The sequence below is a fragment of the Kitasatospora sp. NPDC048545 genome, assembly GCF_040651155.1.
GTDB lineage: Bacteria > Actinomycetota > Actinomycetes > Streptomycetales > Streptomycetaceae > Kitasatospora.
On sequence record NZ_JBEZIQ010000002.1, the window covers coordinates 172,067 to 228,854 of the forward strand.

Genomic DNA, 56,788 nt, shown 5'->3' on the forward strand with positions numbered 1-56,788 from the left:
AGGCATACGCTTCCGGCGTCCTGGCCCCTCCCCGGGCCTGTCCCCCCACCAGGAGCGCACCCGTGACGACCTTCGCCTCCCTCGCCGAGCTGACCGCCGCCGTCGGCACCGAACTGGGCACCAGCGAGTGGCACACCATCGAGCAGCGGCAGATCGACCTGTTCGCCGAGGCGACCGGCGACCACCAGTGGATCCACGTCGACCCGGAGCGGGCCAAGGAGAGCCAGTTCGGCTCGACCATCGCGCACGGCTACCTGACCCAGTCGATGATCCCGGTGCTGGCGAAGGAGTGCTACGCCGTCGAGGGCGTGCGGATGGCGCTGAACTACGGCTCGGAGAAGGTCCGCTTCCCGGCTCCGGTGCCGGTCGGCACGGCGATCCGGGCCACCGCCGAGCTGGTCTCGGCCACCGAGGTGCCCGGCGGCGTCCAGGCGGTGGTGCGCTTCACCATCACGAGCGGGCAGAGCGCCAAGCCGCACTGCGTCGCGGAGACGATCACCCGCTTCTACGCCTGACCGGGGAGGGGCCCGGGTACGCCGATTGGACCGTGCCGGGCCCTCCACCAGGTCCGGACGGCCCACGGCGAGTAACCTCCGACGAGATGGTTGTCGCATCGCAGTGACCCCGGCCGCGCGCAGTGACCTCGGACGTCGCCGCGGTGCGCGCCCCGGGCATGCCCGGTAGCCGTGACCGTCCTTGGAGGAGCCGTGCCCCGCCCCGCCCCGTGGTTCTCCCGCCTCGCCGGTCTGGCCTCGCAGCTCGCCCCGCCGTCCGCCGGCCCCGCCGCCGACCGTGCCGTCCCCGGCCTGGCCGGGCTGCCCCGAGCCGCCTGGCACCGGGTCCGGACCGACGCCTTCGGCGCCGACCCCCGGGGCGAGCGGCTGGCGCGGATCCGCCGCTCCCCGCAGTTCGCCGACGGCGCCTTCCGCAACCCGGTGCCGACCCGCCGGCTGGTGTACGAGCGCAGCCCGCTGGAGATCACCCGCGCCCAGCTGACCGGGGACAAGACCCGCCGGTTCCCGGCCGCCGCCGTCCCGGTGCACCGGCTGCTCCCGGACGACCTGGCCACACCGCCCGCGTCCGGGCTGCGGCTGACCTGGCTGGGCCACGCCACCGCGCTCGCCGAGATCGGCGGGCGGCGCGTACTGATCGACCCGGTCTGGGGCGAGCGCTGCTCCCCGTTCGCCTGGACCGGCCCCAAGCGGCTGCACCCGGTACCGCTGCCGCTGTCCGAACTCGGCCCGGTGGACGTCGTCGTGGTCTCCCACGACCACTACGACCACCTGGACATGGCCACCGTCCGGGCGCTGATCGGGACGGAGGCGGTGTTCGCCGTACCGCTCGGGGTCGGGGCCCACCTGGAGCACTGGGGCGTGCCGGCCGGACGGATCGTCGAGCTGGACTGGTGGGAGTCGGCCGAGGTCGCCGGGCTGACCCTGACCGCCACGCCCGCCCGCCACTACTGCAGCCGCGGCCCGCGCACCAGCTCGCTGTTCCTGTGGGCCTCCTGGGTGGTGTCCGGCGGCGGGCACCGGATCTTCCACAGCGGGGACACCGGCTACTTCCCCGGCTTCGCCGAGATCGGCCGCCGACTCGGCCCGTTCGACGCGACGATGATGCAGGTCGGCGCGTACAGCGACTTCTGGCCCGAGGTGCACATGACGCCCGAGGAGGGCGTCCGGGCGCACCTGGACCTGGGCGGCGCGCTGCTGCTGCCGATCCACTGGTGCACCTTCAACCTCGCGCTGCACCCCTGGGAGGAACCCGCCGAACGGGTGGTCACCGCCGCCCGGACGCTCGGCGCCCGCCTCGCGGCGCCCAGGCCCGGCAAGCCCTTCGAGCCCGCCGACCCGCCCGCCCTGCGCCTCTGGTGGCGCGCCGTCGCCCGCGCCGGCGTCGAGCCGCCGGCCGGGACGCGGGAGCCCGCGGCCGGGGCGGCTCGGGAGCCGGCCGAGGTCCGCGAAGAGGTGACGGAGTTCAGCTGACGGCCTGCGGACGACGAGGCGCAGCCGTCCGAGCGCGCCCGTCGCCGTGCGGCCGCCGGGTCGGAACTCCCCGGGAGGCTCCCCGGGGCTCCTCGGGGTTCCTCGGGGACGTTGCGGGACTGAAACGTGTTCTACGACGCGACCCACCCCCGGAAGCGTTACCCACGTCACACCGCGACACGGTTGGCTTCTGCCACTATGACCTCGTGACCGACCTGACCGAACCGCCCGTCCTGGCCGCCCGGGACGCCCGCCCCGCCTCACCGTTCGCCGAGCTGCTGCAGCTGGAGCAGCTGGACGAGAACACGTTTCGGGGCTACTGCCATGCCGGCGCCCCGATGCGCGCCTTCGGCGGCCACGTCGCCGCGCAGGCGCTCGTCGCCGCCGGGCGCACCTGCGAGGACCGGCGCCCGGTGCACTCGCTGCACGGCTACTTCCTGCTGCCGGGCTCCCCGGCCCGGCCCATCGACTACGTGGTCGAGCGGGTGCGCGAGGGCGTCTCGTACACCACCCGCCGGGTGACGGCGGTGCAGAAGCGGAACGAGATCTTCTCGCTCTCCGTCTCCCTCAAGCACCCCGAGCCCGGCCCCGACCGCCACCGTGAGGTGCCACCGCTGCCCGCCCCGGAGTCCCTGCCGGACTCCGTCGCCGACGCACCTGAGGAGGTCCGCAGGATGGTCGCCGCCAGCGGCGGCTTCCGCGACCTCGACGTGCGCTTCGTGCCGCCGCACTCCCCCGGCCTCCCGCCGGCCGTCCCCGGCCTGCTCCAGCAGTTCGTCTGGATGCGCACCGCCTCCCCGCTGCCGGACGGCGACCCGCTGCTGCACGCCGCCGCGCTCGCCTACCTTTCCGACCTCACCCTGGCCTCCACCGCCGGGCTGGACGAGCAGCCGAACTTCTTCCAGCGCACCGAGCCGCCCACCCTGCTGATGGCCTCGCTGGACCACGCGATGTGGTTCCACCGCCCGTTCCGGGCCGACGAATGGCTGCTGTTCGCCCAGCGCAGCCCGTCCTCCTCGGACGGGCGGGGCCTGGCACTCGGCGAGTTCTACGACCGGGACGGCCGCCTGGTCGCCTCGGCCGTCCAGGAGGCGCTGATCCGACGGCAGGGGTAGCCCTTCCGCACCCCGGTGACCCACGGGCGAACGCAAGGGGGCCGGTCGGCGTCATACTCCTGAGCGGCCCCGGCCCGTATCATGGTGCGGGTGACCAAGGTTGACCTGTCACCACGGCCGGTGGAGGCGATGTCTCCGCGTCAGCTCGAACGCCGCGAAAGCCTGATCGCGGCCGCGCTCGCCCTGGTGAACGAGATCGGCGTCGAGCGGCTGCAGATGAAGCAGGTCTGCGAGCGGTCCGGAGTCGCCCTGGGGACGGCGTACCGCTACTTCTCCTCCAAGGACCACCTCCTGGCAGCGGCGATCGCCGAGTGGCACCGCCTGCTGCTGACCGACCTGGTGGCCGAGCTACGCGGGCCCCGGGCCGGGCTGGGCGACACCGACCGGGCGGTCCGGTTCGTCCGGGGCGGGATGCGGGCCTACCAGCGGCAGCCGGAACTCGCCCGGCTACGGGTGTCCGTGGCCGCCTCCACCGACCCGTTCGCCAGCGAGGCGCTCCAGGGCATGGCCCGGGCCGACAGCACCGCCCTGCAGGCGGTGACGGCCGAGGTGCCGGCCGCGTCCAGCGACCTGGTGCGGCACATCGTCGCCCACGCCTGGCAGGGCGAGCTGACCGCCTGGGTGACCGGCCGCACCACCCTCGGGGACGCCAGACGGCGGCTGGAGGACGTGGTGCGGCTGGTGCTGACCCCGTACGAGACCCGGTACCCGGCCCCGTACGAGGTCCAGCCCACCGGCTGAACCCGGGCGGCCCCGGGGCCGGCGGCCGACCCTCAGGCGGGTCCGGACCACCGGCCCCGGGGCCGCGTCAGACCACCGTCACCGGGTGGGCCACCACCGCGCCGAACAGGTAGCCCTCCCGGTTGAACACCGCCCGCTCGGGCTGGCCGTTGCCCCGGCGGTCCGTCGCGCGGGCGCGCAGCTCGTACCGGCCGGGCCGCTCGGGGCGCCAGTCGATGCTCCAGCGCGCCCAGTCGTCGGCGTGCGAACCGCCCTGCAGCGCGGCGCGCCGCCAGGTCCGGCCGCCGTCGGTGCTCACCTCGACCCGGCGCACCGCCGCCTCGCCGGACCACGAGCGCCCGTGCAGCCGGTGGCCGCGGCCCGCCTCCAGCACCGCGCCCGGGGCGAGCTCGAACGCGCTCCGGACCACCTGCGTCGTGAGCGGCTCGCCACCGCCGGGCGGGTACCCGGGGCCGAACATCCGGTAGAAGTCGGTGTTCCACGGCGAGTGGAGCGGATGGTCGGCGACCTCGATGGTGCCGACCCACTTGATCGAGGCGATCCCCACCCAGCCGGGCACCACCAGCCGCAGCGGCGCACCGTGATCCGGGGTCAGCGGCTCGCCGTTCATCTCGTACGCGAGCAGCGCGTCGTCCAGCGCCTTGGCGACGGGCAGCGGGCGGCGCACCGGGCCGTGGTTGACGCCGTCGACCACGTAGTCCGCGTCGAGGCCCGTCGGCAGCACGTCGACCGCCTCCCCGGTCAGCCCGGCCGCCCGCAGCACCTCCGCCAGCCGGACGCCGCACCAGGCCGCCGAGCCGATCCCGCCGAGCGTCCACGGCGTGCCCGGAACGCGGTCGCCCTGCTGGCGGCGGAAGTAGTCACGGCCGTTCCCGGCACACTCGATCACGGCGCTGATCCGGGTCTCCGGCAGCGCCCGCAGGCCCGCCAGGTCGAACTCCACCGGCCGGTCGGCCGTCGGGGCACCGCGCAGGCCGCTGCCGAACAGCCGCAGCCGCCAGGCCTCGGGGTCGATCAGCGGGGTACCGGTGTGGTTGCGGACGAAGAACCGCTCCACCGGCACGTGCCGGCCGACGGCGGCCGAGCCGTCGGCCTCGCGCAGGGCGTCCCAGCGCATCTCGGCGTTGGTGCCGTGCGGGACGAACCACTCGGCGGGCAGCGGCTTGACGATCCCGGACGGGGCGTCGGCGGGCCCGGCGCGGTCGGACAGGGCAGGGGCGGACGCGGCAGCGGCAGCGGCAGCGGTGGGCACGGCAGCGGCGGACTCGACGCTTCCGGACACGGCGTTTCCGGACATGGAGCCTGGCACCTCCTCGGCGGCCACCCGGCCCGGGGCAACACCGGCGCGGCCGACGCGGGCACGGCGAGCGCCCCGGCGGCGGAGGGCGTTCGTACGGTGTCCGAGCCGCACTCCGTGGTCTCAGCGTAGGCGCTCCGGCGCGCTACGTGACCACGGCGGCGGCGATCGGGCCGCGCCCGGCGCCCCGTGCGTCACCCGGCGCCCCACCCGACACCTCCCCGGCGAGCCCTCCCGCCACCCGCGGAACCGACCGTTCGTCGCCGTGATGCTGCTGTGCGTCCACCCGGTCGAGGAACTCCGCACGGACCCGGACGCCGGCCCCTCCCGGCTCCACCCCCGGCACGGCCTGCGGGACGCCGTCCGGGTCGCCGTCGGCGACCGGACCCCACAGCGCCGACCAGGGCGTACGCCCCGCTCGCAGAGGGTGGGGCGTACGCGGCCAACCGACGCCCAACCCCCGTCCGGACTTCACCCGCGCGTACCGACCGTTCACGCCGCCCTGGAAACCTCCCTGTCATGAACGCCAGCCCTCAGGCGCCCTACCAGGAACCGCGCTTCCCGATGCCCCGGCGGCACCGCCGCCTCCTCGCCTGCACCGCCGTCCTCGCCTCCATCGCCCTCGGCACCCTGGGCGTCGGCGCCACCGTGGAGACCGTCGAACACGGCCCCCTCGCGAGCGCCACTGCCAGCAAGTGACCGCACCCACCCACCGGCACCGCCGCCCCGCAGTCCGGGCGCGGTGCTTCTGCGTTCCCGGCCCGCCGGGGCCGTGCCATGCTGGGCCGCAACGTTCCGTTCGGGGGAGGACAGATGGTCGAGGGCGGGCACTCGGGGAGCGGCGGACCGACGGACGGGCGACCGCCCCGGCCCGGGTTCGGCACGGCGTGGCGGGGTTACGACCGCAACCAGGTCGACGAGCACTTCGCTCTCCCGCCGCAGCAACGCCCCGACCGCCCCGGCTTCGACGTCGTACGTCGCGGCTACGACCGCGAGCAGGTCGACGAAGCCATCCGGCACTCCCGCAGATCCGCCCCTGCGGCCGCCGACGCCGGACCACCCCCGGCCGGACCGGCACGAACCGGATTCGACCTGGTCCGACGGGGCTACGACCGGAACCAGGTCGACGAGTACCTCGCTCTCCCGCCGCAGCAACGCCCCGACCGCCCCGGCTTCGACGTCGTACGCCGCGGCTACGACCGCGACCAGGTCGACGAAGCCATCCGGCACTCCCGCTGACCCGGCTCGCTCCCACCCGGCCCGTCGCGACGCACCTCCCGGACGCGCGGCCCCCGGTGGGGGCGGGCGCTACGCCCGCTGCCCGGTGCGGGGCCCCGGCGGGGACGGGACGAGGGGGGCCGGGCGGGAGTGGCGCCCGGTGCCCGGCGCGGGCTGGAGGTCGGGGGCCGGGGCGAAGCGGGCCGCCGGGGGGCGAAGGTGCCAGGTCGGGGGGCGCTTGGGCTGGGGGGTCGGGGTGATCAGGCCGAGGCGGTGGAGCAGGTCCAGGGAGTCCCGGCGCAGCGCGGTGCGGTCGGAGAGGTAGCGCGCCGGGAGACCGTACTCGTCGGCGATGTCACCGAGGACGCCGTCTATCAGCGCGTCCGCGATCGGGACGTCGCCGTCGACGGGCTCTCCGGGCAGCGGGCGGACCTCCTCGACCAGGCGCTCGACCAGCAGCAGGGCGGCCTGGGCGAGAGTGCCGGCACCGGGCAGCGCAAGGTCGGTGAGTTCGGCGGCCGGGTCGAGCAGGGCGACGCCCTCGGCCCGCAGTTCGGCCTCCAGGCCGAGGAACTCGGCGAGCGCGGCCGGGCCGCTGAGCCGGTGCTCGTGCAGCCAGGCGCGGCGGTCCTCGGGGAGGTCGGCGACGAGGACGGCGGGCGTCTCGGCGAGGAGGCGGCGCACGGCGGTGGCGGGTTCGGCCTCGGCGGCGCGGCGGATGAGGTCGGCGGCGTCGTCGGCCAGGGCGGGCGGGCCGGCCGGGACGGCACGGGCGAGTTCGCGGTCCACGGTCAGGACACGGGTGTCGTCGGCGGGGTCGGCCGACGGGTCGCCGAGCACCTGCCACCCGGCCAGCGTGGCCAGCGCCATGTCGAGGTCGGCCGGGTCGGCGGCCGGCTCGGGCACGGCGGCGCGCATCGCGTCGAGCAGCCGCCGGTACTCCAGTTGCTCGGGCGCGTCGACCAACAGGGCCAGGGCGAGCGCGAGTTGGGCGTAGCCGCCGGGGGTGAACGGAGCGCCGGTGGCGGGGTGTTCGAGACGGCGGCCGGCGCCGGGGCCCAGGCCGGCCTTGCAGAGCCGGGCGTGCCAGGGCCCGACCTCCAGGCGGTAGCCGAGCAGGGTGTCGAAGCGCTCGGCGAGCCAGTCGCGGTGACGCCGGATCAGCGGGAAGCCGTCGGCGTGCGGGCCGGAGCCGGTGACCAACGGGTGGGCGAGCAGCAGCCGGGCGGCGATCCGGCGCTCGGCGGCGGGAAGCTCCGCCACGGGCAGCTCGGTGGCGGACGACTCGGTGGCGGACGACTCGACTGTGGGAGATCCCTCACCGGAACGATCCCGCGCGACCGGGGCCGACTGCGGACGGACGGTGACCGCCGCCTCCGGCGTCGCCCGGTTGCGCTCGGGCTTGCGGTGCCTGCCGGGCCCGCCCGGCTTGGCGCCTGACCGGACGACGGGCAGTGCGGCGGAGTCGCGCCGGGCTCGGCGCAGGCCGCTCTCGCCGCGGGCCTCGCGGGTGCGGGCGGACGCGAGTCCGTGGGCGGTGGGGCCGTGCCACCAGCTGACGTCGGGGTCGGCGGGCTCGGCGGGCGCGCCGAGGTGGCGGGCGGGGTAGAGACCGAAGGAGGCGGCGCAGAGGTCGTCGGCGGTGCCGGGGGTGGCGGCCGCGAACCAGTGCGCCAGCCGCAGCAGGCCGGGGTCGGGCGAGAGGGCACCGCCGCCGTGGACGGCGTCGTGGACGGCGTCGGCGCTCCGTGCGTCGTCGCCGTCCGCGGGGGTGGTCCCCGGTACCGCGCCGGCGAGGTCCGCGGCTTCGGCCCGCACGGCTGCGCGTACGGCGAGGACGGCGTCGGCGGTTCCCCGGCCTGCCCCGCCCGCCCGTCCGTCCGGCCTGCCGGCGGCCACCCGGGTGGCGCCGACCGCGTACTCCTGCTGATCCATGTCGGGGTCCAGAGTAGACGGTGCCCGGGTCACCCGGTGGCACCAACCGCCCTCCTGAGGAAGTCTCCGCAAGAGCCCTCGAACCGGCCGCCCGCCCTCCGCTCCTCCGCCGCCCCGCTCCCCGCGCTCCCGCGGCCCGGTTTCCGGCCGTCCCGTCATCCGCCCGGCCCCGTCCGGGTTACGCACCGGTAACCCGCCCTTCCGTCGCATCCCCGGCTCCCTTAGGGTCGATCCGGATCCCCCACCGCCCGACCCGTCGGAGGCCGCGCCAGCATGAGCATTCGTACGACCACCCGTGCCGTCCTCGGCGCGCGCCTGCGTTCGGCCACCGGCCTGCTGGGCGGCTTCGCGGCCACCTCGGCCACGCACCTCGGCGCGATCCTGTCCGGCGCGTCGGTGCTGCAGAACGCCACCAAGCCGGCGCTGATGCCGCTGCTGGCCGGACACAGCGTGACCGCGGCCAGGACCGCCGGGCGGGAGGCGCCGGAGCTGCTGGCGCCGGCGCTGCTGCTGAGCGCGGGCGGGGACGTGCTGCTCCAGCTGAAGAACGACCCCGCGTTCCTCGCCGGCATGGGGTCCTTCGCGGCCGCTCACGTCTGCTACGTGACGATGTTCGTCCGGCGCGGCGCGCTCACCGATCACCGCCGGGCCCTGCTGGTCGCGGCCGCGTACGCGACGGCCTGGGTGACCCTGGTGGGTCAGCTCTGGCCGGACCTCGGGGACCTGCGGGTCCCGGTGGCCGGCTACAGCCTGCTGCTCACCTCGACGGCCGTGACCTCGGCCGGGCTGGGCTGGCGGACCGGGCTGGGCGGGGCGCTGTTCCTGCTCTCCGACACGCTGATCGCCACCAAGCTGGCCAAGTGGCGGGAGCTGCCGGGGCATCAGTTCTGGATCATGGCGACCTACGTGCTGGCCCAGTACCTGCTGGCGAGCGGGATCCTCGCGCACGAGGACGACCGCGTGCACCCGGAGCCCGCGACCGCCTGACGGGGCGCCGGTCCCGGTCCGGAACCCCCGGCGGAACACCGGCCTGGACACCGGCCGGAGCACCGACCGGGACGCCTCCCGCAACACCTGTCGCAACACCGCACTGCCGGTCCCGTCGGGGCCGGCAGTGCGGGGCACGAAGGGGCGGGGGCCGTCAGGCACCGCGCCGACGGATCAGCCAGAAGCCGCCGACACCTCCTGCGACCAGGGCGAGGCCGCCGGCCAGCTCCGCCGGGTCCGACGCGACCGAGCCGCCGAGGCCGGTCTGCACGGCGCCGTGCGGGGCGACCTGCTGGCTGCCGGCACCGGACTGCCCGAGCGATCCGGCCCACTCCCCCGCCGCCTTGCCCCAGTCGCCGAGGCTGGTCTCGGGGCCGGCGGCGGCGACGGTGCTGACCGTCACGGTCGTCGAGAAGGCGCCACCGTCCGGGCAGGTGCCGTCGACCTTGCTGTCCCCGGAGTGCTGGGAGGCGAGCCGGGCGGAGCCGGTGTGCTTCCCGTCGGCGCCGAGGGTGAGGGTCGCCGGGCCGCCCTCGAAGGCGGCGGAGCGGGCGGTGATGGTCTTGGCGTCGGGCTTGTCCGACTTCTCGCAGGAGACGGTGACCGTTACGGTCTGGCCCGGTGCGGCCTGGGACGGGCTGACCGAGGCCGCACCGTCCCTGGCGTGAGCGAGGGGGGCCGTCAGGCCGGTCAGCGCCGTCGCGCCGATCAGGGCGGCGGCGGCCGTACGCATGGGGCGCATGCCGGAACCTCCGGGATTCTCGGACGCAGCCGGGGACACCCATGTCCACGTGGTCGATCAACTGCACCCGGTCACTCACCGACGGTAGGCACGCGCCCCGCGCTCAGCCAGCGCTCAGGACCGTTCGAGTTACGGCCCGTCACCCGGGGTCACGGCGGGCGCGACCCCGGAGCGGCTCACAGGTCGAGGTCCACCACGACCGGCGCGTGGTCCGAGGTGCCCTTGCCCTTGCGGGCCTCGCGGTCGACGTAGCTGTCGGTGACGGCGTCGGCGAAGGCCTTGTTGGCGTAGGTGAGGTCGATCCGCATGCCCCGGTTCTTGGGGAAGGCCAGCTGGCGGTAGTCCCAGTAGGTGTAGGGGCGGTCGTACTTCAGCGGGCGCGGCACCACGTCCTGCAGGCCGATCCCGCCGAGGGCCTCCAGTGCGGCGCGCTCGGCCGGGGTGACGTGGGTGAGGCCCTCGAACGCGGCGACGTCGAAGACGTCCTCGTCGGCCGGGGCGATGTTGAAGTCCCCGAGGACGGCGAACGGGCGGGAGCCGGCGGCGTCCTCGACGGAGGCCTTGCGCAGCGCCTCCAGCCACTCCAGCTTGTAGTGGTAGTGCGCGTGGCCGACCTCGCGGCCGTTGGGCACGTAGACCGACCAGACCCGGACCGGGCCGCAGGTGGCGGCGATGGCGCGCGGCTCGACGTCGGGCAGCAGGGCGCCGTCGGCGAGGTATCCGGGCTGGCCGGGGAGGTCCCGCACGACGTCCTCCAGGCCGATCCGGGAGACGACGGCGACGCCGTTCCACCGGCCGGTGCCGTGCGCGGCCGTCTCGTAGCCGAGCTCACGGACCTCGTCGTACGGAAAGGCGTCGGCCGCGCACTTGAGCTCCTGGAGGCAGAGCACGTCGGGCTTGGCGCTCTCCAGCCACTCCAGGAGCTTGGGCAGCCGCGCGGTGACGGAGTTGATGTTCCAGGTGGCGATGCGGACGGTCACGGCGGGCGGCCTTCCCGGTGGTTCGGTACGGACGGGGTGGGCCGCCCTCGCGAGGGAGGCTCACCCCGAACATACCGCCCGCCACTGACGATCCGGTCGGCCCGGACGGCCTGCCCGTCCGGGCCGACCGGCCCGCGGGCCCGGTCAGCGCGCGGGCCGGACCACCGCCGCCGAGCCGCCACCGCGCCGCACCGGTTCGGCGGCGGCCACCCAGCGGCCGTCCGGCAGCCGTTCCACGCCCGTGGCGGCCCCGATCTCGGCCACGGCCGTGAAGGCGTGCCCCAGCGCCTCCAGCTCCGCCCGCTCGGGCAGCGCCAGGAAGGCGGGCTCGGCCTGGGTCGCGGCGGTGTTGCGCTGGCTGGCGCGGGGCGCGGCGATGGCCTGCTCCAGGCTCAGGCCGCGGTCCAGCCGTCCGAGCAGCACCTGCAGGGTGGTGGTGATGATGGTCGCGCCGCCGGGGCTGCCGGTGGCGAGGAAGGGCTCGCCGTCGCGCAGCACGACGGTCGGCGACATCGAGGAGCGCGGCCGTTTGCCCGGGCCCGGCAGGTTGGGGTCGGGGACGCCGGGGGCGAGCGGGGTGAAGTCGAAGTCGGTCAGTTCGTTGTTGAGCAGGAAGCCCCGGCCGGGGACGGTGATGCCGCTGCCGCCGGTCTGCTCGATGGTGAGCGTGTAGGAGACGACGTTGCCCCAGCGGTCGGCGACCGTCAGGTGGGTGGTGTTGGGGCCCTCGTACGGCTCGGCGACGGCCTGGCCGGTGTCGGCGCAGTCGGCCGGGTGGCGGGGGTCGCCGGGGGCGAGCGGGCTGGTGAGCGCGTGGTCGGGGCTGATCAGGCAGGCCCGGGAGGCGGCGTAGCGCTCGGAGAGCAGCTGCCGGGTGGGGACGTCGACGGAGGCCGGGTCGCCGACCCAGCGGTTGCGGTCGGCGAAGGAGATCCGGGAGGCCTCCAGGAAGTGGTGGTAGTACTGCGTGCCGCTGTAGGCGGAGACGTCGCCGCCGTCCTCCAGGATGTCGAGCGCCTCGCCGACGGTGGTGCCGCCGGAGCTGGAGGGCGCCATCGAGTAGACGTCGTAGGCGCCGTGGGTGACGTGGGTGGGCTCCTGGTCGCGGACCCGGTAGGCGGCGAGGTCGGCGGTGTCCACCGTGCCGGGGCGGGCGGTGCGGCCGGAGGCCGGGTCGACCGGCGGGTGCTGCAGGGTGTTGACCACGTCCTCGGCCAACTGCCCCCGGTAGAAGGCCTTCACGCCGTCCTTGGCGAGCAGCCGGTAGGTGGCGGCGAGGTCCGGGTTGCGCAGGACGCTGCCGACCTCGGGGGGCTTGCCGCCGGGCAGGTAGAGCGCGGCGGTGGCCGGGAAGTCCTTGAACCTGGCCTGGTTGTCGGCGGTCTGGCCGCGGAAGGTCTCGTCGACGACGAAGCCCTCGTCGGCGATCCGCTCGGCGGGTTCGAGGGCCTGGGCGAGCGAGCGGGTGCCCCACTGGCGCAGTGCGGCGTCCCAGGTGGCCGGGGTGCCGGGGACGCCGACGGACAGGCCGCTGGTGACGGCGTCGGCGAAGGGGAGCGGCCGGCCGTCCTCCAGGAACAGCCCGGCGTCGGCGGTGCGGCCGGCGGTCTCGCGGCCGTCGATGGTGTGCACCCGGCCGGTGGCGTGGTCGTAGTAGACGAAGTACCCGCCGCCGCCGATGCCGGAGGAGTAGGGCTCGGTGACCCCGAGGGCGGCCGCGGCGGCGACCGCCGCGTCCACCGCGTTGCCGCCCTTGCGCAGCACCTCGATCCCGGCGGCGGTGGCGTCGGCGTCGACGGTGGCCACCGCTCCGCCCCGGCCCACCGCCTCGGGGGCCTTCGGTGGCGGAGCGGCGGCCCCGGCGGGCAGTGCGGTGGACCAGACCAGCGCGGTGGTGAGCAGCAGTGGTGGTGCCAGGCGGGTCAGCGCCCTCATCCGAGTCCTCCTGAGTCGACGTCAACTCAGTTGTTCCACAGGCGGGATGATCCGACAACCACACCGTGCCGCTACCGGCGGGTAGTTGACAGGGCGGACACCGAACGGGGCGGGCGGCCGACGGCCGCCCGCCCGGTGATCCCCCGTTCCCGCCCTACAGGGCGCTGCGCTCCACCCGGCGGCGCTTGATGGTGCGGAAGCGCCGGGCCACCTGGCGGGCGAGGTCGGCGGCGCCGACCAGACCGGCCTCGTTGCCGAGGGCGGCGTGCACGATGGCGGCCTCGGGGCGGAAGCCGCGGCCGGTGAGGGTGCGGCGGAAGGTGTCCCGGGCCGGTCCGAGCAGCAGGTCGCCGGCCTCCGAGACGCCGCCGCCGATGACGAAGCGGCCCGGGTCCAGCCCGGCGGCCAGGTTGGCGATGCCGACGCCCAGCCAGGTGCCGACCTCGTAGAGCAGCTCGATGGCGGTCGGGTCGCCCTCCCGGGCGGCCTCGGTGACCAGCGGGCCGGTGATGCCCTCGACCGTCCCGCCCGCCCGCGCCAGCAGCGGCTGCACCACCGGGGACTCCTCGGCGACCAGCTCGCGCGCGTCGCGCACCAGCGCGTTGCCCGAGGAGTACTGCTCCCAGCAGCCGCGGTTGCCGCACGGGCAGCGGTGCCCGCCGGGCAGCACCTGCATGTGCCCGAACTCGCCCGCCAGCCCGTACTTGCCACGGTCGACGTAGCCGTCCCGGACCACGGCGCCGCCGATGCCGGTGCCCAGGGTGAGCATCACCATGTGGTCCTCGCCTCGCCCGGCGCCGAAGCGCCACTCGGCCCAGGCGGCCGCGTTGGCGTCGTTCTCCACGATCACCGGGAACCGCAGCCGCTCGCTGAGCGCCTGCTGGAGCGGTTCGTTGCGCCAGTTGAGGTGCGGGGCGAACAGCACCCGGGAGCGTTCGGCGTCGACCCAGCCAGCCGCGCCGATGCCGACCGCGTGGACGTCGTGCCGGTCGGAGAGCTGCAGCACCAGCTCGACGATGACGTCCTCGACGACCCTGGGGCTCTTGCTCTTGTCCGGTGTGTTGGTGCGCAGCTTCTCCAGCACCTTGCCCTCGCCGTCCACCACTCCGGCGACCACCTTGGTGCCGCCGATGTCGACGCCGATGGTGGGCAGTCGCAGTATCCCCGCGGGCAGGGCCCGGCGGCGGCGCTCGGCGCGCGGGCCGAGGCCGAGCAGGGTGGGCAGGACGGGCGGCCGGGTGGTGCCTTGAGGGCTGGTCACGGCTGCGGACGCTCCTCACGGGAGTCGGGAAGGGAGGGACGGGCCAGCTCGTGCGAGAGTTCGGCGAGGTCGGAGCCGCCGGCCATCTCGGTGGTGAGCTGTTCCAGGCTGATCTCGGCGCGGGGGTGGCTGCCCGCCATCCGGCCGCGCTTGAGCAGGGTGAAGTGGTCGCCGACCAGGTACGCGTGGTGCGGGTTGTGGGTGATCAGCACGACCCCGAGGCCGGCGTCGCGGGCGGCGGTGACGTACTTCAGCACCACCCCGGACTGCTTGACGCCGAGCGCGGCGGTGGGCTCGTCCAGGATGAGCACCCTGGCGCCGAAGTGCACCGCGCGGGCGATCGCCACGCACTGGCGCTGGCCGCCGGAGAGGGTGCCGATCGGCCGGTCGACGTCGTGCAGGTCGATGCCCATCTCGGCGAGCGCCGCCCGGGTGGTGGCGCGCATGCCGTCGGCGTCCAGGCGCAGCCCGCCCCAGCGGCGCGTGCCGCGCTCGGAGCCGAGGAAGAAGTTGCGCCAGACCGGCATCAGCGGAACGACGGCGAGGTCCTGGTAGACGGTGGCGATGCCGCGGTCCAGGGCCTGGCGCGGGGAGTCGAAGCGGACCTCCTCGCCGCCGACGGCGTAGGTGCCCTCGTCGTGCCGGTGCAGCCCGGCGATGATCTTGATCAGGGTGGACTTGCCGGCCCCGTTGTCGCCGAGCACGCAGCTGATCTCGCCGGCCCGCAGGGTCAGCGAGACGTCCCGCAGCGCCCGGACCGTGCCGTAGCTCTTGCCGACCCCGTCGAGGGAGAGCAGTTCGTCGTTCATCTCGGCTCCGGTGCTCATCGCGGCCCCCGTTCGGCCCGGCGCTTGACGTAGGCGTTCAGCAGGGCGGCCATCAGCAGCATCGCGCCGAGGAAGAACTTGAACCAGTCCGGGTTCCACTGGGCGTAGATGATGCCCTTGCTGGCCATGCCGAAGATCAGCGCGCCGAGCGCGGAGCCGACCACCGAGCCGTAGCCACCGGTGATCAGGCAGCCGCCGATGACGGCCGCGACGATGTAGATCAGCTCGTTGCCGACGCCCTCGCCGGACTGCACGGTGTCGAAGGAGAACAGCAGGTGCTGGCCGAGCACCCAGGCGCCGAAGCCGACGCCCAGGTAGAGCACGGTCTTCGTCCGGGCGACCGGCACGCCGACCGCGCGGGCGGCGTCCGCGTCACCGCCGACGGCGAAGATCCAGTTGCCGAAGCGGGTGCGCAGCAGCACCCAGCTGCCGACCACCAGCAGGCCGAGCCACCACCAGACGGTCGCCTTGATCGTCAGCCCACCGATGGTGACCTCGGAGGCGAACAGCCGGCGGCAGGACTCGAAGCCCTCCATGTCGGCGATCGACTTGGTGGAGACGGTGCCGGAGATCGCCTTGGTGAGGCCCAGGTTGGCGCCGGTCAGCATCAGGAAGGTGCCGAGGGTGACGATGAAGCTGGGGAGCCTGGTCCGGCCGAGCATCCAGCCGTTGAACCAGCCGATCGCCAGCGTGGTCGCGAGCGAGACCACCACGCCGACCCAGGTCACCGCGGTGAACTGGTAGGAGACCATCGAGGAGGTCAGTGCGGCGGTGGTGACCAGCACGCCGGCCGAGAGGTCGAACTCGCCGCCGATCATCAGCAGCGAGACCGGCACCGCCATGATCCCGATGGTGGACGCCGCGTAGAGCACGGTGCCCAGCGAGCCGACCCGCAGGAACGGCCCGGCGACGGTGGCGAAGACCAGGAACACCGCGACGGCGGCGATCAGCGAGCCCAGCTCCGGGCGGGCCAGGATCCGCCGCAGGGCCGCCGGGCGGTCCTGCGCGAGGCCGTCCTGGGCGAGGAGGTCCGGACCGCTCACCGGGTCCCCCTCGCCACGTACTCGGCGAGCGCGTCGGCGTTGTCCTTGGTCAGGATCTGCGGGCCGGTCTCGACCGGCTTGCCGCCGCCGAGCATGTCCAGGTTGGACTTGTAGAGCCAGAGCAGGTCGACGCCCTCGTAGCCCTGCAGGTAGGGCTGCTGGTCGACGGCGAAGCCGACGCTGCCGGACTTGAGCCCGGCCACCACCTGCGGGCCCAGGTCGAAGGTGTCCAACTCGACGGAGCGGCGGGCGTCCTGGACGGCCTGCAGTCCGGTGGCGGCCATCGCGCCGGAGAGGGTGAGCACGGTGTCGATGGCCGGGTCGGCCTGGAGCTTGGCGGAGATCGCGGCGCGGGCGTCGGGCATGTCGACGCCGTTGACGTAGAGCACCTGGAAGGACCCGCCGGACTTGGCCTGGGCACCGGAGCAGCGCTGTTCCTGGCCGACGTTGCCCTGCTCGTGGATGACGCAGAGCACGTTCCTGCGGCCGCGGGCGGCCAGCTCGGTGCCGGCCGCCTGGCCGGCGGTGGACTCGTCCTGTCCGATGTGGGTGAGCGCGCCGAACTTCTGCGAGTACTCCTGGCCCGAGTTGATGGTGATCACGGGGATGCCGGCCGCCTTGGCCTTCGCGAGGACGTCGGCCATCGCGTCGCCCTTGGCGAGGGTGACCAGCAGGCCGTCCACCTTCTGGTCGATGGCGGCCTGGACGAGCTGGACCTGGTTCTGGGTCTGCGCGTCGTTGGAGTACAGGAAGGTGATGTTGTCCTTGGCGGCGGCCTGCTCGGCACCCTTGCGCACGGTGTCCCAGAACGCGTCGCCCGCACCGGAGTGGGTCACCATGGCGACCTTCCAGCGCGGGGTGGTGACGGCGCTGCCGCCGGCGGCCGCGGCCTTGGCGCGCGCCTCCTCGGCGCGTCTGCCTCCGGTGCTGCTGCATCCGGCGGCGGTGACCGCGAGGGCCAGGACGGCGCACACGGGCCAGAGGCGTGGGGACGGGCGAAAGCGGGTGATGCTCATCCCCATAGTCTCCCTGGCCGGGTTCTGCGCGTTCGCACCGCCTCGCCCGGCGGCGCGAACGCCCTGGGAGGTAAGGTTCCGCGGGGGACCTTTCCTGGAAGTTCGCTGAACATCTGGTCCGGACGACCACCGTCCGGGTGACAGACTAGGCGCCGGTCCGAAGGGGGTTCATCACCGGAAAGTGATGTTCCTCTCAGGTTCCGCACAGAATCGGACGGCAACCGATCATCGGTCGTCGACCGTCTGATGACATTGACGCGCGTTCGGGCGACTGGGGCCCGGGCGGCGAGCGACCCGGATACGAGAACGCGATGGAACTGACAGGTACGCCATTCTTCCTCCTCACCGTCCTTCTTGTGCCGGTGTCCATCACCGTGGCGTTGCTGTTCTGGGGGAAGGTCGGCGGCCCCCAGCCGGTGAAGGTCCTCTCCCGGATCGTCATGATCATGTTCTGCCAGGTCACGGCTGTCCTGATGGTCTTCGTGATGGTCAACAACGCCAACCTGATCTACGGCAACTGGGACGACCTGCTCGGCACCGGCAACCACGTCCGGGCGGTGCCCCCGGTGCCGCCGTCGGACCAGGCCGCCGGGAGCGGTGACGCCGCCAAGGAGCACCCGAAGGTCAAGCAGAGCTTCGGCGGCGTGAACGACCCGCTGGTCCCGGGCGACGTGCAGAAGACCGAGCTCAAGGGTCAGCTCTCCGGCGTCGACGGCGAGGTCCTGGTCTGGCTGCCGCCGCAGTACAACGACCCGGCGTACAAGGACAAGAAGTTCCCCGTGGTCGAGCTGATCCCCGGTTTCCCCGGCTCCTCCTCCACCTGGTACGGCACGCTCAAGGTCTCCGAGCAGCTCAAGCCGCTGATGCAGCAGGGCAAGGTCGCGCCGTTCATCCTGGTCTCGCCCCGCACCGTGCTGCTCGGCAACAGCCAGGACGCCGGCTGCACCGACATCTCCGGCAAGATCAACGCCGACGCCTGGATCACCCGCGACGTCCCGCAGATGGTGCTGGACAACTTCCGCGCCGACCCGTCCGCGGACCGCTGGGCGATCGCCGGCTACTCAGCCGGCGCGCACTGCGCGGCCAAGCTGTCGCTGGCCCACCCCAACCGCTACCGGGCCGCCATCGCCATGTCCGGCTACAACGACCCGGCGAACGAGAAGGACTCGCTGGTCGGCAAGGACCCGAAGCTGCGCGAGGCCAACAACCCGGTCAACATCCTCAAGGCCGCCCAGCAGCCGCCGAAGGTCGCCATGCTGATCAGCGCCTCCAAGGGCGACGGCTACGAGGACGGCGAGGCGATCCGCGCCGCCGCCAAGGCCCCGACCACCGTCCAGGTGGAGGAGGGCACCGGCCCGCACACCACCGAGCAGTGGAAGAAGATGGTGCCGGGCGCCTTCACCTGGCTGACCTCGATCATCCCCGCCCAGTAACGGGACCACCGCACCACCGCACGCACGAGGGCCCGCCGCGACACCGATCGCGGCGGGCCCTCGTGCGTGCCGGATGATCCGTCAGGCCAGCTCCAGCGCCAGGTAGAAGTCCACCCGGTCCTCCAGCCGGGACAGGTCACGCCCGGTCAGCTCCTCGATCCGGCCGATCCGGTACCGCAGGGTGTTCACGTGGACGTGCAGCTGCCCGGCGCAGCGGGTCCAGGAGCCGTCCGAGCGCAGGAAGGCCTCCAGGGTGCGGACCAGGTCCGCCTGGTGCTCGATGTCGTACGCGATCACCTTGTCCAGCAACCGGCTGCGGAAGGCGCGGCGCACCTCGTCCGGGACGGCAGCCAGCAGCAGGACGTGCGAGGCGAGCTCCTCGGGCCCCGCGACGCAGACCCGGCCGACCCGGGAGGCGGCGATCCGGCGGGCGTGCCGGGCCTCCTCCAGGGCGCCGCGCAGGCCGCCGGCCTCGGAGGCGGGCGCGGAGACGCCCAGGGTGATCCGGCCCTCGGAGCCGAGCCCGGCCTCCAGCGGCGCGAGCAGGTCCCGCACGGTGTCGGCGGGCACCGGACCGTCCAGGGCCGGCAGCACCACGACGGCACCGGTGCCCGTCCCGGCGACCAGGGCGCGGTCGGAGGTGCCGCCGAGCGCCTCCTCCAGGACGGCCCGCACGGTGCCCTCGGGCAGGCCGGTGCCCTCGGCGCTGAGCACCAGCCAGGAGTCGTCCTCGGCCCGGGACTTGGGCTCGGGGTTCTCGTAGCGGGCGGCCATCGCCGAGGAGGCGTACAGAGTGCGGCTGATCTCGGCCGGGTCGGCGTCGCGGCGCAGCAGGGCGAGCACCTCGTCGGCGAGGCGGCGGCGCAGCCGGCGGCCCTCGTCCCGGCGGTGGCGCTCGGCGGCGACCAGGCGGGCCAGGTTCTCGGCGAGTTGCTGGCGTTTGGTGGTCCACTCGGTGATGTCGCCGGCCACCGCGAGCATCCAGTCGGCCAGCGGAGTGGCGGACTGCGGGCCCTCGTGCTCGGCGGAGGCGGCGGCGGGCAGCAGCGAGTAGGAGCCGCCGGCCAGGCGGGCCCGGTGCGGGGGGCGGCGGCGCTGACGCTGGGCGGAGAGGTGGGCGCGGACCAGCTGGTCGCGGTCCTCGGCGGAGAGCCGGTCGGCGGGGCCGGCGATCACCGCGCCGGTGGGGGCGAGCACCCAGCAGTCCAGGTCGAGGTCGCCGCCGAGCAGGTCGAGGACGGCGTCCAGCCCGCCGCCGCCGGCCGCCGAGACCAGCAGCCGGTGCCGGTCGACCAGGGCGGCGAGGTCGGCGGCGCGGTCGGCGGAGACCTGGCGGCCGATGAACTCGGTGACGGTGCCGAAGGCGATGTCGTCGGGCACGGCGAGCAGCGGCATCCGGTGCCGGCGGCAGGCCTCGACCAGGTCGTCGGGCACCGGGCCGACCTCGGCCTCGCCGGCCGCGAGGGCCACCGCGCCGCCCGCCGCGATGGTCCGCACGAAGCGCTCGGAGTCGGCCGGGACGGTGCGCCAGAGCATGCCGGTGAGCACGAGCTCGCCGCCGTGCAGGTAGCGGCCGGGGTCCTGCAGGTCCGTCGTCATCACGCCGCTGACCTGCCGGTCCAGCTCTTCCTCGGCCGCGAGCAGGCGCAGTCGCGGGGCGCCGGGGGCGAGCAGGTCACGGACACGCATCCGCGGACTCCTTTGGGGCGGGATCGGGGCGATCGTGGGGGTGATCGGGAGGGAGATCGAGGGGGGGACGGGTGGCCGGCCCTTCGGTCCGGGGGTCACAGTGTGCCCGAACATCCGTGCTCGGTGTTACGTACCAGCGGGCGTCCGGGTCACGGGCCCGTAGCCCGTCCGTCACGGCCGGATTACGGTCGTAGGTAGCACTCGGCGAACACCTGGGCTGCGAGATTCTGCTCCTTAGAGGAACGTACAGGATGCCGGGCGGGACCACAGCCGGGGCTTCATGCCATCAGTGACTGCCAGTGGGCCGCGTCACAGGGGTTCACTGGGCGACACGCCGCCGGACACCCGGCGGGCGACGACTTGAGGAGACACCCGCATGGAGTTCCTTCGGCCCGCCACCTGGGACGAGGCACTCGCGGCGAAGGCTGAGAACCCGACCGCACTGCCCATCTCGGGCGGTACGGACGTCATGGTCGAGATGAACTTCGACGTGCACCGGCCATCCGCGATTCTCGATCTGAACCGCATCACCGAGCTCACCGAATGGTCCGACGACGGCAGCGTCGTGCAGCTCGGCGCCTCGGTCCCGTACACCCGGATCATCGACGAGCTGTCCGGGCCGCTGCCCGGTCTCGCCCTGGCGGCCCACACCGTCGGCTCGCCGCAGATCCGCAACCGCGGCGGCGTCGGCGGCAACCTCGGTGGCGCCTCCCCGGCCGGTGACGCGCACCCCGCGCTGCTGGCGGCCGGGCGGGACGTGTTCGTCGAGGCGGCCTCGGTGCGCGGCACCCGGATGATCCCGATCGACGACTTCTACGTCGGCGTGAAGCGCAACAGCCTGGAGGCCGACGAGCTGATCCGGGCGGTGCACATCCCGGTGGCGGACGGCCCGCAGCAGTTCTCGAAGATCGGCACCCGCAACGCCATGGTGATCGCGGTCTGCGCGTTCGGCTTCGCCCTCCACCCGAAGAACGGAACCGTCGGGACCGGCATCGGGTCGGCCGCCCCCACCCCGCGCCGCGCCGTCGAGGCCGAGGAGTACCTACAGGGCGTGCTCGCCGAGCGCGGGCTCTGGGAGTCCGGCGACCTGCTGGGCACCGAGGTGATCCAGCGGTTCGGCGAGCTGGTGAAGGCCGCGGCCTCGCCGATCGACGACGTCCGGGGCACCGCCGACTACCGGCGCCACTCCCTGGCCGTGATGGCCCGCCGCACCCTCACCTGGTGTTGGAACGACTACGGCAAGCAGATCAGGAGCGCGGCATGAGAGTCACTTTCACCGCCAACGGCAAGCAGGTCGAGGCCGACGACGTGTGGGAGGGCGAGAGCCTGCTCTACGTCCTGCGCGAGCGGGTCGGCCTGCCAGGTTCGAAGAACGCCTGCGAGCAGGGCGAGTGCGGCTCCTGCACCGTCTACCTGGACGGCGTCCCGGTCTGCTCCTGCCTGGTCGCGGCCGGCCAGGTGCAGGACCGCGAGGTCCGCACGGTCGAGGGGCTGAGCGAGGAGAGCGGCGAACTGGGCCTGGTCCAGCAGGCGTTCATCGACGCCGGGGCCGTCCAGTGCGGCTTCTGCACCCCCGGCCTGCTGGTGCAGACCGACGCCCTGCTGGAGCAGGACGCCCAGCCGAGCGACAACGACATCCGCGAGGCGCTGTCCGGCAACCTGTGCCGCTGCACCGGCTACGAGAAGATCATGGACGCGGTGCGGCTCGCCTCGGCCCGCAAGTGCTCCGGAAAGGCCGTGACGGAATGAGCACCCGGACGATCCAGGGCCAGAAGAACCTGCAGAACATCAACCAGGCGTCCAAGGACGGCATCGGCGGCTCGCCGCTGCGCCCGGACGGCAACCTGAAGGTCAGGGGCGAGTTCGCCTACTCCTCGGACATGTGGCACGAGGACATGCTGTGGGGCATGGCGCTGCGCTCGCCGCACCCCCGCGCCGACATCCTCTCGGTGGACATCTCCGAGGCGCTCAAGGTGCCCGGCGTGTACGCGGTGCTGACGCACGAGGACATCCCCGGCTCGAAGTACTACGGCCTGGAGATCCAGGACCAGCCGGCCCTGGCCATCGACAAGATCCGGTACCACGGCGAGGCGATCGCGCTGGTCGCCGCCGACCACCCGGAGACGGCCCGCCGCGCGGTGAAGAAGATCGCGGTCGAGTACGAGGTGCTCACCCCGATCGTCACCGAGGAGCAGTGCCTCGACCCGGAGACCCACGGCTACGTCCACGAGCCGCACGAGTACAAGTCGCACGCGTACGGCAACATCTGCCACGAGCAGAAGCTGGTCTCCGGCCTCGGCGTGACCGACGAGGTGCGGGCACTGGCGGACGTCATCGTCAGCGGCGACTACGAGGTCGGCATGCAGGACCAGGCCTTCCTCGGCCCCGAGTCCGGCCTGGCCGTGCCCGCCGAGGACGGCGGCATCGACCTCTACATCGCCACCCAGTGGCTGCACGTGGACCGCGAGCAGATGGCCCCGGTGCTCGACCTGCCCGAGGAGAAGGTCCGGCTCACCCTGGCCGGCGTCGGCGGCGCCTTCGGCGGCCGCGAGGACATCTCGATGCAGATCCACGCCTGCCTGCTGGCCCAGCACACCGGCAAGCCGGTCAAGATCGTCTACTCCCGGGACGAGTCCTTCTACGGCCACGTGCACCGCCACCCGGCGAAGATGCACTACGAGCACGGCGCCACCCGCGACGGCAAGCTGGTCTTCGCCGACTGCCGGATCGTGCTGGACGGGGGCGCGTACGCCTCCGCCTCGCCCGCCGTGGTCGGCAACGCCGCCTCGCTCGGGCACGGCCCGTACGTGATCCCGAACGTCGGGATGCACGCCATCGCGCTCTACAGCAACAACCCGTCCTGCGGCGCGATGCGCGGCTTCGGCGCGGTGCAGGCCGCGTTCGGCTACGAGTCGCAGATGGACAAGCTGGCGGTCGAACTGGGCATGGACCCAGTGGAGTTGCGGCAGCTGAACGCGATGTCGGAGGGCGACGTCATGCCCACCGGCCAGCGGATCGACTCGCCGGCCCCGGTCGCCGAACTGCTGCGCCGCGTCAAGGACATGCCGCTGCCGCCGCCGCTGGACACCGAGCACCTGGACGTGCGCCAGGTTCCCGGCGCGCTGTCCAACACCTCGCACGGCGAGGGGATCGTCCGCGGCGTCGGCTACTCGGTCGGCATCAAGAACGTCGGCTTCTCCGAAGGCTTCGACGACTACTCCACCGCCCGGGTGCGGCTGGAGGTCATCGGCGGCGAGCCGGTCGCCATGGTGCACACCGCGATGGCCGAGGTCGGCCAGGGCGGCGTCACCGTGCACGCCCAGATCGCCCGCACCGAGCTGGGCGTCGAGCAGGTCACCATCCACCCCGCCAACACCGAGGTGGGGTCGGCCGGTTCGACCTCCGCTTCGCGCCAGACGTACATGACCGGCGGCGCCGTGAAGCTGGCCGCCGAGGCCGTCCGGCGGGAGCTGATCGAGAAGGGCCGCCGGCGCTACGGCTGGGCCCACAAGGACATCGCGCTGGCCGGCGGCAAGGTCGTCTCCGAGAGCGCCGGCGTGCTGGTCTCCATGGTGGACCTGCTCGGGGACGAGGCCATCGACCTCACCCGCGAGCACCACCACCGGCCCACCCAGCCCTTCGACAAGGAGACCGGCCAGGGCTTCGGCCACGTCCAGTACACCTTCTGCGCCAACCGCGCGGTGGTGGACGTGGACGTGGAGCTGGGCCTGGTCAAGGTGGTGGAGCTCACCGCCGTCCAGGACGTCGGCAAGGCGCTCAACCCGCTCTCCGTGGTCGGCCAGATCCAGGGCGGCTGCACCCAGGCGCTCGGCCTCGCGGTGATGGAGGAGATCATCGTGCGGGACGGCAAGGTCCGCAACGCCTCCTTCACCGACTACCTGATCCCCACCATCCTGGACACTCCGCCGATCCCGGTGGAGATCCTCGAACTGCCCGACCCCCACGCGCCGTACGGGCTGCGCGGGGTCGGCGAGGCTCCTACCGTCTCCGCGACGCCGTCGATCGTGGCCGCCATCCGCAACGCCACCGGTCTCGCACTCAACCGGATCCCGGTCCGGCCGGAGCACCTCACCACCGAACAGCCCGGCTGATCCCGGCCGTTCACGCTTCCCCGGGGCGGCGACAGTCTTCCCCGCCGCCCCGGGGGCACCACCCCACACCCGCTGCCCATTCCCACGCCGGGGTCACGCAGCGGTGCGCACCACCGCACCACCCGCGATTGCACCGCCGGGCACTCGCCCCCTTCCGAGTGCCCCAGTGAGTCGATACGTCCCCCTACGCCGCTTCGTTGACCGGCAGTCAGGTCGGCTCGCCCACCCCAACCCCCTTTGACACTTGGGAGTGGACATGCCCAGGATCCCCACGGAGCCCGGCACCACCGAAGTCAGACCCACCGAGGACGACAGCCACCCGTCGGCCCCGGAACCACGTCCGAACGGCGCCCTGGACGCCTACTTCAAGATCTCGGCCCGGGGCTCGACGCTCGCCAACGAGCTGCGCGGTGGTCTCACCACCTTCATGGCGATGGCGTACATCATCCTGCTCAACCCGCTCATCCTGAGCGGCGCGGACGTCACCGGCGTCAAGCTGGACCACGCCGCGCTGACCACTGCCACCGCCCTGGCGGCAGCGGTCACCACCATCCTGATGGGCGTGGTCGGCAACGTCCCGCTCGCCCTCGCCGCCGGCCTCTCGGTCTCCGGCGCGGTCTCCGCCCTGGTCGTCCCGCACACCACCTGGGCGCAGGCCATGGGCCTGTGCGTGATCTACGGCCTGCTGATCGTGCTGCTGGTGGTCTCCGGACTGCGCGAGAAGATCATGAACGGCATCCCACTGCCGCTCAAGCACGCCATCACCATCGGCATCGGCCTGTTCGTCACCGTGATCGGCCTCTACAAGGCCGGGTTCATGCACACCGGCGGCCCCACCCCGCTGTCCCTCGGCCCCTCCGGTGAGCTGGCCGGCTGGCCGGTCCTGGTCTTCTGCGTCACCCTGCTCTCGATCTTCGTACTGATGGCCCGCGGCGTCCGCGGCGCGATCCTGATCGGCATCGCCGGCGGCACCGTGCTCGCCGTGATCGTCAACAAGGCCGCGAACGTGCCCGCCACCGCCTGGAAGAACTCCGTCCCGGTGTGGCCCGGCAGCCCCGTCTCCGCCCCCGACTTCAGCCTGTTCGGCCACGTCGACCTGTTCGGCGCCTTCGGGGGCAAGGGCATGGGCGCGATCAGCGCCTCGGTCGCGGTCTTCACCCTGGTGCTGGCCGGCTTCTTCGACGCGATGGCCACCATCATCGGCGTCGGCACCGAAGCCGGACTCGCCGACAGGCAGGGCCGGATGCCCGGCCTCTCCAAGGCGCTGTTCATCGACGGCGCCGGCGGCGCGGTCGGCGGACTGGCGGGCGCCTCCGGCCAGACCGTCTTCGTCGAGTCGGCCACTGGCGTCGGCGACGGCGCCCGCACCGGGCTCGCCTCCGCCGTCACCGGCGGACTGTTCGCCCTGATGCTGTTCTTCTCGCCGATCGCCGGCGTCGTCCCGGTCGAGGTGGCCTCCGCCGCCCTGGTCGTGATCGGCTCGATGATGATGAGCCAGGCCCGGCACATCGACTGGTCCGACCGCGAGGTGGCCATCCCGGCCTTCCTCACCTGCGCGCTGATGCCGTTCACGTACAGCATCACCGCAGGCGTCGCGGCCGGCGTCATCTCGTACACGGTCATCAAGGCCGGGGTCGGGCGCCGGCGCGAGCCCGGCGTGCTGATGTGGATCCTCACCGGGGTGTTCGTGCTGTACTTCGCGATCACGCCGATCAAGTCCTGGCTCGGCGTGCACTAGGGCCGGACAGGGCCTGGCCCGCCGCCGGCGGCCCGGTCACCGATCGTCGTGGCCCGGTCGTCGGGCACGGCGGCCGGGCGGCACCGCTCCCGGCACCGCGGCCGGGCCGCACCACTCCTGCGACACCGCCGCCGTACGGGATCGTTTCCCGTACGGCGGCGTCCCCGCTACTGTCGAAACCGTGTAAGGAGCCACCGCCATGCAGGACATCGCCGAGCAGCTGCAGGCCTGGCACGCGGCCGGGCGCGCCTTCGCCGTGGCCACCGTCGTCGGGGTCTCCGGCAGCGCGCCGCGCGACCCGGGCGCGGCCCTGGCCGTCGATGCGGACGGGGAGGCGGTCGGCAGCGTCTCCGGCGGCTGCGTCGAGGGCGCGGTGTACGAGCTGTGCCAGGCCGCGATCGAGAGCGGCGAACCGGTGCTGGAACGCTTCGGGTACAGCGACGAGGACGCCTTCGCGGTCGGGCTGACCTGCGGCGGAGTCCTCGACGTGTTCGTCCAGCCGGTCGTGCCCGGGGCCGACACCGGCCTGGACACCGGGATCGCGCACATCGCCGCCGGCACACCGGTGGCACTGGTGCGGGTGATCGCCGGGCCCGGCGGACTGGTCGGCGCCACCCTCGCGGTCACCGCCGACGGCGTCACCGGAGCACTGTCCGTCGGGCCGTCCACCGTCGGCGCCCTGGAACGGGCGATCGTCGCGGAGGCCCGGGCCATGCTGGACGCCGGACGCACCGGCCGGATCGTCCTCGGCCTCGACGGCCGCCCCTGCGACGAACACGAGCAGGGCACCGTCACCTGCTTCGTCGAGTCCTACGTGCCCGCGCCGCGGATGCTGGTGTTCGGCGCGATCGACTTCGCCGCCGCGGTGGTGCGGATCGGCAGGTTCCTCGGCTACCACGTCACCGTCTGCGACGCCCGGCCCGTCTTCGCCACCGCCCGCCGCTTCCCGGAGGCCGACGAGGTCGTGGTCGACTGGCCGCACCGCTACCTGGACTCCCAGCTCGGCCGGATCGACGGGCGCACCGTGCTCTGCGTGCTCACCCACGACGCCAAGTTCGACATCCCGCTGCTGGAACGCGCCCTGCGGCTGCCGGTCGGCTACGTCGGCGCGATGGGCTCGCGCCGCACCCACCGGGACCGTCTGACGAAGCTGCGCGAGGCCGGCCTCACCGGCGCCGAACTCGCCCGGCTGCGCTCCCCCATCGGCCTCGACCTGGGCGCGCGCACCCCGGAGGAGACGGCCGTCTCGGTCGCCGCCGAGATCATCGCCCACCGGCGCGGCGGCAGCTGCCTGCCGCTGAGCGCCGGCGACGGGCCGATCCACCACGACGTGTCGCCGGCGGCGGAGGGCGACCGGGAGACCGCCGCGGCGCAGTCGAGGCCGTCGCGGACCCACGCCGCCTGAGCGTGCCGTTGCACGGCCACCGGGGCAGCGGGACGCTGGACGTGCGGACTCGTCCCGAGCCCGGGAAAGGAGCGGGGACCATGCGCGCCCTGCTGGAAGTCACCCTCGACACCGAAGCCTCCAACAAGCTCATCGCGGACGGCACGGTCGGTCCGACCCTGGAAGGGGTCATGAGCCAACTCAAGCCGGAGGCGGCCTACTTCTTCGCCCGCAACGGCCGTCGGACCATGCTCTTCGCCCTGGACGTCCGGGACGAGGCCTCCGTCGTCACCGCCTGCGAGCCGTTCTGGCTCCGGTTCAACGCCGACGTCCAGCTGCACGTCTGCATGAACGCCGAGGAACTGCAGGAGGGGCTGTCCCGGCTCGCCCGCCAGTCCGCCTGACCGGCCACCCGCTCAGCGGCCCGGTCATTGGCCCGGTCATTGGCCCGGTCATTGGCCCGGTCAGTGGCCCGGTCAGTGGCCCGGTCAGTCGCCCACCGCCAGCTTCACGCCGAAGCCCACCACGACCGCGCCGGTCACCCGGTCCATCAGCCTGCGCGCGGCCGGCCGGCGCAGCCAGCCGCGCAGCACCCGGGCGAAGCCCACCAGGACCGTCGACCAGAGCAGGCCCTCGACGACGTGGACGCAGGTCAGTGCCACGCCGGCGGCGAAGTGCGGGACGCCCGCCGGAATGAACTGCGGCAGCACCGCGACGTAGAAGACCCCGACCTTGGGGTTCAGCAGGTTGGTCAGCGTGCCCCGCCGCCAGCCGTACCGGAACCCGCCGACCTGCGGCTCCTCCTCGGCCGCCGCCGGGGCGCCCCGGTCGCGCAGCATCCCGATGCCCATCCACACCAGGTAGGCGGCGCCCGCCCAGCGCAGGACCTCGTAGGCCACCTGCGAGGCGGTCAGCAGCGCCGTCACCCCCGCGGAGGTGAGCGTCCCCCAGATCAGCGTGCCGGTCTGGATCCCGAGCACGACCCCCCAGGCCTGGCGCCTCCCGGCCAGCGCGGACGTCCGCAGGACCAGGGCCGTGTCCAGACCGGGCGTCAGGGTGAGCAGCCCCACGACGAGGGCGAAGGACCACAGAGCAGTTGTCATCTCCATGGACCTCGATGCTCTCCCAGGCCCCGGACGGGGCCGCGGGCGGTGTTCAGTCCGCGGTGCCGGGCGGAACGACCCATTCCGTCGGCTGACCGGTGACGGCGGCGATCATGTCGTAGTCGCCGTCGTAGTGGAGCACGGTGACACCGTGCCGCTCGGCGGTCGCCGCGATGACGAGGTCCGGCACGGAGAGCGCCCGCCGGTTGCCCTCGGCCGTGAGGAGCGCCTGCACCTCGATGGCCCGGTCCCACACCTCGTCGGGTGTGGGCAGCCAGTCGAAGCCGCTCAACCCCTCTCGGATCTGAAGAGCGTCGCCCTTGGACCGGGCGCTGTGCATGATCTCAAGCTCGACAGCACCGCAGACCGCGACCACTCCCCTGATGATCAGCGGCTTGAGCACCGACCTGACCTCCGGCTTGGAGAAGCGGGCGAAGGCCGATTTGTCGGTCAGGAAGCGGTCACTCACCCTTTTCCCACCGGCCCGGTGAGATCCGGCAGCCCGCCCTCGGCGAGCCAGGCCATGAAGGCTTCGCGCTTTCGGCGCTTCACAAGCTCCTCAAGGGCCCTGTTCACGGTCGCGACCTTCGTGGTGGTACCGAGGATCTCGGCAGCCTCGGCGAGCAGCTCGTCATTGACGTCTGTCACGGTACGGGCCATGGTCGACCTCCCGGAACGGAGCGGGGACTGCGATATCGAAATCAAGCGCAGCTGATATCACAGGCCCCGCTGGTCCGTTCCGGTGACGTTCACCCGGTCAGGTGACGTTGAGGCGGGCGGCGAGGCGGAGCACGCCGGGGCTGAGGCGGGAGAGGAAGCGGGCGACCTTGGCCTCGGGGGTGACCGGGACGACGGGCCTGCCGGTGCGGACGGCGCCGAGGATCGCGGCGGCGACCTTCTCCGGGGGGAAGCCGCGGCGGGCGTAGAGCTTGGCGGCGCGGGCCTGCTTGGCGGCCTGCTCGTCGGCGGTGGTGGCGGAGAAGGTGGAGGTGCGGGTGATGTTGGTGTTGACGATCCCCGGGCAGATGGTGGAGACGCCGATGCCGTGGCCGACGAACTCGGCGCGCAGGCAGTCGGAGAGCATGAACACCGCGGCCTTGCTGGTGGCGTAGGCGGTGAGCGCCTTGGAGGGCAGGTAGGCGGCGGCCGAGGAGACGTTGACGATGTGGCCGCCCTGGCCGCGGTCGGCCATCAGCGTGCCGAAGGCGCGGCAGCCGTGGATCACGCCCCAGAGGTTGACGTCCAGGACCCGCTGCCACTCCTTCTCGGTGGTCTGCAGGAAGGTCCCGGAGTGGCCGATGCCCGCGTTGTTGACCACCACGTCGGGCACCCCGTGCTCGGCGGCGACGGTCTGCGCGAAGGCCTCCACCGCCGCGCCGTCGGAGACGTCCACCCGGTAGGCGTGCGCCGACGGGCCGATCAGCGAGGCGAGTTCGGCGGTCCGCTCGGCGGCCGCGAGGTCGAGGTCGCAGACGACGACCCGGGCCCCCTCCTCGGCGAAGGCGAGCGCGGTGGCCCGTCCGATGCCGCTGCCGCCGCCGGTGACGACCACCAGCCGGCCGTCGTCCAGCGCGGGCCGGTCCTGCGCGGAACCACCCTCGGCCCCGGGCTCGTTGCGGGCGGTGAACTCGCGGACCATGCCGGCCACGATGGCTCCCCTCTCCAGCAGCGCCGACCAGTGGCCGGCGTGCAGCGTCCTGCGGGTCAGGTCGGGCACCCAGCGCTCCAGGCCGTCGGAGAGGTAGGTGCCGACGTAGCGGTCCCGGGTGAGGGTGATCAGCTGGACCGGCACCTCGGTCGGTCGCTCACGCGGACTTCCCATGGTGGGGCGGAAGTTGGCCCGGTACAGCTCGATGCCGCGGACCGCATCGCGGCGCAGGCTGGGCTGCGGGTGGTCCGCCCGCGGGGCGACGTGCTCCAGGTCGCGCAGCACCCGCGGCCAGGCCCGGGCGAGGCCGAGGCGCCAGACGCCGGGAGCGAGGTAGGGCAGGTGGAAGGCGGTGATGTACCAGGAGTGCAGGCCCTGGTGCAGCAGCTGCTTCAGGTGGCGGGGAGTGGGGCGGCGCAGCCGGTGGCGCAGCCAGAACCCCATGTGGTCGAGGCTGGGGCCGGACATCGTGGTGTACGAGGCGATCCGGCGCCCGGCGCCGGGGGCGGTGACGGCCTCCCAGGACTGGACCGAGCCCCAGTCGTGGGCGACCAGGTGGACCGGGCGGTCCGGGCTGACCGCGTCGGCGACCGCGAACAGGTCCTCGGCCAGCCGCTCCAGCCGGTAGCCGGCGCGGTCCGCGGGGACGCCGGACTCGCCGGCGCCGCGCACGTCGTAGCGGACCACGTGGTGGTCGCGGGCCAGGTCGGCGGCGATGTCGTCCCAGACGGTGTGGGTGTCGGGGTAGCCGTGGACGAGGAGGACGGTGGGGGCGTCCGGGTCGCCCTGCTCGAAGACGGCGAGCGGCAGACCGCCGGAGTGGACGGTCCGGCGGCGGGTCGGGGTCGTCATCGGGTGGCCTCCAGGGCGGTCGGCTCGGCAGTCGGCTCGGTGGCGGTGCACTGGTCGGCGGTGCACTGGTCGGCGGCCGTGGGCTGCTCGGCGGCGCGCCGCTCGGCGGTCCCGGTCCAGCGGCGGACGTGGGGCAGGTCGTCGTCGAGCCAGTAGGCGTCGTCCTCGGTGACCACCAGCAGTTCCTCGAACTTGATACCCACGCCGCGGAATCCGATGTGCGGCTCGACCGCCCACAGCCCCGGGGTGGGCGCGTGCCGGGACGACCGGCCGTCCGCCCAGAGCGGTGAACGGCCGTGCAGGCGCTCGGAGACGAGCTCACGGCCGAGGGTCTGCAGGGTGCGCACACCGAAGCCGAAGACGTTCACCCCGGCCGGACCGCGGGTCACCGTGCGGGTGACCCGGTGGCCGATCACCCGGCCCGGGTAGACCTGGTGGCGGTTGTCGTAGCCGTGCGCGGCGAGCTGCGCGTCCACGGCCGCGTACACCTGGTCGAGCGGCTTGCGGGCCCGGACCTCGGCGAGGATCAGCTCGCGGTAGACCTTCAGGTCGGCGGCGAGCCGGTCCCAGATCCGGTTCTCGCCCACCTTGCCGCCGTAACCGATGTCGGCGGTGTAGCCGTCCACGACGGGCGCGCAGTCCAGGACGTACGGCATGCCCTCCTCCAGACGGCGGTTGCCGGCGAAGAACTGCAGCGGGGTGTGGAAGTGCCGGAACGCCGTGCGGTCGCCGAACCAGGCGAAGGGGACGTGGAAGAAGTCCTGCACCCCGGCGGCGACCAGGCGGCGGCGCAGCTCGGCGGTGGCCTGCCGTTCGGTGACGCCGGGTTCGATCCAGGCGGCGACCTGCTCGGCGCAGTCGTAGGCGAGTTGCTGGGTCTCGCGGAAACGGTCGAGGTCGCGCTCGGTGTAGCGGAAGGCGGGGGTCGCTTTCGCCATGGCGGGGACTCCTTCTAGAGGTCGAGCACGAGGGTCTCACCCTCGGCGGCCCGGGAGACGCAGGGCAGCAGGGCACCGGTGGCACGCTGCTCGGGCGTGAGACGGCGGTCGCGGTGATCGGGCGAGCCGGCCAGCAGACGGACCTCGCAGGTGCCGCAGAAGCCCTGGCGGCAGGAGTACGGGAGGTCCGGGCGGGCCTCGCGCAGCACGTCCAGGGCGGACCGGTCGGCGGGGACGTCGAGGGTCGGTCCGTCGCCGCCGAGGCGGACGGCGAAGGGCGCGCCGCCGGTGATCGGGGCGGCGCCGAAGCGCTCGAAGTGCAGGGCGGCGGCCGGCCCGCCGGACCCGGCCGGACCGCCGTCCAGCGCCCGCTGCACGGCGGTGAGCATCGGGGCCGGCCCGCAGCAGTAGACGGCGGCGTCGCGCGGGGCGTGGGCGAGCAGCTCGGCGCCGGTGGGGACGCCGCCGTGCTCGTCGTCGGTGCGCAGCACCACCCGGTACGGGTCGAGGGCGCGCAGCTCCTCGGTGTACGGGAGGGTGTCGGCACTGCGGCCGACGTGCACCAGGCGCCAGTCCAGCCCGTGCCGCTGCGCCTCGCGGGCCATCGGGAGCAGCGGGGTGATACCGATGCCGCCGGCCAGCAGGAGGACGGCGGGCTCGGCGCAGAAGGCGAAGCCGTTGCGCGGGCGGCGGGCGGTGAGGCGGGCGCCGGGGTGCAGGGTGTCGTGGACCTCGACGGACCCGCCGCCGCCACCGGGCAGCCGCCGGACGGCGATGCGGTAGGCGGCGCGGTCGGCCGGGTCGCCGCTGAGGGAGTAGTGGCGCTCGCGGCCGGAGGGCAGGTGGAGGCGCAGGTGGGCGCCGGGCTGCCAGGGCGGGAGCGGGCCGCCCGAGGGGTCGGTGAGCTTCAACTCGACGACGTCGGGGGCGAGTCGGCGGCGGGCGGTGACGACCAGCTGCAGCGGCGGGGTGGGGCGGCTGAGCGGGCGGCGGGGGTTTCGGCGCAGCAACGGGCCGCCGAGGGCCTGCACGTAGCGGTCCTGGAAGGCGGTGAGGCGGCGCAGGAAGCGGTCCGCGCGGGGGCGTCCGTAGAGGTCGGGGGGCGGGGTGAGCAGGTCCATCCGCGCTCCTTGGCGTCGGGGGAGGGTGGCCGGCGACGGGTGGCGGGTCCGGCTGCAGGCGATCGGGGTTCGGGTGACAGGTTTCAGATGACAGTCGACAAGTAACAGATGACAGATGACGTCGTCTGAAACCTGTCATCTGTTACTTGTCGGCTGTTACTTGTCGGCTGTCACCTGAGAGCCGTCCGCTGCCGCCCGTCAGCCGGTCCCGGCGGCGGCGCGGGCGGCCGGGGAGGTGGCGAGGTAGCCGAGGGCCTGGCTGGAGGAGCCTTCCAGGGTCGGGTGGTAGCCGGGCTTGAGGTACCGCAGGCCGGAGCGGATCGACTTGACCGGGTCGGGCAGCAGGCCGCGCCTGGTGATCCGGTAGGCCTCGCGCCAGCTCGGGCGCAGCCGCCCGTCCAGCGTCGGGTCCGCGGCCAGCAGGAGCCGCACCCCGCGCACCCAGAGATGGACCAGGAGCGGGCCGGCGACCGCCATGGTGCGGACCCGGCGCACGTACCCCGGGTCCAGGTGGACCAGCAGGTCGAAGGCCACGCTGCGGTGCTCGACCTCCTCGGCGCCGTGCCAGCGCAGCAGGTCGAGCATCGTCGGGTCGGCCTGGGCGCGGTCCAGCCCCGGGGAGTCGAGGATCCAGTTGCCGAGGAAGGCGGTGTAGTGCTCGATCGCCGCGATTGCGGCGACCCGCTCGATGAGCGCTTCGCGCTGCCGGGCGGGGGACAGTCCGGGCCGCTCGCCGAGCACGCGCTGGAAGACCCAGGCGACCTGCCGGACGTAGGGCCGGGGGTCGAGCCCCTGGCCGAGGAGGTGGTCGAGGACCTCCTGGTGGGCCTCGGCGTGGATGGCCTCCTGCCCGATGAAGCCGAGCACCTCCTCGCGCAGTTGCTCGTCCCGCACGAGCGGCAGCGCTTCCTTGAACACCTTGACGAACCAGCGTTCGCCCTCGGGGAGCAGCAGGTGCAGCACGTTGAGGATGTGGGTGGCCATCGGCTCGTCCGGGACCCAGTGCAGCGGCAGCCCGGCCCAGTCGAAGCGGACGTCCCGGGGCTCCAGGACGAGGCTGTCGTGGACGCGCGCGGCGGGGGCGGCGAGGGCGGGGACGGGGGTGGGGCGGGGCATGGCAGGCGCTCCTGACCTGGGGGAGGCGGCTCGGCTCAGGGAAACGTACTCGCGGGTAGCTGTGCGGACAAGGGTTTCGGCGACCCTTATCGACATCGAGTCTAATAAGTGATGTGCACCGCGGAACACCCCGGGAAACGCGCGAGCCCCGCCGGATCCCGACGGGGCTCTACACGGGGCGGACTGCCGTGCGGTCAGACCGCCATCGCCAGCATCAGCGGCGCCGCCCGCGCCGCCAGCAGCTCGGCGGCGGCCTTCAGCTTGTGGATGTTGTCCACCGGCATCGAGGTGGCCAGGCAGCCGACGGTGCTGCCCGCCGTGATCGGCACGGCCGCGCACACCGTGCCCAGCGCGTACTCCTGGATGTCCAGCACCGGCACGGTGGCCGGCTGCCGCTCCAGCCGGTGCATCAGCTGGTCGGCGTCGGTGACCGTGCGGGAGGTGAGCCGGGCGACCGGGTGCCGGGAGAGGTGGTCGCGCCGGGCGTCCGCGTCCAGCTGACCGAGCAGACACTTGCCGATCGCACTGGCGTGCGCGGTGGCCCGGAAGTCCACCCACTCCTGCACCGCCGGCGCGTAGTCGGCCGCCGAGACCGCCTCCACCGACAACTCGCCGTCGTGGTAACGGGTGAAGTACACCGCGGCACCCAACTCGTCCCGGAGTTCGGCGAGTTTGCGGTTGAGACGGGCCTTGACCAGCTGCTCGCGGTTGTGCTGTCCGAGCAGGGCGAAGGTGCCGCCGAGCACCCAACCGCCGTCCTGGCACTGGAGGTAGCCCTCGATCTCCAGGATCTCCGCGAGCCGCCGCACGGTGGGCAGCCCGAGCGAGGTCTCCCGCGCGAGGCCCACCAGGGTGGCGCCGTCGGGGTGGCGGTCGACCGCCTCCAGCAGTCTGAGGGCGTGCTGCAGGGAGGTGAACGGGCCCGTGGGGCCCTGGTCCAGCGCGGCGTGACGACCCGGGGCTGGTGTCGACATGTCGTCCCCTTCCGATGTCCCCCCACGGAGCGACCGCGGGCACGCACCAGCCTATCGACCCGGTGGCTCCGGCGACTGCCGTCCGTGAATATCCGTGAACATTCCGTGGAGCAACCTCCGGTCGACCCGGGCGGACGCGGCCCGGCCGGTACGGTCGGCGACCGCGGTCCGCCGACGCGGCCACCCCGGACGCCGCGACGGGCCCCTCCCCCACTGCCCAGGGGGGAGAGGCCCGTCGCGGGGCCGCCGGGTGCGGGCCCGACAGCCGTGCGGGTGGTGCGGTACGCGGGTGGTGCGGTACGTGGGTGGTGCGGCCTGTAGGTGGTGCGCCTGCGGGTGGTGCGGTACGCGGGTGGTGCGGTACGCGAGGGTTCAGTGAGGCGGGGTCAGCTCTCCTCTCCCGCACGCAGCTTGGCGACGGCCGCCGCCAGCCGGGCGCCGTACTCCTCGTCCGCGGCGTGGAAGTGGGCGAGGTTCTTCTCGACGATGTCGTCGCGGGTCACCTGCGCCAGGAAGCCCGCGATGTTGTCGATCAGGCGGGTCTTCTCGCCGGCCGACATCAACCGGTAGAGCTCACCGGCCTGGAAGAAGTCGTCGTCCTTGCTGTGGGCCGGCGTGGTGTAGGTGCCGGTGTGGCCCTCGACCTTGACCGGCGCGGCGAGCGCGGTGTCGTTCTGGGCCGGGCCGTCGTACGAGTTGGGCTCGTAGTTCTTGCCGCGGCCGGCGGTGTTGACGGCCATCAGACCGTCCCGGCCGTAGTTGTTCGCCGCGGTGGCGCGCGGGGCGTTCACCGGCAGCAGGGTGTGGTTCACGCCGAGGCGGTAACGCTGGGCGTCGGCGTAGGCGAACAGGCGACCCTGGAGCATCTTGTCCGGGGAGGGGCCGATGCCGGGCACGAAGTTGTTCGGCGAGAACGCGGACTGCTCGACGTCGGCGAAGACGTTCTCCGGGTTCTTGTTGAGCACCAGGCGGCCGACCTTGACCAGCGGATAGTCGGCGTGCGGCCACACCTTGGTGAGGTCGAAGGGGTTGAAGCGGTAGTCGGCGGCCTCGGCGACCGGCATCAGCTGGACGTGGAGGGTCCAGGACGGGAAGACCCCGCGCTCGATGGCCTGGTGCAGGTCGCGCTGGTGCGAGTCGGCGTCGGCGCCGACCACCTCGGCGGCCTGGCCGCCGTCCAGGGAGCGGACGCCCTGGTTGGTCTTGAAGTGGTACTTCACCCAGTAGGCGTCGCCGGCGGCGTTGACCCACTGGTAGGTGTGCGAGCCGTAGCCGTTCATGTGGCGGTAGGAGGCCGGGATGCCGCGGTCGCCGAACAGCCAGGTGATCTGGTGGGTCGAGGCCGGCGAGTGGGCCCAGAAGTCCCAGACGTTGTCCGCCTCCTGCACGCCGGTGTACGGGTCGCGCTTCTGCGAGTGGATGAAGTCGGGGAACTTGATCGGGTCCTTGATGAAGAACACCGGGGTGTTGTTGCCGACGAGGTCGTAGTTGCCCTCGCCCGTGTAGAACTTCAGCGCGAAGCCGCGCGGGTCGCGGACCGCGTCACTGGCGCCCAGGTTGCCGGCCACGGTGGAGAAGCGCAGGAAGACCTCGGTGCGCTTGCCGACCTCGGAGAGGAAGTCCGCCCGGGTGTACTGCGAGACCTCGTCGGTGACCTCGAAGTAGCCGTACGCGCCGGAGCCGCGGGCGTGCACCACGCGCTCCGGGATGCGCTCGCGGTTGAACCGGGCCAGCTTCTCCAGCAGCTGCTGGTCCTGGATCAGCAGCGGGCCGTACTCGCCGGCCGAGGCCGAGTTCTGGTTGTCGGCGACCGGGGCGCCGGACTCCGTGGTCAGGATCTTGGACATGGAGGGTCCTTCGGGTGTCGATAAGGGCGGTGCGTGAAGGGTGTTCTGACGGTCCGTCGGGTCGGTGGCCGCGGACGCCGGGCGGACCTCAGACGCCGAGCAGGCGCCAGACGGCCGAGCGGCGGCGGGAGGAGTGCTCGCCGTCGGGGCCGTCGGCCGGCCGGAGCGCCGCGACGGCGGCGCCGGCCGCGGCCGGGTCCGCCAGCGGGCGGGCGGCGGTCAGCGCGGCGGCCTCGTCCGCGGTCAGCCCGGCCCCGGTGAGGGCCGCGGCGGCCTCGGCGGCCGGGACGGCGTCGAACCAGCGCAGCGCGAGGGCCGCGCGGCCGGCCTCGGTGAGGCGGCCGGTGAGCCGGAGGCGGGCGAGCCCGCCGTCCGGGTAGACGTTGATCCGCACGTGGGTCACCGGGCGGCCTGCGTCGAGCCGGAAGCGGTGCCGGGTGTCGGGCTGGAGCCTGGTGCGCGGAAGGAGCTCGAACCACTCGCCGTCGGCCGGGTCGGCCCCGGTCGAGGCGTCGAAGCCGATCAGGTCGGCCCAGCCGGGGGCGTTGGCGACGAAGTGGGTGGTGTCCACCTCGGCGGCCAGGACCTCGCCGCCCCCGGCCAGGGCGATCTGCACCCAGTCGTTGGCCTTGTCGCGCCGACGCCGGGTCTCCCAGCCCTCGCCCATGACGGAGGCGCGACCGGGAGCGTTCAGGTTGTGCGGGGAGGAGAAGTAGCGGTCGGACGCCGCCTCGGCCACGCCGCCGTACTCCTGGGCGGCCAGGTCGAAGGTGAGGCCGTCCAGTTCGCGCGGGTCGGGCAGCACCTCGCCGTGCACGCGCAGGCGGGCGACGCCGCCGTCGGGGAAGATGTTCAGCCGTACGTGGGTGTACCGGGTGGCGTCCTCGACGGCGAACTCGTGGGCGGTGTTCCCGCGCAGCGGGGTGCGCGGCACGAGCGTGGTCCACTCGGCGTCCCGCAGTTCCGCGGGCGAGGGGTGGCCGGAGACGGACGCGGCCTCGACGGAGCCGGACTCCGGGTAGTTGCCGGTGAAGTGGGCGGTGTCCACGATCACGCCGCGGATGACACCGCCGACGCCGAGCCGGACGATCGCCCAGTCGTGGTCCTGGTCGGTGGGGTGCGGCTGTCCGGCCGAGACGCCGCGGCGGCGCTTGGACTCCCAGCCGTCCATGATCTGGCCCTTGTGGCCGAAGGTGTGCGGACGGAACTCGGCCGGCTTGGCGACCAGCAGGTTCTCGGCGTCCGCGAAGGTGTCCTCGTTGGTGGCGACGACGCCCGCGCCGAGCAGTCGGGAGGCCAGGTTGACCAGCTCGGTGAAGGGAGCACTCGGGGTGTCGGCAGTGGTCACTGACTCTCCTTTAGGCGCGATCGGGCGGGGTGGTGGTACGGGTGGCGGGCCTGGCGAGCTGCCGGCCGAAGGGGCGGGCCCCGGTGTCCACCTCGCGGCCGCGCAGCCAGGTGGTGCGCACCGCGCCGGTGAGGGTCCGGCCCGCGTACGGGGTCACCGGGTTGCGGTGGTGCAGGCCGCTCGCCCGGACGGCGAACTCGCCGTCGGGGTCGAAGGCGACCAGGTCCGCGTCGTGGCCGGGCGCGATGGCGCCCTTGGTGCCGGTGAGGCCGACCAGTTCGGCCGGTCCGGCGGACATCCAGCGCACGATGTCGGGCAGGGTGTGGCCGCGGCGGCGGGCTTCGGTCCAGACGGCGGGCAGGCCGAGCTGCAGCGAGGCGATGCCGCCCCAGGCGGCCGCGAAGTCCCCGCTGCCGCCGTACTCGGGCAGCAGTTTGAGGTCGGGGGTGGACGGCGAGTGGTCGGAGACGACGGCGATGAACTCGCCGTCCGCCAGGGCCTGCCAGAGCGCGTCGCGGTTGGACTCGTCGCGGATCGGCGGGCAGCACTTGAAGGCGGTGTCGCCGTCGGGCACCTGCTCGGCCGCGAGGGTCAGGTAGTGCGGACAGGTCTCGGCGGTCACCCGGACGCCGTCCTCGCGCGCCCGGCGCAGCAGCGGCAGGACGGCGGCGGAGGAGACGTGCAGGATGTGGACCCGGGCGCCGGTGCGCCGCGCGGTGTCGAGCAGCCGGGCGACGGCCGCGGTCTCCGCGTCGGCGGGGCGGGAGGCCAGGAAGTCCCGGTAGTGGACGCCGGGTTGCTGCGGTGCGGCGTCGAGCACGGCCGGGTCCTCGGCGTGGATGATCGCCAGCGCCCCGATCCGGGCCTGCTCGGCCAGGGCGGCCTCCAGGTCGGCGGCCTCGACGTGCGGGAACTCGTCCACGCCGGAGGGGGCGAGGAAGCTCTTGAAGCCGAACACGCCTTCGCGGTGCAGGGGTTCGAGGTCGGCGACGTTGCCGGGGACGGCGCCGGCCCAGAAGCCGAGGTCGACCCAGGCCTGGCCCTCGGCGGTCTTCCGCTTGACCAGCAGCCCCTCCACCGTGGTGGTGGGCGGGATCGAGTTGAGCGGCATGTCGATGATCGTGGTGACGCCGCCGGCCGCGGCGGCCCGGGTGGCGGTGGCGAAGCCCTCCCACTCGGTGCGGCCGGGCTCGTTGACGTGCACGTGGGTGTCGACCAGGCCGGGCAGCAGGGCGATGTCGCCGAGGTCGGCGACATCGCGGTCGCCGACGGTGAGCGAGCCGTGCGCGACGACCTGCTCGATCCTCCCGTCCCGGATCAGCACGTCCGCGGGGCGCTCGCGGTCGGGCAGGACCACCCGCCGGGAGCGGATCACCGTGGGCCGGCTGAAAGGCATGGGAGACCTCCGGAACCTGGGAGTCGGGAGTGAGTCGGGGGGTGAGCCGGGCGCGGCCCGGCGCGGTTCGCGGGGGCCGAATGCGGGGAGGAGCCGAGGGATTGCCGGGAGCCTAGGCCCGCCTTCAACAAAACGTCAATGGATGAACGTACGAGGGTTCAGCGCGCCAGCAGTTCGTCGGCCAGCTTCCGTCCGGCGACCTCGGCCAGCTCGGCGGCCTTGGTCATGCTGTCCCCCGGCTGCTCGGCCAGGTCGGTCAGCGCGATCGCGGCGGTGAAGCCGGCGGCCCGCCACTGGGGCTCGGCGAGCTCCAGCCGGCCCGCCACGGCGGCCACCCGAACCCCCGCCCGGGCGGCCGCCGCGGCAACTCCGGCGGGGGCCTTGCCGTGGAGCGTCTGCGCGTCCAGGCAACCCTCGCCGGTCACGACGAGGCGTGCCCCACGCACGGCCTCGTCGAAGCCCAGCAGGTCGAGCAGCAGCTCGATGCCGGGTCGCATGGTGGCGCCGAGCAGGGCGAGGGCGGCGAAGCCCACCCCGCCGGCGGCGCCGGCCCCGGGGGCCTGCCGGACATCCCGTCCGGTGACCTCGGCGACCAGGTCGGCGAACCGGGTCAGCCCTTCCTCCAGGACCAGCAGGTCGTCGCCGTCGGCGCCCTTCTGCGGGCCGTAGACGGCGGTGGCGCCGCGCGGCCCGAGCAGCGGGTTGTCCACGTCGCAGGCGACCACGACCTCGACGCCGCCCAGCGCGTCGGCCAGCGGGCCGAGCTCGATCTCCGCGAGCCGGCGCAACGCGGCCCCGCCGGGCGGGAGTTCGGCGCCGTCGGCGTCGCGCAGGCGCACCCCGAGCGCCTGCACCATGCCCGCGCCGCCGTCGGTGCAGGCGCTGCCGCCGAGCCCCAGCACGATCCGCTTGACGCCGAGCGAGACGGCCCGGGCGATCAGCTGGCCGACGCCGTAGGACCCGGCCGCGAGCGGGGCGGTCCGGCCGCCGGGCAGCCGGGCTAGTCCGGAGGACTGTGCCAGCTCGACCACGGCGGTGTCGCCCCGGACGGCGAGCGCGGCGTCCACCGGCAGGCCGGTCGGGCCGGCCACCTTGGCCGGCACCCGGTCGAAGCCCGCCGCGAGGGCCGCGGCCAGGGTGCCCTCGCCGCCGTCGGCGACGGGCAGCTCGCGCACCTCGGTGCCGGGCACGGCGAGCCGGATGCCGGCCGCGATCCTGGCGGCCACCTCGGCGCCCTCCAGGCTGCCCTTGAACTTGTCGGGGGCGACGACCACATGGCCCTGGCGGGGGGTGGGGAGCATCGTGGGGTCCTCGCTTCCGTACGGGTGTGGCGGTGGTTCTGCGACGTGCGTCCAGCATGGGCCCGGTGCTCCGGGGGTGCGAGCCCCCGGACGGTGCGGTCCGGACGGGGTGCGACCCCGTCCCGGGTGGGGTGCGACCCCCTCCCCGCCGTTCTCCCCCAGCCTTGGGCTGGGAGATACCCCCACCGGTCCCGCTTCCGACGTACCGGGGGGCTCCCCTCGGCGGGGAGGGGGCCAGGCGACGCGCAGGCACGACCGAAGTGCCCCCTGGGAGGGAGTGCGCATCACCGGCTGGATCGACCGGCGGGCGGGCGGATGAGCCCCTGCCCGCGCGCCGGTCGGGTCGGACCTCCTGGCGGCGCGGGCACGACCGAATGGGTACACGCCGCCAGGAGGAGTTCGTGGGCCGGGGGCTCCGCGCGGGAGCCCCCGGCGGTGTTACGCGACCTCGCGGCCGGAGAGCCGCTCGACGCCGCGCAGCAGCGCCGAGTGGTCGAGGGAGCCGTCGCCGTTGGCCCGGGCGGAGGCGACCAGCTGGGCCACCACGGCGCCGACCGGCAGCGCGGCGCCCACGGCGCGGGCGGCGTCGGTGACGATGCCCATGTCCTTGTGGTGCAGGTCGATCCGGAAGCCCGGGGCGAACTCGCGGTCCAGCATGTTCGCCTTCTTGCGGTTGAGCACGGTCGAGCCGGCCAGGCCGCCGCCGAGCACGTCCAGCGCGGCCCGCAGGTCGACGCCGGCGTTCTCCAGGAACACCACGGCCTCGGCCAGCACCTGGATGTTGACGGCGACGATCAGCTGGTTGGCGGCCTTGACGGTCTGGCCGGCGCCGGCCGGGCCGACGTGGACGACCGTGGTGCCCAGCGCGTCGAACAGCGGCTTGGCCTCTGCGAAGTCCTCGGCGGCACCGCCGACCATGATCGACAGCACGGCCTCGACGGCGCCGGCCTCGCCGCCGGAGACCGGGGCGTCCAGCGTCCGGACGCCCTTCTCCTTGGCGGCCGCCTCGACCCTGATCGAGGTCTGCGGGGTGATCGAGGACATGTCGATCACCAGGGTGCCGGGCGCGGCGTTCTCCAGCACGCCGCCCTCGCCCAGGATGACCTGCTCGACCTGCGGGTCGGCCGGGACCATGGTGATGACGACCTCGGCGTCCTTCACGGCCTCCGCGATGGAGCCGGCGCCGTGGCCGCCGGCCGCGACCAGGGCGTCGATCTGCGGCCGGGTGAGGTTGAAGCCGGTGACGTGGTGACCGGCCTTGACCAGGTTGGCGGCCATCGGGCTGCCCATGATGCCGAGGCCGATGAAGGCGATCTTGCGGCTCATCGCGTCGAGTTCCTTACGTGTGCGGGGTGGGAGGTCGGGTGGGTCGGCGGCGCGCCTGCCCGGCCGGGCATCGCCCGGCCGGCCGCGCTACTCGACGGTGCTACTCGGCGGCGCGCAGCTCGCGCGGCAGCCACCCGAAGCTGTCGGCGCTGACGCCGGTGGAGGGGCGGTACTCCAGGCCGATCGGGCCCGTGTAGCCGGCGGCGGTGAGCCGGGCGAACAGGTCCTCGAAGTCGAGGTCGCCGGTGCCGGGCTCGTTGCGGCCCGGGTTGTCGGCGATCTGCACGTGGCCGATGCGGTCGGCGTGGGTGTCGATGACCCGGGCCAGGTCCTCGCCGTTCTTGGCCAGGTGGTAGAGGTCGCACAGGAACCGGGCGTTGCCCAGGCCGGTGGCGGCGTTGACCTTGTCCACCACCTCGACCGCGGCTGCGGCGGAGACCAGCGGGTAGTCCGGGGACTCGGCCCCGTTCAGGGCCTCGACCAGCAGGACCGCGCCGATCCCGTGCGCGGCCTTCGCCGCGAGGACCAGGTTCTCCAGTGCGAGCGCGTCCTGCTCGGCGGGCTCGACGCCCTCGACCCGGTTTCCGTACAGGGCGTTGAGCGCCTTGGTGCCGAGCGAGCCGGCGAGCTCCGCGGCGACCGGGACGTTGGCCCGGAAGCGGTCCCGCTCGGACGGCACCGAGACGGTGCCGCGGGCGCCCCTGCTCAGGTCGTCCAGGAAGTTGAGGCCGGTGAGCCGGACCCCGGCGTCGGTGAACGCCTTGCGGAGCGCGTCCAGCTCGGCCTCTGAGGGGTCGTGCTCCTCACCGAAGGGCCACCAGAGCTCGGCGGCGGCGAAGCCGGCCGCGGCGGCTGCGGCGGGGCGCTCCAGGAGGGGCAGCTCGCCGAACAGGATCGACAGGTTGACCGTGTAGTGGTGCTTGGCAGCGGCCGTCACGTCCATCACCTCTCATCTCTCTTCCGTCATCCGCAACTTCCACGATCCGGAAGAGGGATTCTGTGTGGTGGAAGCATCTCCGGCCGGCGAAGCGGGTGTCAAGGGAGTCGCAACATTTTGTTGAAGACGCTCGGAGGGCGCCCCACCTGCCCGGCCCCGACTGTTCGATCGCCCAGCCCCTGCCCGTCCGCACTCCCGCTCGATACAGTGATCCCGTGCGATTGATGGTGGAGTTCACGACAGAACCGTTCGAACTGGACACGTTCCCGGAGCACGCCGCGGCAGCCCGCAAGGTGGTCGACGAGGCCGGCCTGGCCGTGTCGGTCGGCCCCTTCGGGACCGGCGCCGAGGGCGAGGCCCAGCAGGTCCTCGACGCGGTGACCAAGCTGCTCCGGGAGACCCTGAACGCCGGGGCGACCCGCATCTCGGTCCAGGTCAGCGTCCTGGACGAGGAGGGCGGTGCACCGTGACCGAGCACCTGGAACACCCGCTCGCCGCGGCGGTGAAGCCGCTGCTGGACGCGGTCGGCGCGACGCCCGTCCCGCTGGACGAGGCGAAGGCCGAGGACGTCGTCCTGGAGTGGGAGGGTGTGCCGGCCCTGGCCGTCCGACTGCCGCACCTGAGCAGCGCGCTGGACCGGCTGCTGGCCGAGATGGCCCGGCAGTTCGACGGCCGCCCGCTGGCCGAGCTGGACCGGCTGGAGAAGCAGCGGGTCGTCGCCCTGCTGGAGGAGCGCGGCGCCTTCACCGTCCGCCACGGCGTCGAGACGGTCGCCTCGGCCCTGGGCGTCAGCCGCTTCACGGTGTACAACTACCTCAACCGCCAGGACGGCTCGAAGTCCTCCTGAGGAGCCCCTGCGGGGGCTTCCGAACGGGTGACCCCGCCGGTTCGGACCGGTCCGGACACGGCTTCGGCCAGTCCGGATCGGCCTGCGGCGGGGCACACTTGGCGAATCGCACACGAAAGGGCCCGGCATCGCGGGCCGGTTCAAAACGTAACCACCAACCGTTCAACAAAGTGTTGACGACCGGGTGGGGTCGATCTAGCTTTTCCGGGTGGCACCACTCTTCAGGAGGTCCACCCGTGACCAACCACTCCCACACCCTTGACGCCCTGGCCGCGGCCGATGCCGCCGAGCTGGAAGCGATCTTGCTGGAGGTATGCTCCAGCCCCCGGTGGGCCGCCGCGGTCACGCAGGCCCGGCCCTGGGCCGACCGCGAGTCCCTGCTCGCCGCCAACGCGGCGGCCATGGCGTCGCTGACGGCCGACGACCTGCGCGACGCGATGGCCGGCCACGCCCGGATCGGCAAGCCCAAGAGCGGCGACGCCACCTCCGAGCGCGAACAGGCCGGCATCCGGGGCGTGGACCGGGCCGTCCTCGACGAACTGGGCGAGGCCAACGCCGCCTACGAGGCGAAGTTCGGCCACGTGTTCCTGATCTGCGCGACCGGCCGTACCGCGGCCGGCATGCTCGCCGCCCTGCGCGAGCGCCACCCCAACGACGCCGACACCGAGGCGGAGATCGTCCGCGGGGAACTGCGCAAGATCAACGACATCCGCCTCGGCCGCCTGCTCGACGGCTCCTGACCCCCTCCCTGGCGTACCGTCGGATGCGGTCACACCCGCACCCCGCGGCCGCCTCGCCGGAGAACTGACGCACCATCACCTCTGCCATCAGTAAGGTCACTTCACCCATGACTGGCATCTCCACCCACGTGCTCGACACCAGCCTCGGCCGCCCGGCCGAAGGCGTCCCGGTCGAGCTCGCACTGCACACCGAGGGTGGCTGGCAGGTGCTCGGCACCTCCGCCACGGACTCCGACGGCCGGGTCAAGGACCTGCCGGCCGTGGAGGCGGGCTCGGTCGTCCGGCTGCTCTTCGACACCGGCGCCTACCACGCGCCCAGGTCCGCCGAGCCGCCGTTCTTCCCCGAGGTCTCGATCGTCTTCACGGTCGCGCCCGAACAGCACCACTACCACGTGCCGCTGCTGCTCAACCCGTTCGGATACTCGGTCTACCGCGGAAGCTAGTAGACCGACCTGGAAGCTCTAGGAGCCACGTCATGGCCCACGTGCTCGGTCAGAACCAGTACGGCAAGGCGGAGAACCGCATCGTCCGGATCTCCCGCGACTCCACCCGGCACGAGATCAAGGACCTGAACGTCTCGGTCTCCCTCCAGGGTGAGTTCGAGGACGTCCACCTCACCGGGTCCAACGCCAACTGCCTCCCCACCGACACCACCAAGAACACCGTCTACGCCTTCGCCAAGGAGTACGGCATCGAGTCGGCCGAGGCCTTCGGCATCGTCCTGGCGCGCCACTTCGTCGACAACACCGAGCGCGGTGTCGTGCACGGCGCCCGGATCCGGATCGAGGAGTACTCCTGGGACCGGATCAGGACGCCGGACAGCTCGGCCCGCTTCATCGGCTCGGAGGAGGTCGGCCACTCCTTCGTCCGCACCGGCCAAGAGGTCCGCACCACCGAGATCAGCTACGACGGCGAGACCGTCCGGGTCATCTCCGGCCTGAAGGACCTCGTGGTGATGAACTCCACCAACTCGGAGTTCTGGGGCTACATCAAGGACAAGTACACCACCCTGCAGGAGGCGTACGACCGCATCCTCGCCACCCAGGTCACCGCCCGCTGGAAGTACGGCTACAGCGGCCGGGACGGCGAGGCCCAGCCCAACTGGAACCGCTCCTACGCCCACGTGAAGCGCCACATGCTGGAGGCGTTCGCCGAGACCTACTCCTACTCGCTGCAGCAGACCCTGCACGCGATGGGCACCCGGGTCCTCAACAACCGCGCCGAGGTGGACGAGGTACGCCTCGAACTGCCCAACAAGCACCACTTCCTCGTCGACCTGGAGCCCTTCGGCCTCAAGAACGAGAACGAGGTCTACTACGCCGCGGACCGCATGTACGGCCTGATCGAGGGCACCGTGCACCGCGAGGGCGTCGTCCCGGTCATCCCGGTCGCCTGATCTCCCCCACCACCGTGGACTCCGCCCGGAATCGCCACACCCTCCGGCCCCCGCGGGCCGGTCGAGTCCGGGCGGGCCGCACCACCCGCACGGCCTGCACCACCTGTTTCTCCACCCCCACCCACCGGAGTTCGTGTCTGCCTCGCGGCGGCCGGCCCGGGGCACTGGAGAAGCACCCCGAGGAATCCTTGCTCCGCCGTCCCGTCCTCGGGGGGTCTCCAGCGCCACGGGCGCGCCGGGAGCCACGGGCACAAGAGGGGCTCGACATGGCACCCAGCAACACCAGCAGTACAGACGGCGGTTCCACCCCGGAAAGAACGCACGGCCCGGACGGCGCACCGGCCCACCTCCCCGGTGAGCCGTCCGGGCCCGCGCCCCACCCCGTGGACGAGTTGCTGCCCCCGGTGAAGCTGTTCACCACCGGACTCCAGCACGTCGCCGCGATGTACGCGGGAGTCGTCGCACCCCCGCTCATCGTCGGCGCCGGCGTCGGGCTCTCCCCCGGCGAACTCGCCCTGCTCATCTCGGCCAGCCTGTTCACCGCCGGACTGGCCACCCTCCTCCAGACCCTCGGCGTCTGGAAGATCGGCGCGCGACTGCCGTTCGTGAACGGCGTCTCCTTCGCGGGGGTCGCGCCCATGATCGCCATCGCCAAGAGTTCCATCGAAAGGACGGGGGGACCGAAGGAGGCCCTCCCGGTGATCTTCGGAGCGGTGATCGTCGCAGGGGCCCTGTGCTTCCTCGCGGCGCCGTACTTCTGCAAGCTCATCCGGTTCTTCCCCCCGGTCGTCCAGGGCACCGTGATCACCCTCATCGGGGTGTCCCTGCTCCCGGTGGCGGTCAACTGGGCGCGCGGCGGCTCGCCGGGCGCCCCCGGGTACGGCTCCATGCGGGCCATCGGCCTCGCCGCGATCACCCTCGTCGCGGTGGTGCTCTGCAACCGTCTGCTGCGCGGCTTCTGGCAGCAGATGTCCCTGCTCATCGGTCTGGCGATCGGCACCCTGATCGCCGTCCCGCTGGGGCTGACCGACTTCGGCGCGGTCCGGGACGCGAAGGTCTTCGCGCTCCCTTCCCCGTTCCACTTCGGCGCGCCCGTGTTCGACGCGGCCGCGATCGTCTCGCTCTGCATCGTCATGGTGGTCTCGATGACCGAGTCCACCGCCGACATGCTCGCGCTCGGCAAGATCGTCGACCGCGAGGCGGACGAGCCCACGCTCGCCGCCGGCCTGCGGGCCGACGGCCTGGCCACCGCGCTCAGCCCCGTCTTCAACGGCTTCGCCGCCAGCGCCTTCGCCCAGAACATCGGGCTGGTGGCGTTGACGAAGATCCGCAGCCGCTTCGTGGTCGCGGCCGGCGGAGGCATCCTGGTCCTGCTCGGGCTGTTCCCCGTACTGGGCTCGGTCGTCTCCCTGGTGCCGCAACCCGTCCTCGGCGGCGCCGGGATCGTGCTCTTCGGCACGGTCGCGGCCAGCGGCATCCGCACCCTCGCGGAGGCCGGCATGGAGTCCAGCTCCCACACCATCCTGGTGTCGGTCTCGCTCGGCGTCGGCATCATCCCGATCGCCGTGCCGACGTTCTACGACTCCTTCCCGGAGGCCGTCCGTACCCTGATGCACTCGGGGATCTCGGCCGGCTGCGTGATGGCCGTCCTGCTCAACCTGCTCTTCCACCACGTCGGAACCGCCCGCCGGTCCAGATCCGGCCAGGGTTCCGGCGCGACGGCGCCGACGGCGACACCGTCCTGACCGGTCCGGGAGGAGTGCACCCCCTCGGTGGCACGCACTCCTCCCGGCCCTCCCCCCTAGGAGTGACACCATGCCAGTCCAGCCCCCGCCCGCCGACCAGCGGATCGTGATCGAGAACGTCGCGATCGCCACCGTCGACGCGAACGACACCGAGTACGCCCGCGGCCACGTGGTCATCCTCGGCAACACGATCGAGGCGGTCGGCGACGGCCCCGCACCGGCGTGGCTGGACAACGTCGTACGCCGGATCAACGGCGAGGGCCACCTCGTCACCCCCGGCCTGGTCAACACCCACCACCACTTCTACCAGTGGATCACCCGCGGCCTCGCCCAGGACGACATCCTGTTCGACTGGCTGGTCGCCCTCTACCCGACCTGGGCCCGGATCGACGACAAGCTCGTCCACGCCGCCAGTCAGGGCTCCGCCGCCGCGCTGCTCAAGTCCGGCTGCACCACCGCCTCCGACCACCACTACGTCTTCCCGAAGGACGGCGGCGACATCCTCGGCGCCTCCATCGAGGCCGTCCGGGAACTCGGCCTGCGGTTCACCGCGCTGCGCGGCTCCATGGACCGCAGCAAGAAGGACGGCGGCCTCCCGCCGGACCACGCCGTCGAGGAGCTGGACGACATCCTGGCCGCCTCCGAGGCCGCCGTCGACCGCTACCACGACTCCTCGTTCGGCTCGATGCTGCACGTCGCCATCGCGCCCTGCTCGCCCTTCTCGGTCTCCACCGACCTCCTCCGCCAGTCCGCCGAACTCGCCCGCCGCAAGGGCGTCCGGCTGCACACCCACGGCTCCGAGACCGCCGAGGAGGAGCAGTTCTGCAAGGAACTGTTCGGCATGGGCCCGACCGACTACTTCGAGTCGGTCGGCTGGCTCGGCGAAGACGTCTGGATGGCGCACTGCGTCCACATGAACGACTCCGACATCGCCAAGTTCGCCGAGACCGGCACCGGCGTCGCCCACTGCCCGTCCTCCAACGCCCGCCTCGCCGCCGGCATCGCCCGCGTGCCCGACATGCTCCGGGCCGGCGTCCCGGTCGGCCTCGGCGTCGACGGCACCGCCTCCAACGAGTCCGGCGAACTCGGCACCGAACTGCGCAACGCCCTGCTGATCAACCGGCTGCACGGCTCCCCCACCGCCCTCACCGGACGGCAGGTGCTGCGCCTCGGCACCATGGGCGGCGCCCGGGTGCTCGGCCGGCAGGACGAGATCGGCTCGATCGAGACCGGCAAGCTCGCCGACCTGGCCCTGTGGAAGATCGACGGCGTCATGCACTCCTCCATCGCCGACCCGGTCGCCGCGCTCACCTTCGGCGCGCTGCCGCCGCTGGCGGTGCTGTTCGTCAACGGCAACGCCGTCGTCGAGAAGGGCCGGCTCACCACCGTCAACGAGGACCGGATCGCGCGCGACTGCGCCCGCGCCGCCAGGGAGCTGGCGTCCCGGCCGGCCTGACCCCCACTCAGGCGGATCACAGACTCCGGGGGCGCCCAGGGACGGTGCGCCCCCGGGCTCCGCGCACGCCGAGGCGGGTGCGCGGACCGCCGCCCCGGACCCACGGCGAGGGTCCGGGGCAGTGGCACGCCCGACGAAGGGCCCGCTCCCACCCCCGTGGGGAAGGGGCCCCTCGAAGATCTGTTCCTCGACGGCTCCGAGGCTCCGAGACTCCGAGGCTCCGAGGCTCCGAGGCTCCGAGGCCCGGCCGCCCGGCGGGATCAGCCCGGCAGGGCCCGGGTGCCGGCCGGCCGGGCGGCACCGGCGACGGCCGCCGGGAGTGCGGCGCCCGCGACCGCGAAGAGGGCACCGAGGACCGCCCAGCCGAGGGCGCCGTGGTCGACGACCGTCAGGCCGATCACCAGCGGGCCGATCACATGGGCCGCCGCCTGGCCGCTCATGAAAACGCCCTGGTACTCACCGTGGGACCGCGGGTCGGCCAGGTCCAGGCTCAGCGTCCAGCCGCCGGCCGAGGTGAGCAGCTCGCCCAGGCTGTGGACCAGTGCGCCGACGAGGACCGCCACCGTGGCGACCGCGGCCGGGCCCCAGTGGGCGGTCGCGTAGAGCAGACAGCCACCGGTCAGCAGCAGCGCGCCCCGCAGACAGGCCCGCGCCGCCGTCGGAACGTCCACGACGCCCCGGCTCGCCCGGACCTGGAACACCACCACCAGCAGGCAGTTGACCACGCTGACGGCGGCGACCACGGCCGGGGGCGCGTCCGTCCCCAGCACGATCCACAGCGGTATCCCCACGGTGAGCACCGCGAGTTGGAGCTCCAGGACGGCGTGCAGGGCGGCCACGAGCATATAGCGGCGGTCCCGCAGAGCAACTCCCCGCCCCTCCTTCCCCCCTTCCGCGCCGACGCCCTGACGATCCGCCGGTCCGACCGCCGGAAGCCCGGCCAGGAGCGCCGTGGCACCGAGGAAGCTGACCGCGTCCAGGACCATCACGGCGACGTACCCGGCGTAGCTGTCGGCCTGCAGGGCCAGGGCCGCGCCACCGGAGCCGACCACCAGGCCGGCGTTCGACACCGATCGCAGCAGCGCCCGCGAGTGGACCTGGTTCCCCGCCGGGAGCACCCGGGCGATCAACGCGCTGCGCACCGCCGCGGCGCCCCGCTCCAGCACCGTCGCCACGCAGGCCAGGGCCACGAAGGCCGCGAAGGAGTGCACGAAGGCGTACCCGAGGACGGTCAGCGCCTCCAGCGGCCCGACCACGAGCAGCAGCCGCTTGCTGCCGATCCGGTCGGCGAGCCGCCCGACCGGCAACCCGGCGAACACCCCGCAGACGCCGGCCGCCGTGAGCCCGAGCGCGATCCGACCCGGCGTCAGGCCTACCGAACGGGTGAGGAACAGCACGCTCACCGTCACGAACAGCCCGTTGCCGAGATTGGTCACCAGGCCCATCAGGGCGAGCCTGCGGACCAACGGGTCATGCCGGAGGAGGCGTCCGGAACTGGGCGGACGCACGGCGGTGGAGGACATGGCAGAAGGACACCGGTGTTTTGCGATCGGCGGAATTCCTTTACCGTTACGGTCAATGTTCGAGTTCCATCTGGGCGTCGACGACCTCGCCGCCACCTGGTTCGGCTACTCCGCCCTGCAGGAGGCGGTGTTGAGCGTGCGCGCCCGCCGCTCGCCGGGCCGCTACCCCGAGCAGCAGCCGTGGATCGCCCGCTGGCAGGACCGCTACGAGACGCTGGACACCGCGCTGCTGGAGTCGATGATCGCGCCCGTCGGCTTCGTGCCGGACTTCCTCACGCCGCGCCCGCTCGGCCCCCGCCCGGACTTCGCGGCCGAGGTGGCGCGGCTGGCAGCCACCCCCGCGGAGGTGGTGCGGGCCGACGTGCTGGAGGCGTACCGCGGCGGCGGGAAGCCGAGCCCGCTGCCACCGGTGCTGGCCGCGCTGATCGATCGCCCGGAGGCGCTGGCCGCCCGGGCGGCCGAGGCACTGGACGCCTACTGGACGCGCTGCCTCGCCCCCGCCTGGTGGCCGCGCGCCCGATCGGTACTGGAGGCGGACATCGCGTACCGCGGGCGGATGCTCTCCGAACGGGGGGCGGAGGGGCTGTTCGCGGACCTCGACGCCAGGCTGACCTGGCACGCCGGGGTGCTGCGGCTCGTCGACCCGAACCCGGCCGTCAAGGCGGTGGGCACCACGGTGGACGTCGCCGGGCGGGGGCTGGTGCTGCTCCCGACCCTGTTCGGGCTGGGCGCGCAGACCGACGTCACCCAGGCGGGGCCGCCGCTGGTCTGCTACCCGGCGCGCGGCAGGGCGACCATGGCCGAAGGACTGGGCACCCAGCAGCCGCCGCGGGCGGACGCGGCGCTGGAGGGACTCATCGGGGCACCGCGGGCGCGACTGCTGACGATGCTGGCGACGCCGGCGAGCACCACGGAACTGGCACAGCGGCTCGGGGTCACCCCGGGCGGGGTCAGCCGCCACCTCGGCGCGCTCGCGGCGGCGGGGCTGCTGGAGCGCAACCGGCACGGCCGCCGGGTGCTGTACGGGCGCAGCCCGCTGGGCGACGGACTGGTGGCGGGCGCCGTCGCACCGCGGCCGTCGGCTGACGGCTGACGGCTGACGGCTTTCAGCGAACAGATGACAGATGACAGATGACGAAAGTTGTCAGCTGTCATTCGTTCGCCGTCACCTGTTCGCCCGCCGGCGCGATCCCCGCGCCTCGGGCCTCGGGCCTCAGGCCTCGCGCCCGATCGTCGCGAGGTAGGCGCGCCAGCCACCATGGTGGGTGATCTCGCGGTGGACGCCGCGCTCGACCTCGCCCCGGGCGAGCAGCATGGAGAAGCACGCGGAGCCGTCCTCCAGCTTGATCACGCCCAGCTCCAGCTCACGCGGCTCACCGGGCAGGACGACGTCCCGCAACCGCTCCAGGCTGATGTCGTAGAGCTCGCCCTCGATGGCGGTGTCGACGGCCGGGTCGGGCAGCAGCCCCGGGCAGACGTCCGTGCCGCCGCTGTGGTCGATGGAGAAGAAGCGGTAGCCGGGGGCGGTCCGGACGGGCCCGATCAGCGCGTCGGCGACCTTGGCGTGGAACGGGCCGCCGACCATCGCCTGGCCGTTGAAGAAGATGCGCGGCATGGGTGAACTCCTCAGGGGGAAAAGGCCGTTCCGTACGGCAACGAGAGGACAGGTGGATTCGTCGCCGTACGGAACGGAGTAACGGGCCGCCGGAGTGCTACAGCCTGGCAGGCGCCTGCGGTGGCGGCGGACCAGGTTGGGCTCAGCCCAGCAGGGGCAGCGCGGGGAGGGTCAGGAAGTCCGCGAACTCCTCGGCCAGGGCGACCTGTTCGAAGAGCCGGGCGGCCTCGCGCCAGCGGCCGGTGCTGTAGGTCTCCTCACCCAGTTCGGCGAGGAGTTCGGCCAGTTCGGCGGCGACCAGGGTGCGGACCAGCTCGGCGGTGGCCTTCTCACCGGTGTCGGCGAGCACCACCCCGTTGTGGATCCACTGCCAGATCTGCGAGCGGGAGATCTCGGCGGTGGCGGCGTCCTCCATCATGTTGAAGATGCCGACCGCCCCCATTCCGCGCAGCCACGCCTCGATGTAGCGGATGCCGACCTGGACGGCGTTGTGCAGCCCCGCGTGGGTGCAGGTGCCGCCGGCGCCGGCGATGTCGAGCAGCTGGGCGGGGGTGACCGGCTCGGACGGACCGGGGTCGTCCTTCTGGTCGGTCCGCTCGCCGAGCACCGCGTCGAAGGAGGCCCGGGCGACCGGCACCAGGTCGGGGTGGGCGACCCAGGAACCGTCGAAGCCGTTGCCGGCCTCACGGTCCTTGTCGGCCTTGACCTTCTCCAGCGCGGCCGCGTTGACCTCGGGGTCCTTGCGACTGGGGATGAACGCGGCCATGCCGCCGATCGCGTGCGCGCCGCGCTTGTGGCAGGTCTGCACCAGCATTCGGGTGTAGGCGGCCATGAACGGCGAGGCCATGGTGACGCTGTTGCGGTCCGGCAGGATGTAGTGCGCGCCGGCGTCGCGGAAGTTCTTGACGATCGAGAACAGGTAGTCCCAGCGCCCGGCGTTGAGGCCGGCCGCGTGGTCGCGCAGCTCGTAGAGGATCTCGTCCATCTCGAAGGCGGCGGTGATGGTCTCGATCAGGACGGTGGCCCGGACGGTGCCGTACGGGATGCCGAGTTCGGCCTGGGCGTGGGTGAAAACGTCGTTCCAGAGCCGGGCTTCGAGGTGGCTCTCGGTCTTCGGCAGGTAGAAGTAGGGCCCGGAGTTGGGGTCCTCGGCGCCCTTGGCGAGCAGCCGGGCGGCGTTGTGGAAGAAGTACAGGCCGAAGTCGAGGAAGGCACCGGCGACCGGGGTGCCGTCGACGAGCAGGTGGTTCTCGTCCAGGTGCCAGCCGCGCGGTCGGACCACGACGGTGGCGAGTTCGGCGGCGGGCTTGAGGGTGTAGCCCTTGCCGGCCGCCGTGGTGAAGTGAATCCGGCCTTCGAAGGCGTCGATCAGGTTGATCTGGCCGCTGACCACGTTGTCCCAGGTCGGGGAGGTGGCGTCCTCGAAGTCGGCGAGCCAGATCCGCGCCCCGGAGTTGAGGGCGTTGATGACCATCTTGCGGTCGGTGGGACCGGTGATCTCGACCCGGCGGTCCTGGAGGGCGCGGGGCGCCTCGGCGACCTTCCAGTCACCGGCCCGGACGTCGGCGGTCCCGGGGAGGAAGTCCAGCGTGCCAGCCGCCGCGATCTCGGCGCGGCGGGCCTTCCGCCTGGCCAGGAGTTCCTGCCGTCGCCCCTCGAAGGCCCGGTGGAGGCCGACGACGAAGGCGACCGCCTCCGGAGTGAGCACCTCCTCCGCACGGTGGACGCGCGGACCGGCGACGGTGACGACCGGAGCGGTAGGAGAGGAGGCGGTTGGCGGTACCCCCGGCCGGAGGCTGGGGGAGGACCCCTGATCTGCAGCCATGAGCAGGACACTCCTAAGACGGTTGAGCCTGGCGAAGGGAACTCCGGTGGGAGCCCCCTCGGGAACTTCCTCGATCGATACCCACCTGTCGGCGAGTTCGATTCTGTAAGGTGGAGACTAGTTTCCGCGATACAGAATTTCAACGGTTTGTTGATGAGGTCGCCGGGACTCTACTCCTCCCCGACAGCGAAGGGAACGCCGGTGGTTGCGACCCCCGACACAGCATCGACGACGGGCGCCGACCGCGCGAGCGGCGGCGTGCAGTCCGTCGAGCGCGCCTTCCAACTCCTGGAGGCACTGGCCGACTCGGGCGGCGTGGCCACGCTCAGCGAACTCTCCACCAGTTCCGGCCTCCCGATGCCGACCATCCACCGACTGGTTCGTACCCTCGTCCAGCAGGGCTATGTCCGCCAGGACACCGCCCGCCGCTACACCCTCGGCCCCCGGCTGATCCGCCTCGGCGAGACCGCCGGCCGGCTCCTCGGCAGCTGGGCCCGCCCCTACCTGGCCGAACTCATGGAGGCCACCGGCGAGACCGCCAACCTGGCGGTGCTGGAGGGCGGCGAGGTGGTCTACGTCGGCCAGGTGCAGTCACGCCGCTCGATGCGGATGTTCACCGAGGTCGGCCGGCGGGTGCAGCCGCACTGCACCGGTGTCGGCAAGGCCCTGCTCGCCCAGCTGCCCGAGGAGGAGGCCCGCGCCGTCCTCGGCCCCAACCCGCTGGCGGCGCACACCGAGTACACGGTCACCGACCCGCAGGAGCTGCTGCGCCAGCTCGCCGAGGCGCGCGAACGCGGCTACGTGGTCGACGACCAGGAGCAGGAGATCGGCGTCCGCTGCATCGCACTCGCCGTCCCGGGCGCGCCGACGCCCACCGCGCTCTCGGTCTCCGGCCCGGAGGCCCGCATCCGGGCCCTGGAGGAGCAGGCCGGAGCCGCCTCGCTGGTCCCGGTGATGCAGCAGATCGCGACCCGGCTCGGGCAGGTCCTCGCCCCCTGACGCCCACTCAACCCGCCTGCATTACACGCCGATCCGGACAACCGTGGATCCCCGCAGCCGCCGGTGTCCTCCGTTCGGGCGCACGACGGGCGGGTTGCCACTCTCGTCCGACGGCGGCTCGGCCACCCTGGTGCGGACGCGGCCCGCGACGGCGCGGGCCGCCGGAGCACGGGAGCAGGGTGAGCGGCATGGAGCACCGGGGAGTGCGCGGCAGCGCACGGAACGGCGTGAGGAAGCGGAGGTCCGGCACTGCCGGACTGGTCGCGGCGGTGACGGCGGGCTGCGCGGTGGCCGTCCTGGGCTCCGGCCCGTCCTGGGCGCTGCAGCAGCGGCCGGAGCCGCGGCCCGCGGTCGACGTCGCGGCGCCGGACACGTCCGGGGTGTCCACCCTGCCGGCCCTGGTCCCGGCGCCGGGCGCGCCCGAGGCGTCCACCCTGCCGGCCGTGGTCGCCGCGCCGTCCCACTCCCACCTGGAGGTGGTCCGGCTCGACCCGGGTCCGGCGGTGCCCGGTGGCACGACGACGATCCACGCCTTCGTCGCCAACTACGGCCCGGACACCACCGCGTCCCCGTTCACGGTCACCGTCACCCTTCCGGAAGGGGTGACCGCGGAGGGCCCGTACTTCCCCGAGGACTGCCAGGTCGTGGCGCTCGGCCGACAGGTCCGCTGCGTGTTCGGTCCCGGCCTGAAGGAGGGGCGCAGCGCGACGGCCCTCGTCCCGGTCCGGCTCTCCCCCGCTGTGCCGCTCGGGCTCCTGGAGGGCGGGTCGGTCGCGGTGCGCAGCGCGGACGACCCGTTCGGGAAGAACCACCGGCAGCCGTACGAGATCAAGGTCGTCGAGACGTCCGGCGACTCCTGAGCCGCGGTGTCCCACCGGGCACCGGGCGCCGGCGAGCGGCTGCCGGCCTCCGGCGCCCGGTGGGACGGTCCTACGGGTTACCCGTCAGCGGTAGACGCGGACGTAGTCCGCCGCCATGGTGATCGGGGCGGTGCCCTGCGGCGCGGGGTGGTACTGCCCCGCGCTCAGGGAGAGGTTGAGGATCAGGTACGCCGACCAGTTGGCGCCGACGCCCTTGCCGTCCGAGAAGACCTTGACGCCGTTGACGTACCAGTCCACCGAGTTGGCGCCGTAGTAGGTACCAATGGTGACCCACTGGTCCTTCGCGATCGCGCTCGCGTCGGTGTAGTACTTGCCGTTGCCGGGGTTGACGTGGTTGGTCAGCTCCAGCAGGTTCGGGTTGTCGGGGTGGTACTCGAAGGAGTCGACCTCCCCGTTGCCGTTCTTCCAGGTCCACA

At 73.3% G+C, this 56,788-nt stretch carries 51 protein-coding genes and 1 pseudogene (1 of these 52 only partly in view); 24 read left to right on the forward strand and 28 right to left on the reverse strand.

All coding sequences use genetic code 11. The features are described 5' to 3' along the window. Positions 1-62 precede the first annotated feature (62 nt). From AB0D10_RS02825 to AB0D10_RS02840, 4 genes are all read left to right on the forward strand, one after another. A complete protein-coding gene (locus tag AB0D10_RS02825) occupies positions 63-515 on the forward strand; it encodes a MaoC family dehydratase (RefSeq protein WP_360250103.1) in 453 nt (150 codons plus the stop codon). A 291-nt stretch (positions 516-806) separates the two neighbouring features. Next, on the forward strand, positions 807-1,985 hold the full coding sequence (locus tag AB0D10_RS02830) for an MBL fold metallo-hydrolase (protein ID WP_360250659.1): 1,179 nt from the start codon (positions 807-809) through the stop codon (positions 1,983-1,985). A 206-nt stretch (positions 1,986-2,191) separates the two neighbouring features. Continuing rightward, on the forward strand, positions 2,192-3,100 hold the full coding sequence (locus AB0D10_RS02835; RefSeq protein WP_360250106.1) for an acyl-CoA thioesterase domain-containing protein: 909 nt from the start codon (positions 2,192-2,194) through the stop codon (positions 3,098-3,100). A gap of 90 nt (positions 3,101-3,190) precedes the next feature. Continuing rightward, on the forward strand, positions 3,191-3,841 hold the full coding sequence (locus AB0D10_RS02840) for a TetR/AcrR family transcriptional regulator (RefSeq protein WP_360250109.1): 651 nt from the start codon (positions 3,191-3,193) through the stop codon (positions 3,839-3,841). Between the two features lie 67 nt (positions 3,842-3,908). On the opposite strand, the gene AB0D10_RS02845 is transcribed toward AB0D10_RS02840, so the two are convergent. Further along, positions 3,909-5,138: a sulfite oxidase gene (locus AB0D10_RS02845; protein ID WP_360250112.1), complete on the reverse strand. Its 1,230-nt coding sequence runs from the start codon at positions 5,136-5,138 to the stop codon at positions 3,909-3,911. A gap of 519 nt (positions 5,139-5,657) precedes the next feature. Between AB0D10_RS02845 and AB0D10_RS02850 the strand changes: the two genes are divergently transcribed. Together AB0D10_RS02850 and AB0D10_RS02855 are read left to right on the forward strand one after the other, a co-directional pair. Continuing rightward, the gene (locus AB0D10_RS02850) at positions 5,658-5,837 is read left to right on the forward strand and encodes a hypothetical protein (protein ID WP_360250115.1); all 180 of its coding nucleotides are present in this window, start codon (positions 5,658-5,660) and stop codon (positions 5,835-5,837) included. Between the two features lie 114 nt (positions 5,838-5,951). Then, positions 5,952-6,377, forward strand: coding sequence for a hypothetical protein (locus AB0D10_RS02855; RefSeq protein WP_360250118.1), 426 nt, complete (start codon positions 5,952-5,954; stop codon positions 6,375-6,377). Between the two features lie 69 nt (positions 6,378-6,446). Here AB0D10_RS02855 and AB0D10_RS02860 read toward each other — a convergent pair whose 3' ends face one another. Continuing rightward, positions 6,447-8,291, reverse strand: a complete 1,845-nt coding sequence (locus AB0D10_RS02860) for a DUF2398 family protein (RefSeq protein WP_360250121.1) — start codon at positions 8,289-8,291, stop codon at positions 6,447-6,449. Between the two features lie 273 nt (positions 8,292-8,564). Here AB0D10_RS02860 and AB0D10_RS02865 point away from each other — a divergent pair, with 273 nt between their 5' ends. After that, positions 8,565-9,278: a lysoplasmalogenase gene (locus AB0D10_RS02865; protein WP_360250124.1), complete on the forward strand. Its 714-nt coding sequence runs from the start codon at positions 8,565-8,567 to the stop codon at positions 9,276-9,278. Positions 9,279-9,432: 154 nt separating this feature from the next. On the opposite strand, the gene AB0D10_RS02870 is transcribed toward AB0D10_RS02865, so the two are convergent. From AB0D10_RS02870 to AB0D10_RS02900, 7 genes are all read right to left on the reverse strand, one after another. Further along, on the reverse strand, positions 9,433-10,020 hold the full coding sequence (locus AB0D10_RS02870; RefSeq protein WP_360250127.1) for a hypothetical protein: 588 nt from the start codon (positions 10,018-10,020) through the stop codon (positions 9,433-9,435). A 176-nt stretch (positions 10,021-10,196) separates the two neighbouring features. Next, entirely contained in the window at positions 10,197-11,000 is an 804-nt protein-coding gene (locus AB0D10_RS02875; RefSeq protein WP_360250130.1) for an exodeoxyribonuclease III, read from the reverse strand. Between the two features lie 144 nt (positions 11,001-11,144). Further along, positions 11,145-12,935 (reverse strand): gamma-glutamyltransferase, encoded by a 1,791-nt coding sequence (gene ggt / locus AB0D10_RS02880; protein ID WP_360250133.1) that lies wholly within the window; start codon positions 12,933-12,935, stop codon positions 11,145-11,147. Between the two features lie 154 nt (positions 12,936-13,089). After that, the gene (locus AB0D10_RS02885) at positions 13,090-14,196 is read right to left on the reverse strand and encodes an ROK family glucokinase (protein WP_360250136.1); all 1,107 of its coding nucleotides are present in this window, start codon (positions 14,194-14,196) and stop codon (positions 13,090-13,092) included. Then, positions 14,193-15,023, reverse strand: a complete 831-nt coding sequence (locus tag AB0D10_RS02890; protein WP_360250139.1) for an ATP-binding cassette domain-containing protein — start codon at positions 15,021-15,023, stop codon at positions 14,193-14,195. Before AB0D10_RS02890 ends, AB0D10_RS02885 begins: the two co-directional genes overlap by 4 nt. Beyond that, on the reverse strand, positions 15,020-16,066 hold the full coding sequence (locus tag AB0D10_RS02895; protein ID WP_360250142.1) for an ABC transporter permease: 1,047 nt from the start codon (positions 16,064-16,066) through the stop codon (positions 15,020-15,022). The genes AB0D10_RS02890 and AB0D10_RS02895 overlap by 4 nt, the downstream gene beginning before the upstream one ends. Next, on the reverse strand, positions 16,063-17,082 hold the full coding sequence (locus AB0D10_RS02900) for a sugar ABC transporter substrate-binding protein (protein WP_360250145.1): 1,020 nt from the start codon (positions 17,080-17,082) through the stop codon (positions 16,063-16,065). The genes AB0D10_RS02895 and AB0D10_RS02900 overlap by 4 nt, the downstream gene beginning before the upstream one ends. A 311-nt stretch (positions 17,083-17,393) precedes the next feature. Between AB0D10_RS02900 and AB0D10_RS02905 the strand changes: the two genes are divergently transcribed. Beyond that, positions 17,394-18,515: an alpha/beta hydrolase-fold protein gene (locus AB0D10_RS02905; protein WP_360250148.1), complete on the forward strand. Its 1,122-nt coding sequence runs from the start codon at positions 17,394-17,396 to the stop codon at positions 18,513-18,515. Between the two features lie 81 nt (positions 18,516-18,596). Here AB0D10_RS02905 and AB0D10_RS02910 read toward each other — a convergent pair whose 3' ends face one another. Continuing rightward, the gene (locus AB0D10_RS02910) at positions 18,597-20,204 is read right to left on the reverse strand and encodes a helix-turn-helix domain-containing protein (protein WP_360250151.1); all 1,608 of its coding nucleotides are present in this window, start codon (positions 20,202-20,204) and stop codon (positions 18,597-18,599) included. A gap of 376 nt (positions 20,205-20,580) precedes the next feature. Between AB0D10_RS02910 and AB0D10_RS02915 the strand changes: the two genes are divergently transcribed. From AB0D10_RS02915 to AB0D10_RS02940, 6 genes are all read left to right on the forward strand, one after another. Beyond that, positions 20,581-21,468: an FAD binding domain-containing protein gene (locus AB0D10_RS02915; protein ID WP_360250154.1), complete on the forward strand. Its 888-nt coding sequence runs from the start codon at positions 20,581-20,583 to the stop codon at positions 21,466-21,468. Next, entirely contained in the window at positions 21,465-21,953 is a 489-nt protein-coding gene (locus AB0D10_RS02920) for a (2Fe-2S)-binding protein (RefSeq protein WP_360250157.1), read from the forward strand. The genes AB0D10_RS02915 and AB0D10_RS02920 overlap by 4 nt, the downstream gene beginning before the upstream one ends. Next, the gene (pucD, locus tag AB0D10_RS02925; RefSeq protein ID WP_360250160.1) at positions 21,950-24,316 is read left to right on the forward strand and encodes a xanthine dehydrogenase subunit D; all 2,367 of its coding nucleotides are present in this window, start codon (positions 21,950-21,952) and stop codon (positions 24,314-24,316) included. The genes AB0D10_RS02920 and pucD overlap by 4 nt, the downstream gene beginning before the upstream one ends. A gap of 250 nt (positions 24,317-24,566) precedes the next feature. Then, positions 24,567-26,054, forward strand: a complete 1,488-nt coding sequence (locus AB0D10_RS02930; protein ID WP_360250163.1) for an NCS2 family permease — start codon at positions 24,567-24,569, stop codon at positions 26,052-26,054. A gap of 199 nt (positions 26,055-26,253) precedes the next feature. Then, on the forward strand, positions 26,254-27,459 hold the full coding sequence (locus tag AB0D10_RS02935; protein WP_360250166.1) for an XdhC/CoxI family protein: 1,206 nt from the start codon (positions 26,254-26,256) through the stop codon (positions 27,457-27,459). Between the two features lie 80 nt (positions 27,460-27,539). Continuing rightward, complete coding sequence (locus AB0D10_RS02940; RefSeq protein ID WP_360250169.1) at positions 27,540-27,842, forward strand: hypothetical protein; 303 nt, start codon at positions 27,540-27,542, stop codon at positions 27,840-27,842. Positions 27,843-27,926: 84 nt separating this feature from the next. Here the strand turns inward: AB0D10_RS02940 and AB0D10_RS02945 are convergent, their stop codons facing one another. The 14 genes and pseudogenes from AB0D10_RS02945 to AB0D10_RS03010 form a co-directional block, all read right to left on the reverse strand. Continuing rightward, positions 27,927-28,547 carry a LysE family translocator gene (locus tag AB0D10_RS02945; protein WP_360250172.1) on the reverse strand — a complete coding sequence of 207 codons (621 nt, stop codon included), beginning with the start codon at positions 28,545-28,547 and terminating at the stop codon, positions 27,927-27,929. Between the two features lie 46 nt (positions 28,548-28,593). Next, on the reverse strand, positions 28,594-29,010 hold the full coding sequence (locus tag AB0D10_RS02950; protein WP_360250175.1) for a PIN domain nuclease: 417 nt from the start codon (positions 29,008-29,010) through the stop codon (positions 28,594-28,596). Beyond that, positions 29,007-29,201: a type II toxin-antitoxin system VapB family antitoxin gene (locus AB0D10_RS02955; protein ID WP_360250178.1), complete on the reverse strand. Its 195-nt coding sequence runs from the start codon at positions 29,199-29,201 to the stop codon at positions 29,007-29,009. The genes AB0D10_RS02950 and AB0D10_RS02955 overlap by 4 nt, the downstream gene beginning before the upstream one ends. Positions 29,202-29,298: 97 nt before the next feature. Next, positions 29,299-31,041: an SDR family oxidoreductase gene (locus AB0D10_RS02960; RefSeq protein WP_360250185.1), complete on the reverse strand. Its 1,743-nt coding sequence runs from the start codon at positions 31,039-31,041 to the stop codon at positions 29,299-29,301. Next, positions 31,038-31,979, reverse strand: coding sequence for a M24 family metallopeptidase (locus AB0D10_RS02965; RefSeq protein WP_360250188.1), 942 nt, complete (start codon positions 31,977-31,979; stop codon positions 31,038-31,040). Before AB0D10_RS02965 ends, AB0D10_RS02960 begins: the two co-directional genes overlap by 4 nt. Positions 31,980-31,993: 14 nt before the next feature. Beyond that, positions 31,994-33,100, reverse strand: a complete 1,107-nt coding sequence (locus tag AB0D10_RS02970; protein ID WP_360250191.1) for a PDR/VanB family oxidoreductase — start codon at positions 33,098-33,100, stop codon at positions 31,994-31,996. A 198-nt stretch (positions 33,101-33,298) separates the two neighbouring features. After that, positions 33,299-34,216, reverse strand: a complete 918-nt coding sequence (locus AB0D10_RS02975; protein WP_360250194.1) for a metal-dependent hydrolase — start codon at positions 34,214-34,216, stop codon at positions 33,299-33,301. 194 nt (positions 34,217-34,410) lie between these two features. Next, positions 34,411-35,190 carry an IclR family transcriptional regulator C-terminal domain-containing protein gene (locus AB0D10_RS02980; RefSeq protein WP_360250204.1) on the reverse strand — a complete coding sequence of 260 codons (780 nt, stop codon included), beginning with the start codon at positions 35,188-35,190 and terminating at the stop codon, positions 34,411-34,413. 386 nt (positions 35,191-35,576) lie between these two features. Next, positions 35,577-37,037, reverse strand: coding sequence for a catalase (locus AB0D10_RS02985; protein WP_360250207.1), 1,461 nt, complete (start codon positions 37,035-37,037; stop codon positions 35,577-35,579). Positions 37,038-37,359: 322 nt separating this feature from the next. Continuing rightward, positions 37,360-38,406, reverse strand: a pseudogene (gene alc / locus AB0D10_RS02990) (allantoicase); the annotation flags it as partial. Then, positions 38,396-39,781 (reverse strand): allantoinase AllB, encoded by a 1,386-nt coding sequence (gene allB / locus AB0D10_RS02995; protein WP_360250210.1) that lies wholly within the window; start codon positions 39,779-39,781, stop codon positions 38,396-38,398. The gene allB and the pseudogene alc, both read right to left, overlap by 11 nt. A 158-nt stretch (positions 39,782-39,939) precedes the next feature. After that, positions 39,940-41,082 (reverse strand): glycerate kinase, encoded by a 1,143-nt coding sequence (locus AB0D10_RS03000; RefSeq protein WP_360250213.1) that lies wholly within the window; start codon positions 41,080-41,082, stop codon positions 39,940-39,942. A gap of 438 nt (positions 41,083-41,520) precedes the next feature. Beyond that, positions 41,521-42,408 carry a 2-hydroxy-3-oxopropionate reductase gene (locus AB0D10_RS03005; RefSeq protein ID WP_360250216.1) on the reverse strand — a complete coding sequence of 296 codons (888 nt, stop codon included), beginning with the start codon at positions 42,406-42,408 and terminating at the stop codon, positions 41,521-41,523. Between the two features lie 100 nt (positions 42,409-42,508). Beyond that, the gene (locus tag AB0D10_RS03010) at positions 42,509-43,351 is read right to left on the reverse strand and encodes a TIM barrel protein (RefSeq protein ID WP_360250219.1); all 843 of its coding nucleotides are present in this window, start codon (positions 43,349-43,351) and stop codon (positions 42,509-42,511) included. Positions 43,352-43,560: 209 nt separating this feature from the next. Here AB0D10_RS03010 and AB0D10_RS03015 point away from each other — a divergent pair, with 209 nt between their 5' ends. The 7 genes from AB0D10_RS03015 (at position 43,561) to AB0D10_RS03045 (ending at position 49,529) form a co-directional block, all read left to right on the forward strand. After that, positions 43,561-43,815 (forward strand): thiamine-binding protein, encoded by a 255-nt coding sequence (locus AB0D10_RS03015; protein ID WP_360250222.1) that lies wholly within the window; start codon positions 43,561-43,563, stop codon positions 43,813-43,815. Beyond that, positions 43,812-44,192: a helix-turn-helix domain-containing protein gene (locus AB0D10_RS03020; RefSeq protein WP_360250225.1), complete on the forward strand. Its 381-nt coding sequence runs from the start codon at positions 43,812-43,814 to the stop codon at positions 44,190-44,192. Before AB0D10_RS03015 ends, AB0D10_RS03020 begins: the two co-directional genes overlap by 4 nt. A gap of 236 nt (positions 44,193-44,428) precedes the next feature. Continuing rightward, positions 44,429-44,932, forward strand: coding sequence for a 2-oxo-4-hydroxy-4-carboxy-5-ureidoimidazoline decarboxylase (gene uraD, locus AB0D10_RS03025; RefSeq protein WP_360250228.1), 504 nt, complete (start codon positions 44,429-44,431; stop codon positions 44,930-44,932). Positions 44,933-45,039: 107 nt separating this feature from the next. Further along, positions 45,040-45,375, forward strand: coding sequence for a hydroxyisourate hydrolase (gene uraH / locus AB0D10_RS03030; protein WP_360250231.1), 336 nt, complete (start codon positions 45,040-45,042; stop codon positions 45,373-45,375). 32 nt (positions 45,376-45,407) lie between these two features. Continuing rightward, positions 45,408-46,328, forward strand: coding sequence for a factor-independent urate hydroxylase (gene pucL, locus AB0D10_RS03035; RefSeq protein WP_360250234.1), 921 nt, complete (start codon positions 45,408-45,410; stop codon positions 46,326-46,328). A gap of 266 nt (positions 46,329-46,594) precedes the next feature. Further along, positions 46,595-48,073: a nucleobase:cation symporter-2 family protein gene (locus AB0D10_RS03040; RefSeq protein ID WP_360250237.1), complete on the forward strand. Its 1,479-nt coding sequence runs from the start codon at positions 46,595-46,597 to the stop codon at positions 48,071-48,073. Positions 48,074-48,143: 70 nt separating this feature from the next. Then, positions 48,144-49,529: an 8-oxoguanine deaminase gene (locus tag AB0D10_RS03045; RefSeq protein ID WP_360250240.1), complete on the forward strand. Its 1,386-nt coding sequence runs from the start codon at positions 48,144-48,146 to the stop codon at positions 49,527-49,529. Between the two features lie 260 nt (positions 49,530-49,789). Here the strand turns inward: AB0D10_RS03045 and AB0D10_RS03050 are convergent, their stop codons facing one another. Next, positions 49,790-51,052 (reverse strand): MFS transporter, encoded by a 1,263-nt coding sequence (locus tag AB0D10_RS03050; RefSeq protein ID WP_360250243.1) that lies wholly within the window; start codon positions 51,050-51,052, stop codon positions 49,790-49,792. 55 nt (positions 51,053-51,107) lie between these two features. Here AB0D10_RS03050 and AB0D10_RS03055 point away from each other — a divergent pair, with 55 nt between their 5' ends. Beyond that, positions 51,108-52,145, forward strand: a complete 1,038-nt coding sequence (locus tag AB0D10_RS03055; protein ID WP_360250246.1) for a helix-turn-helix domain-containing protein — start codon at positions 51,108-51,110, stop codon at positions 52,143-52,145. Between the two features lie 120 nt (positions 52,146-52,265). Here AB0D10_RS03055 and AB0D10_RS03060 read toward each other — a convergent pair whose 3' ends face one another. Next, positions 52,266-52,667, reverse strand: coding sequence for a gamma-glutamylcyclotransferase (locus tag AB0D10_RS03060; protein ID WP_360250249.1), 402 nt, complete (start codon positions 52,665-52,667; stop codon positions 52,266-52,268). A gap of 142 nt (positions 52,668-52,809) precedes the next feature. Next, positions 52,810-54,492: a malate synthase A gene (aceB, locus tag AB0D10_RS03065; RefSeq protein WP_360250252.1), complete on the reverse strand. Its 1,683-nt coding sequence runs from the start codon at positions 54,490-54,492 to the stop codon at positions 52,810-52,812. A 201-nt stretch (positions 54,493-54,693) separates the two neighbouring features. Here aceB and AB0D10_RS03070 point away from each other — a divergent pair, with 201 nt between their 5' ends. Then, complete coding sequence (locus AB0D10_RS03070; protein WP_360250255.1) at positions 54,694-55,491, forward strand: IclR family transcriptional regulator; 798 nt, start codon at positions 54,694-54,696, stop codon at positions 55,489-55,491. A gap of 227 nt (positions 55,492-55,718) precedes the next feature. Beyond that, a complete protein-coding gene (locus tag AB0D10_RS03075; protein ID WP_360250258.1) occupies positions 55,719-56,351 on the forward strand; it encodes a hypothetical protein in 633 nt (210 codons plus the stop codon). An 84-nt stretch (positions 56,352-56,435) separates the two neighbouring features. On the opposite strand, the gene AB0D10_RS03080 is transcribed toward AB0D10_RS03075, so the two are convergent. Beyond that, positions 56,436-56,788, reverse strand: the end of a protein-coding gene (locus AB0D10_RS03080) for a glycoside hydrolase family 16 protein (RefSeq protein ID WP_360250261.1). Its footprint extends 925 nt past the window's final position; only the last 353 of its 1,278 coding nucleotides appear in the window; the start codon falls outside the window, past its right edge — the gene reads right to left on this strand; its stop codon occupies positions 56,436-56,438.

Coding starts and splice junctions, on each gene's coding strand:
- aceB (WP_360250252.1), bottom strand. CDS start 54,492: ATGGCTGCAGATCAGGGGTCCTCCCCCAGCCTCCGGCCGGGGGTACCG.
- AB0D10_RS03055 (WP_360250246.1), top strand. CDS start 51,108: ATGTTCGAGTTCCATCTGGGCGTCGACGACCTCGCCGCCACCTGGTTC.
- AB0D10_RS03040 (WP_360250237.1), top strand. CDS start 46,595: ATGGCACCCAGCAACACCAGCAGTACAGACGGCGGTTCCACCCCGGAA.
- AB0D10_RS02910 (WP_360250151.1), bottom strand. CDS start 20,204: ATGCGTGTCCGTGACCTGCTCGCCCCCGGCGCCCCGCGACTGCGCCTG.
- allB (WP_360250210.1), bottom strand. CDS start 39,781: ATGCCTTTCAGCCGGCCCACGGTGATCCGCTCCCGGCGGGTGGTCCTG.
- AB0D10_RS02845 (WP_360250112.1), bottom strand. CDS start 5,138: ATGTCCGGAAACGCCGTGTCCGGAAGCGTCGAGTCCGCCGCTGCCGTG.
- AB0D10_RS02915 (WP_360250154.1), top strand. CDS start 20,581: ATGGAGTTCCTTCGGCCCGCCACCTGGGACGAGGCACTCGCGGCGAAG.
- AB0D10_RS02970 (WP_360250191.1), bottom strand. CDS start 33,100: ATGGACCTGCTCACCCCGCCCCCCGACCTCTACGGACGCCCCCGCGCG.
- AB0D10_RS02920 (WP_360250157.1), top strand. CDS start 21,465: ATGAGAGTCACTTTCACCGCCAACGGCAAGCAGGTCGAGGCCGACGAC.
- AB0D10_RS02855 (WP_360250118.1), top strand. CDS start 5,952: ATGGTCGAGGGCGGGCACTCGGGGAGCGGCGGACCGACGGACGGGCGA.
- AB0D10_RS02860 (WP_360250121.1), bottom strand. CDS start 8,291: ATGGATCAGCAGGAGTACGCGGTCGGCGCCACCCGGGTGGCCGCCGGC.
- AB0D10_RS02890 (WP_360250139.1), bottom strand. CDS start 15,023: ATGAGCACCGGAGCCGAGATGAACGACGAACTGCTCTCCCTCGACGGG.
- pucD (WP_360250160.1), top strand. CDS start 21,950: ATGAGCACCCGGACGATCCAGGGCCAGAAGAACCTGCAGAACATCAAC.
- AB0D10_RS02975 (WP_360250194.1), bottom strand. CDS start 34,216: ATGCCCCGCCCCACCCCCGTCCCCGCCCTCGCCGCCCCCGCCGCGCGC.
- AB0D10_RS03045 (WP_360250240.1), top strand. CDS start 48,144: ATGCCAGTCCAGCCCCCGCCCGCCGACCAGCGGATCGTGATCGAGAAC.
- AB0D10_RS02940 (WP_360250169.1), top strand. CDS start 27,540: ATGCGCGCCCTGCTGGAAGTCACCCTCGACACCGAAGCCTCCAACAAG.
- AB0D10_RS02945 (WP_360250172.1), bottom strand. CDS start 28,547: ATGGAGATGACAACTGCTCTGTGGTCCTTCGCCCTCGTCGTGGGGCTG.
- AB0D10_RS02935 (WP_360250166.1), top strand. CDS start 26,254: ATGCAGGACATCGCCGAGCAGCTGCAGGCCTGGCACGCGGCCGGGCGC.
- AB0D10_RS03005 (WP_360250216.1), bottom strand. CDS start 42,408: ATGAGCCGCAAGATCGCCTTCATCGGCCTCGGCATCATGGGCAGCCCG.
- AB0D10_RS02960 (WP_360250185.1), bottom strand. CDS start 31,041: ATGACGACCCCGACCCGCCGCCGGACCGTCCACTCCGGCGGTCTGCCG.
- ggt (WP_360250133.1), bottom strand. CDS start 12,935: ATGAGGGCGCTGACCCGCCTGGCACCACCACTGCTGCTCACCACCGCG.
- AB0D10_RS03010 (WP_360250219.1), bottom strand. CDS start 43,351: ATGGACGTGACGGCCGCTGCCAAGCACCACTACACGGTCAACCTGTCG.
- AB0D10_RS02905 (WP_360250148.1), top strand. CDS start 17,394: ATGGAACTGACAGGTACGCCATTCTTCCTCCTCACCGTCCTTCTTGTG.
- AB0D10_RS02980 (WP_360250204.1), bottom strand. CDS start 35,190: ATGTCGACACCAGCCCCGGGTCGTCACGCCGCGCTGGACCAGGGCCCC.
- AB0D10_RS02900 (WP_360250145.1), bottom strand. CDS start 17,082: ATGAGCATCACCCGCTTTCGCCCGTCCCCACGCCTCTGGCCCGTGTGC.
- AB0D10_RS02850 (WP_360250115.1), top strand. CDS start 5,658: ATGAACGCCAGCCCTCAGGCGCCCTACCAGGAACCGCGCTTCCCGATG.
- AB0D10_RS02965 (WP_360250188.1), bottom strand. CDS start 31,979: ATGGCGAAAGCGACCCCCGCCTTCCGCTACACCGAGCGCGACCTCGAC.
- AB0D10_RS03060 (WP_360250249.1), bottom strand. CDS start 52,667: ATGCCGCGCATCTTCTTCAACGGCCAGGCGATGGTCGGCGGCCCGTTC.
- AB0D10_RS02865 (WP_360250124.1), top strand. CDS start 8,565: ATGAGCATTCGTACGACCACCCGTGCCGTCCTCGGCGCGCGCCTGCGT.
- AB0D10_RS02870 (WP_360250127.1), bottom strand. CDS start 10,020: ATGCGCCCCATGCGTACGGCCGCCGCCGCCCTGATCGGCGCGACGGCG.
- AB0D10_RS03050 (WP_360250243.1), bottom strand. CDS start 51,052: ATGTCCTCCACCGCCGTGCGTCCGCCCAGTTCCGGACGCCTCCTCCGG.
- uraH (WP_360250231.1), top strand. CDS start 45,040: ATGACTGGCATCTCCACCCACGTGCTCGACACCAGCCTCGGCCGCCCG.
- pucL (WP_360250234.1), top strand. CDS start 45,408: ATGGCCCACGTGCTCGGTCAGAACCAGTACGGCAAGGCGGAGAACCGC.
- AB0D10_RS02985 (WP_360250207.1), bottom strand. CDS start 37,037: ATGTCCAAGATCCTGACCACGGAGTCCGGCGCCCCGGTCGCCGACAAC.
- AB0D10_RS03000 (WP_360250213.1), bottom strand. CDS start 41,082: ATGCTCCCCACCCCCCGCCAGGGCCATGTGGTCGTCGCCCCCGACAAG.
- AB0D10_RS02955 (WP_360250178.1), bottom strand. CDS start 29,201: ATGGCCCGTACCGTGACAGACGTCAATGACGAGCTGCTCGCCGAGGCT.